At 47.7% G+C, this 57,671-nt stretch carries 46 protein-coding genes and 1 other RNA gene; 4 read left to right on the top strand and 43 right to left on the bottom strand.

Going from position 1 to position 57,671, the window contains the following annotated elements; genetic code table 11:
* Positions 1-61 precede the first annotated feature (61 nt).
* The 20 genes from DW835_RS14705 to gpmI all read right to left on the bottom strand — a co-directional run bounded on the left by DW835_RS14705 (position 62) and on the right by gpmI (position 23,870).
* Positions 62-805 (bottom strand): hypothetical protein, encoded by a 744-nt coding sequence (locus DW835_RS14705; protein WP_147353733.1) that lies wholly within the window; start codon positions 803-805, stop codon positions 62-64.
* A gap of 4 nt (positions 806-809) precedes the next feature.
* Entirely contained in the window at positions 810-2,984 is a 2,175-nt protein-coding gene (locus DW835_RS14700) for a hypothetical protein (protein WP_118731352.1), read from the bottom strand.
* 34 nt (positions 2,985-3,018) lie between these two features.
* Complete coding sequence (gene hflX / locus DW835_RS14695) at positions 3,019-4,302, bottom strand: GTPase HflX (RefSeq protein WP_118731351.1); 1,284 nt, start codon at positions 4,300-4,302, stop codon at positions 3,019-3,021.
* 24 nt (positions 4,303-4,326) lie between these two features.
* A complete protein-coding gene (locus DW835_RS14690; RefSeq protein WP_118731350.1) occupies positions 4,327-5,823 on the bottom strand; it encodes a HAMP domain-containing sensor histidine kinase in 1,497 nt (498 codons plus the stop codon).
* Complete coding sequence (locus tag DW835_RS14685) at positions 5,807-6,490, bottom strand: response regulator transcription factor (protein ID WP_118540046.1); 684 nt, start codon at positions 6,488-6,490, stop codon at positions 5,807-5,809. Before DW835_RS14685 ends, DW835_RS14690 begins: the two co-directional genes overlap by 17 nt.
* A 103-nt stretch (positions 6,491-6,593) precedes the next feature.
* Entirely contained in the window at positions 6,594-7,190 is a 597-nt protein-coding gene (locus tag DW835_RS14680) for a hypothetical protein (protein WP_022312780.1), read from the bottom strand.
* The gene (gene bsh / locus DW835_RS14675) at positions 7,190-8,194 is read right to left on the bottom strand and encodes a choloylglycine hydrolase (RefSeq protein WP_118731349.1); all 1,005 of its coding nucleotides are present in this window, start codon (positions 8,192-8,194) and stop codon (positions 7,190-7,192) included. Before bsh ends, DW835_RS14680 begins: the two co-directional genes overlap by 1 nt.
* Positions 8,195-8,393: 199 nt before the next feature.
* A complete protein-coding gene (locus DW835_RS14670; RefSeq protein ID WP_347559390.1) occupies positions 8,394-9,545 on the bottom strand; it encodes a DNA/RNA non-specific endonuclease in 1,152 nt (383 codons plus the stop codon).
* Positions 9,546-9,765: 220 nt separating this feature from the next.
* Positions 9,766-10,106: a transfer-messenger RNA gene (gene ssrA / locus DW835_RS14660) on the bottom strand.
* Positions 10,107-10,193: 87 nt separating this feature from the next.
* Complete coding sequence (gene smpB / locus DW835_RS14655; RefSeq protein ID WP_022152980.1) at positions 10,194-10,664, bottom strand: SsrA-binding protein SmpB; 471 nt, start codon at positions 10,662-10,664, stop codon at positions 10,194-10,196.
* A 145-nt stretch (positions 10,665-10,809) separates the two neighbouring features.
* Positions 10,810-13,023 (bottom strand): ribonuclease R, encoded by a 2,214-nt coding sequence (rnr, locus tag DW835_RS14650; protein WP_118731348.1) that lies wholly within the window; start codon positions 13,021-13,023, stop codon positions 10,810-10,812.
* 67 nt (positions 13,024-13,090) lie between these two features.
* Positions 13,091-13,330, bottom strand: a complete 240-nt coding sequence (gene secG, locus DW835_RS14645; RefSeq protein ID WP_118537268.1) for a preprotein translocase subunit SecG — start codon at positions 13,328-13,330, stop codon at positions 13,091-13,093.
* Between the two features lie 168 nt (positions 13,331-13,498).
* Positions 13,499-15,181, bottom strand: a complete 1,683-nt coding sequence (locus DW835_RS14640; protein ID WP_118731347.1) for a peptide ABC transporter substrate-binding protein — start codon at positions 15,179-15,181, stop codon at positions 13,499-13,501.
* Between the two features lie 94 nt (positions 15,182-15,275).
* Positions 15,276-16,268: an ABC transporter ATP-binding protein gene (locus tag DW835_RS14635; RefSeq protein WP_118669457.1), complete on the bottom strand. Its 993-nt coding sequence runs from the start codon at positions 16,266-16,268 to the stop codon at positions 15,276-15,278.
* Positions 16,261-17,283: an ABC transporter ATP-binding protein gene (locus tag DW835_RS14630; RefSeq protein ID WP_243037200.1), complete on the bottom strand. Its 1,023-nt coding sequence runs from the start codon at positions 17,281-17,283 to the stop codon at positions 16,261-16,263. Before DW835_RS14630 ends, DW835_RS14635 begins: the two co-directional genes overlap by 8 nt.
* A complete protein-coding gene (locus DW835_RS14625; RefSeq protein WP_117466945.1) occupies positions 17,283-18,332 on the bottom strand; it encodes an ABC transporter permease in 1,050 nt (349 codons plus the stop codon). Before DW835_RS14625 ends, DW835_RS14630 begins: the two co-directional genes overlap by 1 nt.
* 23 nt (positions 18,333-18,355) lie before the next feature.
* Positions 18,356-19,273 (bottom strand): ABC transporter permease, encoded by a 918-nt coding sequence (locus DW835_RS14620; protein ID WP_117466943.1) that lies wholly within the window; start codon positions 19,271-19,273, stop codon positions 18,356-18,358.
* Between the two features lie 474 nt (positions 19,274-19,747).
* Complete coding sequence (gene eno / locus DW835_RS14615) at positions 19,748-21,067, bottom strand: phosphopyruvate hydratase (protein WP_118731346.1); 1,320 nt, start codon at positions 21,065-21,067, stop codon at positions 19,748-19,750.
* 86 nt (positions 21,068-21,153) lie between these two features.
* The gene (locus DW835_RS14610; protein WP_347559391.1) at positions 21,154-22,227 is read right to left on the bottom strand and encodes an aldo/keto reductase; all 1,074 of its coding nucleotides are present in this window, start codon (positions 22,225-22,227) and stop codon (positions 21,154-21,156) included.
* A gap of 101 nt (positions 22,228-22,328) precedes the next feature.
* On the bottom strand, positions 22,329-23,870 hold the full coding sequence (gene gpmI / locus DW835_RS14605) for a 2,3-bisphosphoglycerate-independent phosphoglycerate mutase (protein ID WP_118731345.1): 1,542 nt from the start codon (positions 23,868-23,870) through the stop codon (positions 22,329-22,331).
* 282 nt (positions 23,871-24,152) lie between these two features.
* Between gpmI and DW835_RS14600 the strand changes: the two genes are divergently transcribed.
* Positions 24,153-25,322: a cation diffusion facilitator family transporter gene (locus DW835_RS14600; protein ID WP_118505064.1), complete on the top strand. Its 1,170-nt coding sequence runs from the start codon at positions 24,153-24,155 to the stop codon at positions 25,320-25,322.
* A 222-nt stretch (positions 25,323-25,544) separates the two neighbouring features.
* Positions 25,545-25,757 (top strand): hypothetical protein, encoded by a 213-nt coding sequence (locus DW835_RS18085; protein ID WP_148708623.1) that lies wholly within the window; start codon positions 25,545-25,547, stop codon positions 25,755-25,757.
* Here DW835_RS18085 and leuD read toward each other — a convergent pair.
* From leuD to DW835_RS14565, 7 genes are all read right to left on the bottom strand, one after another.
* The gene (gene leuD / locus DW835_RS14595; RefSeq protein WP_118731344.1) at positions 25,748-26,239 is read right to left on the bottom strand and encodes a 3-isopropylmalate dehydratase small subunit; all 492 of its coding nucleotides are present in this window, start codon (positions 26,237-26,239) and stop codon (positions 25,748-25,750) included. The two genes, DW835_RS18085 and leuD, sit on opposite strands and share 10 nt — an antisense overlap.
* A gap of 134 nt (positions 26,240-26,373) precedes the next feature.
* Positions 26,374-27,645: a 3-isopropylmalate dehydratase large subunit gene (gene leuC / locus DW835_RS14590; protein WP_118731343.1), complete on the bottom strand. Its 1,272-nt coding sequence runs from the start codon at positions 27,643-27,645 to the stop codon at positions 26,374-26,376.
* Between the two features lie 222 nt (positions 27,646-27,867).
* Positions 27,868-30,354: a sensor histidine kinase gene (locus DW835_RS14585; RefSeq protein ID WP_118731342.1), complete on the bottom strand. Its 2,487-nt coding sequence runs from the start codon at positions 30,352-30,354 to the stop codon at positions 27,868-27,870.
* 62 nt (positions 30,355-30,416) lie between these two features.
* Entirely contained in the window at positions 30,417-31,133 is a 717-nt protein-coding gene (locus tag DW835_RS14580) for a response regulator transcription factor (RefSeq protein WP_022153851.1), read from the bottom strand.
* 107 nt (positions 31,134-31,240) lie between these two features.
* Positions 31,241-31,759: a hypothetical protein gene (locus tag DW835_RS14575; protein ID WP_347559389.1), complete on the bottom strand. Its 519-nt coding sequence runs from the start codon at positions 31,757-31,759 to the stop codon at positions 31,241-31,243.
* 3 nt (positions 31,760-31,762) lie between these two features.
* Complete coding sequence (locus tag DW835_RS14570) at positions 31,763-32,230, bottom strand: DUF4430 domain-containing protein (protein WP_243037199.1); 468 nt, start codon at positions 32,228-32,230, stop codon at positions 31,763-31,765.
* Between the two features lie 100 nt (positions 32,231-32,330).
* The gene (locus DW835_RS14565; RefSeq protein ID WP_118731341.1) at positions 32,331-32,987 is read right to left on the bottom strand and encodes a thiamine diphosphokinase; all 657 of its coding nucleotides are present in this window, start codon (positions 32,985-32,987) and stop codon (positions 32,331-32,333) included.
* A gap of 165 nt (positions 32,988-33,152) precedes the next feature.
* Here DW835_RS14565 and DW835_RS14560 point away from each other — a divergent pair, with 165 nt between their 5' ends.
* Positions 33,153-33,584 (top strand): M48 family metallopeptidase, encoded by a 432-nt coding sequence (locus tag DW835_RS14560; RefSeq protein ID WP_118731340.1) that lies wholly within the window; start codon positions 33,153-33,155, stop codon positions 33,582-33,584.
* A gap of 82 nt (positions 33,585-33,666) precedes the next feature.
* On the opposite strand, the gene DW835_RS14555 is transcribed toward DW835_RS14560, so the two are convergent.
* From DW835_RS14555 to DW835_RS14475, 16 genes are all read right to left on the bottom strand, one after another.
* Positions 33,667-36,171 (bottom strand): extracellular solute-binding protein, encoded by a 2,505-nt coding sequence (locus DW835_RS14555; RefSeq protein WP_118731339.1) that lies wholly within the window; start codon positions 36,169-36,171, stop codon positions 33,667-33,669.
* 34 nt (positions 36,172-36,205) lie between these two features.
* Positions 36,206-37,486 (bottom strand): ABC transporter permease, encoded by a 1,281-nt coding sequence (locus DW835_RS14550; protein ID WP_117466926.1) that lies wholly within the window; start codon positions 37,484-37,486, stop codon positions 36,206-36,208.
* Between the two features lie 50 nt (positions 37,487-37,536).
* On the bottom strand, positions 37,537-39,255 hold the full coding sequence (locus DW835_RS14545; RefSeq protein WP_117466924.1) for an HlyD family efflux transporter periplasmic adaptor subunit: 1,719 nt from the start codon (positions 39,253-39,255) through the stop codon (positions 37,537-37,539).
* An 83-nt stretch (positions 39,256-39,338) separates the two neighbouring features.
* The gene (locus DW835_RS14540; RefSeq protein WP_117466922.1) at positions 39,339-40,316 is read right to left on the bottom strand and encodes a carbohydrate ABC transporter permease; all 978 of its coding nucleotides are present in this window, start codon (positions 40,314-40,316) and stop codon (positions 39,339-39,341) included.
* Complete coding sequence (locus DW835_RS14535; RefSeq protein ID WP_243037198.1) at positions 40,316-41,086, bottom strand: sugar ABC transporter permease; 771 nt, start codon at positions 41,084-41,086, stop codon at positions 40,316-40,318. The genes DW835_RS14540 and DW835_RS14535 overlap by 1 nt, the downstream gene beginning before the upstream one ends.
* A gap of 160 nt (positions 41,087-41,246) precedes the next feature.
* Positions 41,247-43,547 carry an extracellular solute-binding protein gene (locus DW835_RS14530; RefSeq protein WP_118731338.1) on the bottom strand — a complete coding sequence of 767 codons (2,301 nt, stop codon included), beginning with the start codon at positions 43,545-43,547 and terminating at the stop codon, positions 41,247-41,249.
* Between the two features lie 432 nt (positions 43,548-43,979).
* Positions 43,980-44,753: a CehA/McbA family metallohydrolase gene (locus DW835_RS14520; protein ID WP_118731337.1), complete on the bottom strand. Its 774-nt coding sequence runs from the start codon at positions 44,751-44,753 to the stop codon at positions 43,980-43,982.
* 231 nt (positions 44,754-44,984) lie between these two features.
* The gene (locus DW835_RS14515) at positions 44,985-46,148 is read right to left on the bottom strand and encodes a phosphoglycerate dehydrogenase (RefSeq protein WP_117466916.1); all 1,164 of its coding nucleotides are present in this window, start codon (positions 46,146-46,148) and stop codon (positions 44,985-44,987) included.
* Positions 46,149-46,159: 11 nt separating this feature from the next.
* On the bottom strand, positions 46,160-47,242 hold the full coding sequence (gene serC / locus DW835_RS14510; RefSeq protein ID WP_022153863.1) for a 3-phosphoserine/phosphohydroxythreonine transaminase: 1,083 nt from the start codon (positions 47,240-47,242) through the stop codon (positions 46,160-46,162).
* 149 nt (positions 47,243-47,391) lie between these two features.
* A complete protein-coding gene (locus DW835_RS14505) occupies positions 47,392-48,801 on the bottom strand; it encodes a L,D-transpeptidase family protein (RefSeq protein ID WP_118731336.1) in 1,410 nt (469 codons plus the stop codon).
* Positions 48,801-50,480 (bottom strand): biosynthetic-type acetolactate synthase large subunit, encoded by a 1,680-nt coding sequence (gene ilvB / locus DW835_RS14500; protein ID WP_022312208.1) that lies wholly within the window; start codon positions 50,478-50,480, stop codon positions 48,801-48,803. The genes DW835_RS14505 and ilvB overlap by 1 nt, the downstream gene beginning before the upstream one ends.
* Positions 50,481-50,511: 31 nt before the next feature.
* Positions 50,512-52,188 carry a dihydroxy-acid dehydratase gene (gene ilvD / locus DW835_RS14495; RefSeq protein ID WP_118669468.1) on the bottom strand — a complete coding sequence of 559 codons (1,677 nt, stop codon included), beginning with the start codon at positions 52,186-52,188 and terminating at the stop codon, positions 50,512-50,514.
* 53 nt (positions 52,189-52,241) lie between these two features.
* Positions 52,242-53,324, bottom strand: coding sequence for a 3-isopropylmalate dehydrogenase (gene leuB, locus DW835_RS14490; RefSeq protein ID WP_117466910.1), 1,083 nt, complete (start codon positions 53,322-53,324; stop codon positions 52,242-52,244).
* A gap of 208 nt (positions 53,325-53,532) precedes the next feature.
* Complete coding sequence (gene yajC / locus DW835_RS14485) at positions 53,533-53,856, bottom strand: preprotein translocase subunit YajC (RefSeq protein ID WP_172594732.1); 324 nt, start codon at positions 53,854-53,856, stop codon at positions 53,533-53,535.
* 134 nt (positions 53,857-53,990) lie between these two features.
* A complete protein-coding gene (gene tgt / locus DW835_RS14480) occupies positions 53,991-55,124 on the bottom strand; it encodes a tRNA guanosine(34) transglycosylase Tgt (RefSeq protein ID WP_117466908.1) in 1,134 nt (377 codons plus the stop codon).
* Positions 55,108-56,205, bottom strand: coding sequence for a M15 family metallopeptidase (locus DW835_RS14475; RefSeq protein ID WP_117466906.1), 1,098 nt, complete (start codon positions 56,203-56,205; stop codon positions 55,108-55,110). The genes tgt and DW835_RS14475 overlap by 17 nt, the downstream gene beginning before the upstream one ends.
* 338 nt (positions 56,206-56,543) lie before the next feature.
* Between DW835_RS14475 and aroC the strand changes: the two genes are divergently transcribed.
* Positions 56,544-57,641, top strand: coding sequence for a chorismate synthase (gene aroC / locus DW835_RS14470; protein ID WP_118731335.1), 1,098 nt, complete (start codon positions 56,544-56,546; stop codon positions 57,639-57,641).
* The last annotated feature ends 30 nt before the right edge of the window (positions 57,642-57,671 follow it).

Genomic DNA, 57,671 nt, shown 5'->3' with positions numbered 1-57,671 from the left:
TTTTTGTCATTTTGGATCTTATTGTCTTTTCTCTTTTTCTCATAATTTACAGTATATATGCCTATAAAAGTTGAATTGTATATTCATTTGATGTATTTTTGAGACGAAGAGAAATGTTTTGTATCCCATTTGCCATATCTTCATTTACTTCCAGTAGCAGGACCAATCCCTGTGTCTCACCGGGAGCCATGGTTTCCACATACGTAGACATGTCATTGGGCAGCATTGTGGTCAATGCATTTCCACGTGTGCCGTCATTTACAGTAATGATGTATCTGGATGCGGTACTCAGGAAATCAACATTCTCCTCCTGGTCTGTTCCGTTGGTCAGTTCAAAGTTCAATATCAGAAGCTTTTTCCCGGTGGATGCATCCAACGCAAAATAATCCTCTGAAGATCCGTCCTCCGGATAAGAGTCTGCTATCTGGTAATCTCTGTATGTCAAGGTCACTCCCTCCGCAAGTCCGAAGAAATCCTCCAGACTGGTGGTAATATCCTCCTGTGCGGTAGGTGCCTGGGCTTCTGAAGCAGTCGATTCCGCAGGCTTCTCTTCCGTCTGTGCATTCTCCTGTCTTCCGGTTTCCTTGGCCGCGTCTTTTTCCAGTTTTGCAATGACGATTTCCGGGTCCACGAGACGGCTCCGGTGATTCGCATCATATTTTAAGAGAGTTACCGCCGCATATTCTCCGACTCTTTGTGATTCCGCTTCTGTCAGATCCGGAATTTCATTTCCGCAGGCTGTCATGCCAAGCGCCATTACACACAATAACGCTCCGCATACAATCCTCTTTTTGTTTCCTGTCATTCTTCTATCCTTCCCTGTCTGTTTTTCCATTGTTTCCTGTATTTTTCTCAAGTACGATATAAATCCCGGCAATCGCCAGTGCGATCACACCCACTGCAAAGAAAAGGACCGTTTTCTGCAATACCGGTGCTCCCCAGTAATCATATAATGCTATTTTACCACAAGTGCACAAAGAAAGCACTAGTCCATATATTCTTACCGGCTTATCTTTTTTCAAAAAGCCCAGTGTTACACTTACCAGCGCAATCAGCATGATCAGAACACTATTGATCACGGGAACATTGGTCTTAACGATCAGTGCCATATAGGTCAGAAAGATCACAATGATCAGTTCTCTGTGTTTAAACTTCTTATAGTATCTCTCCTGCAATGTCAGTACCAGATAAGCCAGTACAAACACAAACATGCACAGATAAGTAAGATAAGAGTTCCGGTACACCGGATTTGCCAGAGCGATCAACGCTCCGATCTGCCCCACCATTACAACTACATTAAATACCAGGATGTTTTTCCCGCGCATATATTTCACATTATTAAACAGCAATATACTTACAAACAGGATCCCCGCAAAAGCCGGCAGCTTTAGCATCGGCATCAAATTGGCCGCTGCAAAAAATGCCAGGGAAAAAGTAAGCAGGAGCTCCTGTATCGTTGTCCATCCATAGACCAGGAACATACTGAGGATGGTTCCCGCAAGGAGCAGGTATGCATACGGTATTTCCTTTCCGTTTGCCAGAAGTTCAATACAGTACAGTGATGTAACGATCACATCCAGTGCCCTCAGTCCGCCTTCCGCAAAACGGGTCAGGATCTTCGTCAGTAAAAGCAACGCTGTCAGGCATATGAGTATCGGCCAGTTACTTTCTATTACAGAAAAGGCACATACCGCAACAAAACTGAAAAAGTAACAGGGCAGCCATTTTTTCCACGTTCCACGTATGGCAATTCCCGCAAGAACCGCGACTACAAACGCCATTCCCGTCAGGGCGATGATTCCGATATACGCGTCGTTCTCCGCTCTTCCCCAATAATTGTTCATCGCCGTACCGGTTGTAATTCCGGCTACCAGAAGAAATGCTATATAGATTGCCAGCAAGCCGTTTTCATTCACTGCATGGCCCGCCTGTTTTTCTTTTAATATGTAATTGCTCTGCACTATCAGGATCAGATGTGCGATCAGGAAAAAGGTTCCAAACGCAGCTGCTGTCACCCAGACCGGCATTCCCTGTGTACTGATCACACAGGATACCGTTACCGGGAAAAGGATCGTAGTGCTGACAAGTTGTATCAACTGCGAAGCCGTATGATATCTTCTTACCGGCACACAGATGCTCAGTACACTCAGTAACAGAATCAATGCCAGCACCAGCAGGCCTTCCGGCTCCGAAAGCAATGAAGAACCGAAAAGCGGATACGCGCAAAGCCAGCATGCTGCGATTCCCAGCATTCTGTGTATCAGGGAATCCCTTTTTCTGCTCAGTAAAACCGTGCCCACTGTGATCACTGCAATGATCGCCGCTGCAGGAAGCATACCGAAATTATGTAGGGAAATCGTATTGATCATGGTCGACAGATATAACGCCGCTATGCCGATAGCCGAAAAGATCCGGGCCAGTTTCGGAAGCTTTCTGTGGATCAGTAATTCTGCGGTCAGTACCACTCCCAAAGAAACCACATATAAAGAAATACCTTTGATCCAGCCGTTCATAAAATACATACCAAGCAATACCAGTGCGGTCAGAATAAAGATTCCGCCAACCACCGACAATGCAATGGTTGCGACCAGATATTCCGCATTCTGCTTCTTCTGTGCCGGAGCCTGCGTCACCGGTGCCTGCACCTGTTGCATGGTAAACTGCCCCACTGGCTGTGTCTGTGATTGCCCGGCTGTCTGCTGTTCTCCGGCGGCTGCCTCCTGTGGTACACTCTGCTGCGGCACAGATGACTCCGCTCCGGTTTCTCCGCCTCTGTTTGCATTGATCTGCTGTCTCTGGTACCAGAATTCCACGCTTTTATCCAGTTCTGCCTGTAGCTGTTCTACATATTCCGGCTGTCTCTGTATTCTTGGAAGTAATTGCTGTAAATACCTGGTAAATATCGGATCATTGGACTGCATCAGGTATTCTCTTGCCTGTTGTTCCAGTCTCTTTGCTCGTTCCTGTTGTGTATTGGTCTCCATCTTTTATCCTTCCCTCATTGTAATTTCTGTGATCTTATAACACTATATACTCTCTGTATCTGTCCATATCCTGTCTATGGCAGTCCGCATGGATCAGAATACCGTCCTCCCTATACTCTCTGGAAAGTATCTGCGCCTGTTCCATCAGATAGGAAGCCACATTTCCTGCACTGTACGGGATCAGAAATACGCACTCTGCATTATCCGCATAGACTTTCTGTTCAACAGCCTCTGCCAGTTCACGGATACCGATATTAAGTCCTGCCGCCAGATACCAGTTGTCCTGTCTCTTTTGCGGCAGTGGTTCCATCTCACATTTGTCTGCCTTATTATACACTATGATCTGCGGAATGTCACCTGCTCCCAGTTCTTTTAAGGTATCAGCAGTTACCTGCATCTGCTGTCTGTAATTTTCATCGCTGAAATCCACCACCTGGATCAGCAGATCCGCATACTTCACCTCTTCCAGTGTAGAGCGGAAGGCTTTTACCAGTCCGTGGGGCAGCTTGTTGATAAATCCAACCGTATCCGTCAGGAAAAAAGGCTTATTATGTCCGGTATCCACACTGCGGACACTGGTCTCCAGTGTAGCAAACAGCATATCCTTTTCCATGACCGTTTTATCCGGCAATTCGCCGAACTGCTCTACCATACGGTTCAGAATTGTAGACTTTCCCGCATTGGTATATCCTACCAGAGCCACCTGCGGGATGCGGGACTGCTGCCTCTTTTTCCGCTGCACCTCTCTGGTACGTCCCACATCTTCCAGTTCCTTTTTCAGTTCTGTGATACGATGCTCGATCTTACGCCTGTCCAGTTCCAGCTTTTTCTCACCGGTGCCCTTATTACTCATGCTGCCACTGGCACCGCCCTGTCTGCTCAGTGCATCATACATTCCTACCAGTCTCGGCAGCATATATTGCAGTCTGGCTGTCTCCACTTGTAATTTTGCCTCTCTTGTCTGGGCCCGGATGGCAAATATATCCAGGATCAGATTAGTCCGGTCGATGATCGGCAGTTCCAGTTCATTTCCCAGATTTCTTACCTGTGAAGGTGTCAGAGAATTATCAAACACAATCTCCTGTGCCCCGCATTCTTCTGCCAGCCTGCGCACCTCTGTCACTTTTCCGGTGCCGATATATAACGCTTTATTGACATGATCCAGCCGTTGTACAATCTGACCGGCCACTTCTTTTTCCGCAGCTTCCGCCAGACTTGCCAGTTCCTCCATGGAACGCTCAAAATCCGGTTCTTCACCGACATCCACACCGACTAACAGTACCTTTACCGGTGCCTCCTGTATCTGTTCTTCCCTCATATAAAAATATATCCTTTATATTTACTATTTTGTCTCTAACTCAAACCAGAATTCCACGCCGTTGTTGTAATTGTTCACACCGAATTGCTGGTTCATGGATTCCATGATGGCCTTCACGATAGACAATCCCACACCGCTGCCTCCGTATTCTCTGGTTCTGGCCTTATCCACCTTGTAGAACTTCTCCCAGATATGGTGAATAGAGTCCTCCGGGATCGGTTTGCCTGTATTGAATACAGATACCCGTACTTTGCCGTCCTTTTGTTCCATTTTCACTTCGATGATCTTATCATCTTCACAATGATTGACCGCATTGGAGAAAAAGTTCATGAACACTTCTTCTATTTTAAATTCATCCGCCCATGCATAGATCGGCGGATACTCTTCCATCCGCACAGTAATCTCATGCTGTTTTGTCAGAATTGCCGCTGACTGGATATAATTTTTCACCAGCGCCGTAAGGTCGAACCGCTCCATGGCCACCACATCATTACCAAATTCCAGCTGGTTCAGGGTCAGAAGCTTTTTCACCATGTTGTTCATCTTCGCTGCTTCGTCCACGATGACATCACAATAGAACTGCCTGCTCTCGGGATCGTCATTGATCTCCTCCTGCAGCCCTTCCGCATAACCCTGAATCAGCGCAATGGGGGTCTTGAGTTCGTGGGATACATTGGCCAGAAATTCCTTGCGCATTTCGTCAATGGCTTCTTTTTTCTCCACGTCCCGTTGCAATTCATTGTTCGCTGTCTTCAGTTCCGAAATGGTTTTCTCCAGGGAATCGGACAACTTATTGATATTCTCTCCCAACAGATCGATCTCATTATGTGCCTTCCCCTGATATTTTGCCTCAAAATCCAGCTGTACCATCCGTTCCGAAATATTATTCAGTTCCAGGATCGGCTTGGTCACACTTCGGGAGACGAACCAGATAATAATACCACCCGCCATTGCTCCCAGACATCCTGCAAGGGCATAGAAGCGGTTGGCGATCTTTGCACTCTCCTGAATACTGGAAAGAGGTGTCTGCATAATAAAAGAAATGCCGGTATTCAGTCTTCCGTAGATTTCCAGATATTCCTTGTCCTCCTGTCCGGTTCTCTTGATCACATAATCATCGCCGTTCTCGATCACCCTCTGGTCATTGAAAGGTATGCTGAGTCCAAATACATAACCGATCAGGCGGTTTTCCAGTCTCTCACCGCCGTTGATGGACACATATTTCATATTGGAATTCACATCCATAACGCATACCGTCATGTTGTAGCTTCTGCACACATCATCCAGTTCTCTGGCAAATTCTTCCGTGTCATAGCTGTCGCTCTCCGCTGCCTGCTTGATGGTTCCGTAAGCATCATGAATAACATCCAGTTTGCTCTGCATATAGACTTTTCCCAGAAATAAATAGTTGATCATCAGGCACAGCAGGATCGTACCGATCATCAGGCCGATAAAGATCCAGGCAAACTGTCCCCTGATAGAATGTACTTTTCTCTTTTGTTCTTTATTCCGCTGTTTCATCCATCTTGTACCCCATGCCCCATATGGTCTTTATGAGATTGCCTTCCTCGCCCAGTTTGCTGCGCAGTTTTTTCACATGTGTGTCTATGGTACGGGCATCCCCAAAATAATCATAGTTCCACACATTGTTCAGGATCTTTTCTCTGGACAGGGCAATGCCTTTATTTTCCATAAAATAGGTCAGGAGTTCAAATTCCTTGTAACTTAGATCCACATCTTTTCCATCAATGATCACGCGGTGTGCCGCCTTATCCACGGTAATGCCGCCGCAGGTCAGAGCCTCTTCCTGTCCCAGCTGATTTGTTCTGCGCAGGATTGCTTCCACTCGGGCCACCAGAATCTTGGGACTGAAGGGCTTAGAAATATACTCGTCCACTCCCAGCTGAAATCCCTGCAGTTCGTCTCTCTCATCTCCGCGGGCTGTCAGCATGATGATCGGTACTTTGGAGTTCACCCGGATCTCCCGGCACACCTGCCAGCCGTCCATCTTCGGCATCATCACATCCAGAATGATCAGTGCAATATCTTTTTCTTTATAAAAAATATCCAGTGCTTCCTCACCGTCACCGGCTTGCAGCACATCAAAATTGCTCTTTACCAGGAAATCCCGGACCAGCTTACGCATTCTGCTCTCATCATCTACTACCAGTACTTTCAGTCTGTCCATACACCCTCACCCTCCTATCTTGAGATAGTAACTATTCAGCCCCATTCGCAAAATCGCCTCTTCGAGGCTTTCCTGAATAGTAACACTATAGCGTGTAAATATGTCAATTTTGTGAAACTTCGGTCTCTATATGTAATTCTCTTTCCTTTTCCCGTACCGTCTGCTCCCTCTGGGTCAGTTCCTGCTCCCAGGTGGCATATTTGTTCTGCAGATTTCTTTCATAATTCAGGACATTGGGCTGATCGGAATTCAGCGTGATGATAAACATTGCAATAATTGCAATGACCATCACAATATTCATAATAAGAGACAGCCGGAACGTCGTATTTTTATTCTCTTCCGGTGCCGGTTTGATTCTTCTTCTGGCAGGAGACGTTTTTTCCCTGGTGTCCGCAAAGTTCGTCCACAGAGGGATAGGCGGAATCTCTTCTCCCAACAGATCCTGCTCTGCTTTCAGTTCTCCCTGCAATTCCCTGAGGTATTCCAAACCTACCGGAGTGCGGAACACCCTGTCATCCAATGCTTTTTTATAAATAACCAGTACGGACTCCAGATTTGTCCGATCGATCCGCTTATCCAGATAAGCAATCTTCTGTCTCTCCTGCTCTGCCAGTCTGGCATCTTTCTCTGAATAGAATGCAAAACCGGACACTACATGATCCGTCCGGTTTTGCTGCTCCTGTTCTTTCTGTACATCCATTACTGATTTTCCTCCGCGCTTCCTGCTGCAGCATTCTGCAATAAAATATGTTCTCCCTGTACCAGCGGGTAATGGACAGGACGATCACTGTCCAGATTCTCCCGGTACATATCTACTGCAGTAATCTGATGATTTTCATAGGTCGTATAATAGTAAATTCCTCTGTCTGCATTGCAGCAGGAAGTGTAGATAGTGATCTCATACTCCCCTTTGTCCAGCTGACAGCATCCTCTGGTCTGATCCACGCTCCCCAGAATATGGAAAAACTGGCTGACGCTCTCCGACTCAGACAATCCGGACAGAGAATTCATCTTCGTGAATGCCACCCGTACAAAACGGGATGCAGAAGACAGATCCCCGGGCAGTCCCATGGCTCCCATGCCTCTGCTGTACGGCTTCAGCTTCAGATCTGCGGAAAAACGGTTTGTCGGTGATTCGGAAGACAGGGACATATAATCGTTCAAACGAAACATCTGGATTGGAAACGGGGGATTGTTCGTCAATACTCCCACCGGGTTGTCATAGATCTTCAGTCCCTCCTGCACAGACTCGATCGTAATGGCCTCTTCCTTGTCTGCCAGAATCCAGTGCAGTGGAGAAACCGGATATTTTTCATTAAAGGGCGTATCCACCAGATTGATATGGGATAACAATACTCTGGCTTCCTGCACATTGGCACACTGCCCCAGAATCCAGGGGATGAACTCAAACTGGGCGATGTTGTCCTTACCTGTCTGCACTTTGCTGTATACTGCATTTCCCGGGAAATTCAGTCCCGCCATGCCGAGTCCTTTCTCATTCACTGCATCATAGTACAAAGGATAATCCCCTGCCATATGAGCAATGCCGATCATGGCATAATGCTCCGTCAGGGCATTCTGATGCCGTAGCGGAAAAGGATAATTGCGTGGTGTTACCGTTACCTCTTCCCCATAGTTAAATTCATAATCAAAAGTTCTGCCGAAATAAAAATCCTGTGATTTATAAGTTGCCGCTGTACACATAACATATACTCCTTTGTTCTGATTCAAATAGATATAGAAACTAGTCTTAGTCTATAGCATTTGCAGAATGTTTGCAAGTATACGAAAACTGTTGACGCAAATCATATTCTTATCTTTACTAAGCAAATAATAAGGACCTTCGAGGCTGTTATCAGTATCTCGAAGGTTCCTTTTCTGCTATATCTAATTCACTTGCCGATTAAGGATTACACCGCTTACAGGGCATATATCCCATATTGATGATATCTTCTCTGTTGCCGGTATATATCTCTTTGTTTTTCTCCTTCATCTGATCCACGCTGGAGCAGGACGGATAGTGGAATTTCATGGTGTTGGTATTCAGCACATAGGTAGTTTCCTGTGATTCCTGTGGCACTGACGGTTCCGGTGTGATCTGCACCGTAGTTTCTGTCTGGGGTTGTTGTGTCGGTGTTTCTATCACAATGGGTGCTGCCGCTTCCTGGGATGCCGCGTTGCTCTCTGCCCAGTTATCCCCGGTAGCATAATCAATACCGATCCCCGGCTGCACATTGTAGGCAAATACACAGAATTCGATTCCCTCTCCGACATCTTCCACAGAATAGGCTTCCATGAGGACACCGTCTGCCAGCAGGTTATCCCCGTCAAATATGGGAGTGACACGGTACAGGACATGATTCCCTGTATTTTTGATATAATCGCAGACTTTCGTCTCAAAAGGAAGCATTCCCTGCACGTTGAGATATCTGGTTCCTGTGATCAGGTTCTGCGGATTGGCGTTTTCCGCCGCCAGCATGTAGGCGATCAGGTGGCAGCGATTGTATAGGTATTTTCCGTCCACGTTATCGTATTTCACCAGATGCCAGCCGGTAGGCTTCACGGCTCCGATCTCCCCTCTCGGTTCTGTCGGCATCAGGTTCTGTCCTACGTTGGCATATGCCACGCCACAGCGCCCCAGGCTGTCCAGCTCGCTGTATGTCTCGAAGGACTGTGTGGTCAGATCTGCCTCTGTGAAATAAGGTTTGTTGCCATTGACCTCTGTATAAGGTGTGCCGGAGTATGCCGGAATCTCCCGGAGGGAAAATGCTGACGTGCCCTCTCCTGTCGGAACATCTGTTGCAGATGTAACCTGCTGCGATTCTTGTGTATCCGAAGCGTTTTCCTGTGACTGTCCGGATTCGGGTTCCGATGCTGCAGTCTCCGATGCCTCCAGCAATTCGTAGGGGATCGTCGCCGGCTGCTCTATCGTATAGGTATTATCCTGCGGCGTGACGGTGCTTTCCGCACAGCCGGTAAATGTCAATAGCAGTACCAGCCATAGTGACAATTGTGTTATCAAACGTTTCTGAAATCTGTTATGTTTCATTTTCATAGCTTGTCAATTACTCCCTTGTAAAACTCTTTGGAAATTATACCACATTTTTCTTCATCCGACCCGTGAATTATACTGAGTTTTGTTGACTTTTTCAGCAGATTTGGGTATATTACAGTCAAAAGAGATAGCCTTCCCTGAAGATCGTTCCGGATATTTGGTTGAGGCAACATGAAATGCAATACGAAAAATAAAAAGTGCCGCAAAAACGGCATTTTTTCTATGGAGTAGACGGGAGTCGAACCCGTGTCCAAAAGCCTATTCCCTGTCCTTCTACGAGTGTAGTTTATTCTTTGACATTCCCTCCTCGCCCCGGGAATAAACACCCTGAGCATTTCAGTAGCTTCATGTTACGCCCATATGCGCAAAGCTTTGCATATGTCGTTTCTCACATGTTTGAAGCCGGGATCCTAAGGTGTGAGTGCCCTAGGGCCGACTGCTGCCATTAGGCAGCGTATGCTAAATTATCGTTAGCGTTTAATTTTAATTTGGCCATTTAACGCATTACCATGCGACTCGCTTCTCCAGCTGCAAAACCTCTGTCGAAACCTTTACTACCCCTTATTCAATTGTCAGACCAAGTATACTTGATGGCACACACACTGTCAAGCACTTGCAGTAAAGCATTGCAGGATCAGAGCCTGTGGATCACAGATTGCGGACCTTGAATTCCTTCTCTGCCTCTCTGCGCTGATCCTTTTTGGCAATGGCTTCTCTCTTGTCATAGAGCTTCTTACCACGTGCCAGCCCGATCTCTACCTTTACCTTACCGTCTTTAAAGTATACCTGCAAAGGGACTAATGTATACCCTTTTTCCTTGATCTTGCCCAGCAGTTTGTTGATCTCGTACTTATGCAGCAGCAGTTTTTTCACACGAAGAGGATCTTTGTTGAAAATATTCCCCTTCTCATAAGGACTTACATGCATTCCGTAGACGAATACTTCTCCGTCTTCAATGCGGACGAACGCCTCCTTGATACTGCACTTGCCCATACGCATGGACTTTACTTCCGTGCCGTGCAAGGCAATGCCGCACTCATAGGTCTCATCAATGAAAAAATCATGATATGCTTTTTTATTGTTTGCGATCAGCTTCTGGGACTCTTTTCCTTTTGCCATGGCTACCTCTTAAAACCTTGTAACTATTCAGAAACCCATTCACAAAGCGCACCTGCGGAGCTTCTTTTTAACGGCTCTGAATAGTTACAGTTTACTATATTTTCCGTATTTGTCAATGAACTAACAGTTCATTTGATTCATAGGTTTATTTATCCACCAGCCGGAAATTAATGGTCCGCATAAAACGGTCACAGTCTTCCACTTCGATCCTTACCGGCATTCCCAGTTTGAAGCAACGTCCGGTGGCTTCCCCAACCATCTCACAGGCTGCCTCATTGTAGTGATAATAGTCGCCCGGGATCGTGGAAATATGGATCAGACCCTCCACGGTATTGGGCAGTTCCACATACAGTCCCCAGCCGGTGACACCGGAGATCACACCCTCGTATTCCTCTCCGATGTGCTGTTCCATATATTCCACCTTCTTCAGCTTGTCCGTCTCTCGCTCTGCCTCATCGGCACGGCGCTCCATCTCGGAAGAATGTTTCGCCACCTCCGGCAGAATCTCACGATAATGCTCTATGCGCTCTTCCTTCAGACGTCCCCGCAGCTGTTCCTTGATAATACGATGGATCTGCAGATCCGGATAACGGCGGATCGGCGAAGTAAAATGACAGTAATACTGACATGCCAGTCCAAAATGTCCGGTACACTCCGTGCTGTATTTTGCCTGTTTCATGCTGCGCAGGGTCAGTCTGGCGATCATAGGCTCTTCGGGAGTTCCCTCAATCTTCTGTAACAGCTTCTGGATCTCCTTAGGATGGATCTCCTCCGTGGAGACCTTGCTGTTCCTGCGCCCCAGCGCCTTCATGTAATAGCCATAATTGCTGATGAACGTAGACAGCTTCTGGATCCGCTCCGGATCCGGTACATCATGGACGCGGTAGACGAAGGGCAGCTCCTGCCAGTAAAAATGCTGTGCCACTGTCTCATTCGCTGCGAGCATGAAATCCTCGATCAGCATAGTCGCTATATTCCGCTCGTAAGGCTTAATATCCAGTGGATGTCCTTCCTTATCTAACAGAATCTTGCACTCCGGAAAATCGAAATCAATGGATCCCCGCTTCTGTCTCTTCTTCCGCAATTTGTCCGCGAGCTCAGCCATTTGTTGGAACATAGGGAGCAGTTCCCTGTACTGTGAATAGTCTGTTGAGGTTTCTACGCCTTCCCCGGAGGTTCCGTCCGGCATACCGGCGTTATGCTCTACACACTCTGGCTCCTCCAACAGCTTTTTCACCACAGTATAAGACATCCGCTTATTGACCCGGATCACAGATTCGCAGATCTCATAGTCCACGATCTCGCCCTCTTCATCCACCTTCATCAGGCAGCTTAATGCCAGACGGTCCACGCCTTCGTTCAGGGAACAGATACCGTTGCTCAGTGCATGGGGCAGCATGGGGATCACACGGTCTACCAGATAGACGCTGGTGCCGCGCTTTAATGCTTCTCTGTCCAGCGCGGAATTCTCCTGCACGTAGTTCGTCACGTCTGCAATGTGTACTCCTAAGTGGTAATATGTCCCATCAAAGGATACACTGACAGCATCATCCAGATCCTTGGCATCCTCTCCGTCGATGGTCACCATGCTCACATCCCGCAGATCTCTGCGTCCGGCACAATCCGCCCCGGATACCTCCTGGGATACCCTCTCCACCTGGTTCATGATCTTCTCGCCGAATTCCACCGGCAGATCAAAGCCACGTACGATAGACATGATATCTACACCGGGATCGTTGATATGTCCCAGGATCTCCACCACTTTGCCCTCAGGACTCTTCGTATTCGTGCCGTATCCGGTGATCTCCACCACGACCTTATGTCCGGTCATGGCCCCCTTCGACCACTCCTTCGGCACGAAAATATCCTGTGCTATCTTCGTGTTATCCGGAATGACAAATCCGAAATTACTCTTAGACTGCTCATAGGTTCCCACCACCTGAGTCATTCCCCTGGCAATGATACGGATAACCTGCGCTTCCTGGCGTTTGCCGGTCTTCGCAGGCAGAAGTGCCACTTCCACGGTATCCTTATGGAATGCTCCACCTTGCTTGTCCTCCGGAATGAACAGATCCTCGTCCCTTCCTTCCACTTCCACAAATCCAAAGCCTTTGGCATTGCTGATAAAAGTTCCCGTCAGAACCTTACCGTTGGACTTCATATATTTACCCTTAACGGTCAGGGTAAGCTTTCCTTCCGCTAAAAGTTCCCGTAAAATCTCACGAAACTCTTCCCGGTCTTCTTTTGCGACCTGAAGAAACATTGCCAGTTCCTTTTCCTTCATCGGAACGTAAAAATCATCCTTCACCAGATCACAAATTACTTTTTTTCTCTTCTCTCTGATTTCGTTATTACTCATGTAACCTCTCTATAAAACAAAACACTCTTGTATGCCATGCACACAAGAGTGTCATCCTTCGTAATGATTAAAATACGTTCAGATTCAGTACGACTGCAAGTAACATGAAGAATACTGCAAGGATCTTCGTGATCTTCACCAGCATACCTTCCATGGAACGTCCTTTATTTCTGCCCCAGTAGGTCTCAGCAGCGCCGCTGATGGAACCCAGTCCTGCGGATTTACCTTCCTGCATCAATACTAACACTGTCAGTGCTACGCATACCAATATAAAAATTATGTTGATTACCACTCTTAATGCTTCCATTTCACACCTCCTAATGTCAAGCAGATTTTATATTACCATATATTGTACACAATTGCAACAACATTTTACAATACAGCACCGAAAAGGCGGCATAAAAAAGACCCCCGGAAATCTTTACGATCTCACAGGGGTTCTTTGTTTTTTATTCTGAATGATCAGATCCACAGATTACTCTGCGATGTCACCATACATGAAGTACCAGTAACCATAAGCAGAATGCCAGATACCGGTGATCTTCTCGCTCTGTAGCCAGAAGTCATTGTAGTAAGCAACAGGGATGCAGCCTACCTGCTCCATCAGAACATCCTCAGCCTCATGAAGAGCTGCGGAACGCTCAGCGGTATCCATAGTGGAAGCTGCCTTCTTCATAGCTGCATCGAAGTCAGCGTTGGAGAACTTACCATCATTATTACCATTACCGGTGCAGAACAGATCTAACATATTGGAAGGATCGCTATAGTCTCCTACCCATCCGTTACGTGCTACCATGTACTCACCGTTACGTCTCATCGGAGTGAAGCTGGACCACTCAACGATATTTACTTCTACATTAACACCCAGCTCGCCCCAAGCCTGCTGTAAGTACTCAGCAACAACTTTGTGGTAACCTGCATCGTTGGTAGTATAGGTAATGGTAGGAAGTCCTTCACCGTTAGGATAGCCTGCATCAGCTAAAAGCTTCTTAGCCTCCTCCAGGTTAGCATCGAAATCATCGGAGATGTAGCTCTGTCCGCCGTTAGCATTTGCATTGAAGGAGCTGCCGTCGGTATCTACCCATCCCTCACCTACGAGGTTGTATGCGGGAGAATAGGTTCCCTGCATCAGGGTATTTGCTACATAGTCACGATCAATTGCCAGGCTCAGAGCCTTACGAACGTTAACGTTCTCGAATGCAGGATCTTCCAGGTTCAGGGACAGATAGTAAGTTCCTAAGATAGGATCTACATGGAACTCAGGGTTACCCTGCAAGCTGGGGATCTCCTGGGTAGGTACACTCTTGATGAACAGAACATCTCCGGACTGGAATGCAGTATAAGCTGCGTTGGAATCCTCCATCAGTACGAACTTGATGCTGCCAAGCTTGATCGCATCAGCGTTCCAGTAGTACGGGTTCTTGGACATAATGATGTGAGAATCGGGTACCCACTCGGTAATGTTGAAAGGTCCGTTGGAGATATAGGTCTCAGCTGCGGTTGCCCATGCATCGCCGTTAGCCTCTACAGTTGCCTGCTGAACAGGGCTCAGGGTAGCGAATGCTGCCAGAGACTCGAAGTAAGGGCAGGGATTGGAAAGTTCTACAACGAAGGTCTTGGCATCGGGAGCAGATACTGCCAGAGCGTCTACATCGCCTGCCTGTGCCTCGGCAAAACCCTTAACCATACCCAGAACAGTCTCAGCATAAGGAGCTGCTACTACGGGATCGCATACACGCTTCCAGCTGTATACGAAATCGTCTGCGGTCAGATCACTGCCGTCAGACCACTTTAATCCATCACGAAGATGGAAGGTCCAGGTAAGACCATCTTCAGATACTTCCCAGGTCTCAGCCTGTCCGGGAGCGATCTTGCCATCCTGGTCTACGGTCAGAAGACACTCAAAAGAGTGAAGCAGCATATTACCGCCATCTACTGCACTGTTCAGTGCGGGATCGATGGTCTCGGGATCGGGACCGATCTGAACGGTAAGCTGTTTGCCTTCGGTACTAACTTCGGTTGCTGCTGCATCGGTCTTGGTGCTGTCAGTTGCACTGGCACTGCCGGTTGCAGAAGAACCATTGTCACTGCTGCCGCATGCTGCCAGAGAACCTACCAGCATTGCTGCGGTGAGCAGCATAGCTAACTTCTTTTTCATAAAGTTATCCTCCTCTTTCTTTTCATACAAAAGCACTATGCTTTGTATAACTTTATATTAAACAGCTAAATTGCTCAGCTGTCAATACCTAATTTCAGGCATTGATCTTCTCCACATGGTGGCAAGCCACGTAGTGACCCTTTTCCACTTCTCTCCACTCGGGCTCTTTCTGTGCGCAACACTCATCCGCATAAGGACATCTGGTGCGGAAACGGCATCCGGTAGGAGGATTTAAGGGGCTGGGTACATCTCCCTGCAGAACAATACGTTTACTTGCTCTTGCCTTGATGGGATCTGCAATGGGGATTGCAGAGATCAGGCTCTTGGTATAAGGATGCAGGCTTCGTGCTACCAGCTCGTAGCTGTCTGCCAGCTCTACCATCTTACCGAGGTACATAACGCCGATACGGTCGGAGATATGTTTTACGACGGAGAGGTCATGGGCGATGAACAGATAAGTCAGTCCCATCTGCTCCTGCAGCTCCTCGAACATATTCACCACCTGTGCCTGGATCGATACATCCAGTGCGGAGATCGGCTCATCGCAGACGATGAACTGCGGGTTCACTGCCAATGCTCTCGCAATGCCGACACGCTGACGCTGTCCACCGGAGAATTCATGAGGATATCTGTTCGCATGCTCGGAGTTCAATCCTACTCTCTCCAGCATGGAGATGATCCTGTCATGACGTTCCTTCTTATTGGCAGCCAGCTTATGGATGTCGATGGCTTCCCCTACGATATCTCCTACGGTCATTCTGGGATCCAGACTTGCATAAGGATCCTGGAATACCATCTGCATCTTCTGACGGTAAGGCAGCATATCCACCTTTACTTTATTTTCAACGTCCAGTATCACATTGCCGTCAAATGTGATCTTACCGCCGGTGGGCTCATACAGACGTAAGATGGAACGACCGGTGGTGGTCTTACCACAGCCGCTCTCTCCTACCAGTCCGAGGGTCTCACCTTTGTTTACAAAAAAGCTAACATCATCCACTGCCTTCACGAACTTACGGTTCTTGCCCATGCCGCCTGCGGGGAAGTATTGCTTCAAATGTTCAACCTGAAGTAACTTATCACTCATTGGTATTTCCTCCCTCCATCTCAGCTTTCTGGTTCATAAAACAGTGTGCATAATGCGTCTTACTGAAATCCGTCTTAGGAGGATTCTCTCTCAGGCAGATCTTCATGCAGTTCTTACAGCGGGGGGCGAATGCACATCCCTCAGGCGGATTCAGAAGATCCACCGGGTTACCCTCGATGGGGATCAGCTTCTCATGCTTGGTGCTGTCCAGACGGGGGATACTCTCCAGAAGACCCTTGGTATATTCATGCTTCGGATGGTAGAAGATCTCGTCACAGGTACCGGTCTCCACGATACGACCGGCATACATGACTGCAATACGGTCACACATGCTCGCCACGATACCCAGGTCATGGGTGATCATGATAATCGCCATGCCCAGCTTGTCCTTCAGCTCCATCATCAGCTCAAGGATCTGCGCCTGAATGGTAACGTCCAGTGCAGTAGTAGGCTCATCGGCGATCAGAAGCTTCGGTTCACATGCCAGCGCGATTGCGATCATGACACGCTGTCTCATACCACCGGACAGCTCGTGAGGATACTGCTTCATACGCTTCTCCGGTTCGTTGATACCTACCAGCGACAAAAGCTCCACTGCTCTTGCATATGCTTTTTTCTTGTCCGCATCGGTATGCAGACGGATCACTTCCATGATCTGATTGCCAATGGTATATACGGGATTTAAGCTGGTCAGAGGATCCTGGAAAATAATGGAAACCTCTTTACCACGCATTTTGGAAAAATCTTTTTCGGTCATTTTCTCCACTTCGTGTCCATTGAAGTGAAGTTCTCCGCCCATCAGCTTACCGGGATAAGCGGTCAGTCCCATCAGACTGTATGCGGTTACGGATTTACCGGAACCACTCTCTCCTACGATGCCCAGTACTTCCCCTTCCTTCAGGTGAATGGAGACATCGTTCAGTGCCTTTACTTCTCCGGCAGGAGTAAAGAAAGAGAGACGTTCATGCTGTATATCTACCAGATAATTGTTATCCATCTTCACTACTCCTTCCATTAATTCTTAAGCTTCGGGTCAAATGCGTCACGAAGTCCGTCACCAAACAGGTTAAAGCTTAAGATGATCAGACTGATCAGCAGACAGGGTGCAAACAGCAGGTACGGGAATGTGATCATTCCGTTAATGGCATCACTTGCAAGGCTTCCCAGGGAAGGCAGAGGAACTGCCACACCCATACCTAAGAAGCTCAAATAACTCTCGGTAAAAATTGAGGAAGGGATCTGCAGTGTGGTGGTAACGATCAGAGTACCGATACAGTTGGTCAGCAGATGCTTTTTAATGATACGGCCATCCTTGGCTCCCAGAGCCTTGGCTGCCATGACATAATCATTTTCCTTCAGGGTCAGGATCTGGCTTCGTACCATACGTGCCATTCCTACCCAGTACAGCAATGCGAATACGATGAAGATACTGATCAGGTTAGATCCTACGATCTGCATCCATCCGAATCCGGGAAGCTGTGCCAGATTCGCCAGAGGGTCCTTTAACGCAAAGGACAGTAGTACGATCAGCAGGAAATCCGGTATCGTATAGATAATATCCACAATACGCATGATGATCAGATCCACCCATCCACCGAAGAATGCAGAGATGGAACCGATCAGGGAACCGATCACGAAAATGATGGCAGTAGCGATCAGACCAACCAACAGGGAGATACGGCTTCCCATCATAACACGGATGGCATAATCACGGCCCATTTTATCGGTACCGAGCACATGGGGGAATACCTTCTCTCCCGCATCCATACGCTCTATCTCTTTCTCGGAATACTGCATGGGGTGCAGATTCTCGCTTCCTTTGATCTGTGTCTTGTAATCATAGGGATAAAATGCCGGCACGATAAAGGAAAAGATCATAACTACAATAATAACGAAGAGGCTGACCATGGCAACCTTATTCTTACGAAGTCTGCGGAAGCCATCCTGCCAGAAGCCCACGCTCTCACGCATGATGACCTGGCTCTGCTTCTCTTCTTCATTCGCCGGCATAAAATCTTCCGGTTTATATTTTACATGAAAGCTCATAGCATTCGGTTCTTTCATCGGTATCTTCCTTCCTGTTAATCTTACTTCAACTTGATCCTGGGGTCGACGAGCTTATATACGATATCCACCAGCACATTCATGACAACCATCAGTGTTGCGAGGAAAATGGTGGTACCCATGATCATGGTGTAGTCACGGTTAATGATCGAGCTGACAAATTCATTGCCCAGACCGGGGATCGTGAAAATCTTCTCTACTACGAAGCTTCCTGTCATAGTATAAGCCATCATAGGACCTACATAGGTGATAACGGGGAGCAGTGCATTTCTCAGTGCATGCTTGAACAGACGGAAGAAAGGTTTTACTCCCTTCGCCGTAGCGGTTCTCATATAATCCTGTCCCAGAACATCCAGCATGGAAGAACGCATCAGTCTCATAATATAAGCAGTGGGGTACAATGCCAGTGCGATCACGGGCATCACATAATGCTTCCAGGTGCCGATTCCGTAAGTGGGCAGTATCTTTACCTTACTTCCCAGGAAATACAGAAGCAGAGTACATATAACGAAGCTTGGTACCGCAATACCACAAGTGGAGATCACGGAGATCACGCTGTCCAGCGTCTTGCCACGATGGGTAGCTGCCAGACATCCCAGTGGGATACCTACCAACAGCGCTACGATAACGGAAAGTCCACCTACTCTTGCAGATACAGGGAACTTGGATACTATAATAGAAGTAACGGTTCTTCCTCTCTGCTTCAGACTCTCTCCGAAATCACCGTGCAAAGCATCTTTCATATACGTCAGATACTGCTGGGACAAAGGCTTGTCCAGTCCATATTTTGCCTCCAGGGCTGCCTGTGCAGCAGGGCTTACTGCTTTCTCCGAGAGGAACGGACCACCGGGGACCATGTTCATCAGGAAAAAGGTGAGTGTTGCTACTGTAAAAATCGTGATCAGCGCCAGACCGATACGTTTTGCAATATATTTAAGCATCTCTTCAACTCCTTGCTTTTCTTTTGCCTACGGACATTCATAAAATACACTTTTCGTATTTGTATGCAAGTATACACGTACGTAAAATGTACTTTACTTTTCCGACAACGACTTTTGTTATATTACAACACTTTTTCAAGGCTGTCAACTGAATTACATATGAAGCATCTGCCAGTTTCCGTGTTTTTCTTATTCCTGATTTATCTCCACCGTGTTCGTGTGCTACGCACATTTGTCTGTATATTTATGAAAAAGTTTTTCATTAAAAATAGTCTCTGTTTTTCAATTCCTGTATATAGTGTATATTTTCCAGTATATGATGTATATTTACACATTATATTTTTGTTCTTTTTTCTTTCTCCCATGTATGTCTCTATAGTTTTCCTCAAAAAAAAGAAGAATTTCCGGTGCAGAAAATTCTTCTTTTTTATACATTTTTTATTTTTTGTAGTTTTCATTTTGTTGCGCAGTCACTCAGATTTTGCGAAACGGTTCCATATATGCTGCCGCATCCTTCAACTCTTCTTCAATGGTCAGTAATCGATTGTACTTTGCCACGCGGTCACTACGGCAGGGAGCTCCTGTCTTAATCTGTCCGGCATTCAATGCCACTGCAATGTCTGCGATGGTGGTATCCTCCGTCTCCCCGGATCTATGTGAGATCACTGCCTTATATCCGTTCTTGTGAGCCATCTCCACTGCTTCGAAGGCTTCGGACAAGGTTCCGATCTGATTGACCTTCACTAAGATTGCATTGCCGCAGTGCAGTTTGATCCCGGCATCCAGCCGCTTTGTATTTGTGACAAACAGGTCATCTCCCACTAGCTGGATCTTCTCTCCCAGCCGTTTCGTCAGCTCCTGCCATCCGTCCCAGTCATTTTCATCCAGTCCGTCCTCAATAGAGATAATGGGATAGTTCTCCACAAGCCGTTCATAATACGAGATCATTTCTCCGGTATCCCGCAGGACTTCCTCTCCCTTCAGCTTACTCTCTCCGGGGAAATGGTACATTCCCGTTTTTTCATTATATAGTTCACTGCTAGCGGCATCCATGGCGATCTTGATATCCTGCCCCGGTACATATCCGGAAGCCTCGATCGCCTCCACGAGGAAATCCAGCACGCTCTCCGCATCCGGCAGATTGGGGGCAAAGCCGCCCTCATCCCCGACTCCGGTGGACAAGCCTTTCTCCTCCAGCAGTTTTTTCAGATTATGATAAATTTCCGCACAGATCCGTAACCCTTCCGCAAAGGTTTCTGCCTGTACGGGCATGATCATAAACTCCTGGAAATCCACGGTGTTCGCCGCATGCTTTCCGCCGTTTAAGATATTCATCATAGGTACCGGCAGAAGTCTCGGAGAGATTCCTCCGAAGTAACGATACAGGGGAAGGCCCAGTGCCTCCGCAGCTGCTCTTGCCACCGCCATGGACACTGCCAGCATGGCATTGGCACCTAAGCTGCTCTTGTTGTCCGTGCCGTCCGTCTCCCGTAGGATTCTATCGATACGGATCTGCTCCAGGGCATTTTCTCCCAGTAAAACACCGACAATTTTCTCGTCTATATTTTTCACGGCATGTTGCACGCCCAGACCGAAATATCTGGTCTCACCGTCCCTGAGTTCCACAGCCTCGAACTGTCCGGTACTGGCTCCGGAGGGCACCGCTGCCATCCCCTGAAAACATCTGCCGCTCTCTCTGTCCTTCACCGTGACAGTGGCAGACACCGTGGGATTTCCTCTGGAATCCAGAATCTCCCTTCCATGTACTTCGACGATCTCCAGATATTTTTCCATAAAAACCTCCTTACAGGCATATCTACTTTACTTTTTCTGATGTAAGTATGTCCCGTAAGGAGGTTTCTATTCAAATCTATCCGTAATTAATATGCTTTTCCGGCAAGGATCTCGCAGTAATCCTTATAATTTTTCTCAAGCAGTGCCGGAGTATCCAGTCCATAGGGACACTTGGATTTACATCTGCCACAATGCAGGCACTCTTCAATCTTACGCATTTTTGCCTGCATCTCGTCTGTCAGCTGTGCTGCGGAAGGTGCTCTGCGGATCATCAGGCTCATGCGGGCACAGTTGTTGATCTCGATCCCTGCCGGACAGGGCATGCAATAGCCGCAGCCTCTGCAGAACTCTCCCTGCAGTTCTTCTCTGTCACGATCGATCACCGCCTGCAATTCGGGTGTTAATGCAGGAGGATTATCTATATAGGACAGAAATTCATCCAGTTCGCTCTCCCGCTGCACTCCCCAGATCGGAAGTACATTATCAAACTGTGCCAGATATGCATATGCCGCTGCGGAATTATTGATCAGTCCGCCGGACAGTGCCTTCATGGCAATGAATCCCATGCCTGCCTTTTTGCAATCCTGTACCAGTTCCAGATCCTTGTCCGTCGCCAGATAACAGAAGGGAAACTGCAGAGTCTCATACAGTCCGCTTTCGATAGCTTCATGTGCCACGTTCAGACGATGGTTCGTGATGCCGATATGGCGGATCATGCCTTTGTCCTTTGCTTCCAGCATAGCCTCATACAAGCCTGTGCCGTCTCCCGGCTTCGGGCAGAATGCCGGGTTATGGAACTGATAAATGTCAATATAGTCTGTTTTTAATTTTTCCAGGGAAGTATGCAGTTCCTTCCAGAAGCCTTCTGCTGTGGCAGCACCGGTCTTGGTAGCGATATATATTTTATCCCGCATCCCTTCAAAAGCTGCGCCCACTTTCTCTTCACTGTCGGTATAGTATCTGGCAGTGTCATAAAAGGTCACGCCTGCGGCATAGGCTTTGCGAAGCAGTCCGATGGCTGCTTCTTTGGAGATCCGCTGGATGGGCAGCGCTCCGAAGGAGTTCTTCTCCACAGTAATTCCCGTACTTCCTAAAGTTACCAGATTTCTCTTCTGTTCCATATAATATAATTCTTCCTCCTGCTGATAAGAAGATATCATGTAAAAATCAGTTACAAAATCCTCAGGCACCGTGCAAAGTGCCTGAGGAATCTTCATCTGCTTTTATGGTTTCTGCGATCTTACCGAAAATATTCCGGTGATTACTTTTTAATTAACAGAGACTTTCCTGTCATTTCAGCGGGCTGCTCCATACCCATCACGTTGATCAGGGTAGGTACGATATCTGCCAGGCATCCGCCCTCTTTCAGAGTATAGGCAGGATCGTAGTTTACCAGGATGAAAGGAACCGGATTGGTAGTATGCGCGGTATGAGGCTGACCGGTGGTGTAATCGATCATCTGCTCTGCGTTACCGTGGTCTGCACAGATGAACAGAACGCCGTCTACATCCTTCACTGCCTGTACTGCCTTGCCTACGCACTCATCTACGGTCTCAATCGCCTTGATGGCTGCAGAGATCACACCGGTATGGCCTACCATATCGGGGTTTGCGAAGTTGATCACGATCACATCATATTTTTCAGAGCGGATCGCATCAAGCAGCTTCTCACATACTGCGGGAGCACTCATCTCGGGCTTCAGATCGTAGGTTGCCACATCCTTGGGAGAATTTACGAGAATACGATCCTCTCCCTCGTTGGGCTGCTCTACGCCGCCGTTGAAGAAGAAGGTTACATGTGCATACTTCTCAGTCTCGGCGATACGTGCCTGCTTCATGTCATGGGCTGCCAGCCACTCACCGAAGGTATTGGTAATGGCGATCTTGTGGAATGCCACTTCTTTATTAGGAATGGTAGGATCGTAATCGGAGAAGCATACAAAAGTAATATCCTTTCTCACACGGTCAAATCCCTTGAAGTCATCATCACAGAAGGCTCTTGTGATCTCTCTTGCACGGTCGGGACGGAAGTTGAAGAAAATTACGGAATCCTTGTCCTGCACCAGTCCGACTGCCTTGCCGTCTTCTACAACAACAGTAGGTTTTACAAACTCATCGGTCTCTTCTCTGTCGTAAGACTCCTGGATACCGCAGATACCGCAGGCAGCGGTCAGACCTTTGCCTTCGGTCATGGCATCGTAAGCCAGCTGTACACGGTCATAGTTGTTATCACGATCCATAGCATAGTATCGTCCCATTACGGAAGCGATCTTACCTACACCGATTTTCTTCATTTCTTCATTTAACTGCTCTGCATAGCTCTTACCGCTGGCGGGAGGGGTATCACGTCCATCTAAGAAGCAGTGAACATATACCTTCTCCAGGCCCTGCTGCTTCGCCAGCTCCAGCAGGCCGTACAGATGGGTAATGTGGCTGTGTACGCCACCGTCGGATAACAGACCCATCAGATGCAGGGCGCTGTTGTTCTTCTTACAATTATCAATGGCTTTTAACAGAGCTTCATTCTTAAAAAAGTCGCCGTCCTGGATCTCCTTGGTGATACGGGTCAGCTCCTGATATACGATACGGCCGGCACCCATATTCATATGACCTACTTCAGAGTTACCCATCTGGCCTTCGGGAAGACCTACTGCCATACCGCTGGCATTACCATGTACAAAAGGATACTCCTTCATCAGGGAGTCCATTACAGGGGTACTGGCCTGTGCTACGGCGTTGCCCTCTACCTTATCATTCAATCCATAACCATCCAGGATCATTAATACAACCGGTTTCTTTCTCATCGATCGTTCCTCCATTTTTACTTTTGATTATTATAAATTACCAGTACGGCTCCGGAAAATGGTCTGCGTCCCGGATCCGTTCTGAAAGCTTACATTACGTCCACCGAGATTATACACTGAAAACGACGGATGCGCAATAGTAACCGCAGATTTCTTGATCTGCATCTTTGGGCGTTTTTTCTGCAAATCATTTTTCTGCAAATCATCCGGATTTACTTGTATTTTTCCTGCATATGCGCTAAAATATCCCTTAAACTCTCATTTGGGAAAAGGGGTTATCTTATGGTTACATTATTGGCAAAATTATTTATCAGGGATCATGAAAACGTTACGGATTCCGGCGTTCGCCAGGCATATGGAATGCTCTGCGGTATCGTCGGGATTTTTTTCAACCTGATCCTGTTCACTACCAAGGCTCTGGCAGGCTTTTTCAGTCATTCCATCGCCATCACGGCGGATGCATTCAACAACCTGTCGGATGCAGCATCCTCCATCATTACGCTGGCAGGCTTCAAAATGGCGGGACAGAAGCCGGACTCTGACCATCCCTTCGGACACGGACGGATCGAATATATCTCCGGGCTGTTAGTCTCTATTTTAATCGTGCTCATGGGCTTCGAGCTGGTAAAAAGCTCTGTAAGTAAGATTTTCCATCCGGAAGTTCCTGACTACTCCCCTGTCATTATTGGCATCCTGGTATTTTCGATCCTGGTAAAGTGCTATATGGCTCTGTATAACCGCAGCATCGGTTCCCGGATCGGTTCTGTGGCAATGAAGGCTACCGCCATTGACAGTTTGAGCGATATGATAGCAACCACCGTGGTTCTCATCGGCACTATCGTCTCCGCCGCCTCGGGCATCATTATCGACGGTTACTGTGGTGTGCTGGTGGGTATGTTCATCCTGTACTCCGGATTTGTCGCAGCCAAAGACACGATCAGTCCCCTGCTTGGGCAGCCCCCCGAGCCTGAACTGGTACAGCAGATTAACGACATCGTTCTCTCTTATGATGATGTCACCGGGATTCACGATCTGATCGTGCATAATTACGGCCCCGGAAGGACTCTGATCTCTCTGCATGCGGAGGTTCCTGCCGACGGTAATATTCTGACCCTGCACGATACGATCGATACCATAGAGCATGAACTGCGCAGCAAATTAAACTGTAACGCTGTGATCCACATGGATCCCGTCAGCACCAATGACCCCGAGACACTGTCCCTGAAAGCAGAGGTAAAAGCTTATCTGGATCAGATCGATCCAAAACTCAGCATGCATGATTTCCGCATCGTCAAGGGACTGACCCACACGAACCTCATTTTTGACATCGTAGTCCCCTATGATTATCCCGTTTCCGATCAGGATGTGGTTGACTCCGTCACGAAACGGATCCAGATGAACCACCCGGATTTCTACGCAGTGATTGATGTGGATAAGGCAGTGGTACAATAAAGTTTGTATTAAAAACGCCATTTTTTGCATAAAAAATACAAAAACAGGAGATTTTGGCCTTTTATAAGAGCTTATTTTCGCTAAAATGGGAAAAATAATAAAATCAGTACAAAAAATGTTTGATTTAGAAGATTTTTTGTACTGATTTTGCTATTTTGATGCGATTTGCACCAAAACAATAGAAATGGCTGTAGGCAGAAATGCCTATGACGTACAGATATTATGAGAAAATGTAGAACCCCTGCAGCGGATGGAATGTCCTTCCGGGAATGTTTGTCGGACGATGGTGATATTTTCTCGACCGCTATGTCACTTTTCGTCAGGAAATTCCATCCGGGAGACCTGACACCCCGGAAGGATGTTCCATCCGATGCGGGCGTTCGTGGGGGTTATGTCAACCCTACGTTACGAGCCATGCACTCAATTTATTCCTGACTGTTGATGTAGTTGATCAGTCCCTCTGCGGCGATAATCTTCTGCATGAACTCGGGGAACGCCTGTCCCTGGAAGCTTTCGCCTGTGGTAAGATCTTGGATCACTCCGGTATTGAAATCTATCTCGACTTCATCGCCGTTTTGAATCTTCCGGGATGCCTCGGGACACTCAATGATGGGCAGTCCGATGTTAATGGCATTGCGGTAGAAGATTCTGGCGAAGGTCTCTGCGATGACACAGCTGACACCTGCAACCTTGATGGCGATGGGGGCATGCTCTCTGGAGGAGCCGCAGCCGAAGTTTTTCTCCGCTACGATGATGTCACCCTTTTTTACATTTTTAATAAAGTCCTTGTCAATATCCTCCATGCAGTGAGTGGCCAGTTCTGCAGGATCGGAGGAATTCAGATATCTTGCGGGAATGATAACGTCAGTATCCACGTTATCTCCGAATTTGAAAACTATTCCTTTTGCGTTGTTCATTTTCCGTTACCTTTCTATTACAAATGTTTCAAATATTTTTCCTGTTCCAATATATCTCTTACTTTTCCATGCAGGCAGCCACAGGATTCCACAATCCCTTACTTGCCTGCCCGCATCTTGCTTTTTCCTGCAGCTTACTCCAGTTCGCAGGGACAGGATATCTTGCCGGTGATGGCGCTGGCTGCCGCTACTGCGGGACTTGCCAGATAGATCTCGGATTTTACATGTCCCATACGTCCGACAAAGTTACGATTGGTCGTGGAGACACATCTCTCGCCTTCTGCCAGGATACCCATGTATCCACCAAGGCAGGGTCCACAGGTAGGAGTGCTTACGACTGCTCCCGCTTCAATAAAGGTCTTCAGAAGTCCCTCTTCCATGGCCTGCATATAGATGGACTGGGTGGCAGGAATTACGATGCAGCGCATGCCTTTCGCCACATGTCTGCCTGCAAGCACCTTCGCTGCGGTGCGCAGATCGTCAATACGTCCGTTGGTACAGGATCCGATCACTACCTGATCAATGGCAATAGGATCCATCTCGTGGATCTCATCGATGGTATGTGTATTCTCCGGCAGATGAGGGAAGGCCACGGTAGGCCGTAAAGTGCTTAAGTCAATGGTATACTCCGCATCATACTGTGCATCCGGGTCTGCTTCGAATACTTTACAGGGACGCTTGGAGTGTTCTTCCATATAAGCAATAGCTTTCTCATCCACAGGGAAAATACCATTCTTGCCACCGGCCTCAATGGCCATATTGGCAATGGTGAAACGGTCATCCATGGACAGATTGGCGATACCGTCCCCTACAAATTCCATAGACTTGTACAGTGCACCGTCCACACCGATCATGCCGATGATATGTAAGATCACATCCTTACCACTGACCCATTCTGCGGGTTTGCCGGTCAGATTGAATTTGATTGCCGCAGGTACTTTGAACCATGCCTTACCGGTAGCCATACCGGCTGCCATATCCGTGCTTCCCACACCGGTGGAAAATGCTCCCAAAGCACCGTAAGTACAGGTATGGGAATCTGCACCGATGATCACATCTCCGGCTACAGTAAGTCCTTTCTCCGGAAGCAGGGCATGTTCGATCCCCATCTCTCCTACTTCGAAATAATTCGTGATCTCATTGCGTCTTGCGAATTCACGGACACATTTGCAGTGCTCCGCAGATTTAATATCCTTATTGGGAACAAAATGATCCGGTACCAGTGCGATCTTATCCTTATCGAACACTCCCTGTACCTTCATTTTATCCATTTCCTTGATTGCCACCGGACTGGTAATATCGTTGCCCAGCACCAGATCCAGCTGTGCCTCGATCAGCTGGCCTGCCTGTACCTGCGCAAGGCCCGCTGCCTGTGCAAGTATCTTCTGTGTCATTGTCATTCCCATTGTCTACTGCTCCTTTTTCTCTTCATACAGCTTTTCTATTTCAGAACCCGGGAACAAAATCTGCCTCTTTCAGGCTTTTCTCCGGGGTTTGGAATAGATACATTGTAGCACACTCATTTGTAATTGAAAACATCCACAGTTAACGTATTTCTACGGAAATGTAGATGTTTCGGCTTCAATTTATTGATTTATTTTAATATTGCAATGTAATACTTTTTATGATTACAGTGGTTGTTTTTCTCCGGCCGTCACTGTGTCCCCGGAATTGTCGTAGTTCCCACTCTCCTGCTTTACTTTCCAGATCAGCACCACCTTAAACAGATCTCCGTCCAACTCGATCCGGAACTTTCCGCCCTGTAATTCTGTGAAGCTTTTGGCAATCGCCAGTCCCAATCCGCTGCCCTCAGTATTGCGTGAGACATCTCCCCTGACAAATCGTTCCGTCAGCTCCTCTCCGGATACGGATAGCTCCTGTGCTGTGATGTTTTTTAAGATAATGGTCACATCATCCTTTGCCGTAAAACCGTTAACATAGACTCTGGTTCCCGGCAGAGCATATTTTGCAATATTGCCAAACAGATTTTCAAAAATCCGGAAGGTCTTCTGACTATCTAACGGCACGATGACCTTCTCCTCCGGCATGCTCATCCGCACATCCAGTCCGGCATCCGCCAGCTTATCTTCCATCTCGAATTCGACCTGTTTCACCATGCTTACGATATCCACATCACGGATGTCGAGCGTGATATTCTGGGAATTTGCCTTGCTGACTTCGAACAGATCCTCGATCAGTGCCTTCAGGCGCAGCGATTTACGATCCAGCGTCTCTAAGTACTCCTTCCGCTGTTCCTCCGTTACTCCCGGCTCCTGCAATAATTTTACATAAGTAATGATGGCCGTCAGTGGTGTCTTCAGATCATGGGATACATTCGTGATCAGTTCCGACTTCATCCGCTGGCTCTTCACTTCCTCCGCCACCGCATTGCGGAAGCCCTCTTCGATCCGGTAGATCTGCGGTTTGAAGGGTTCAAATACTCCCAGATCCTCCTCAATGGTCACATTCAGATTGCCCTGGGCGATCTCATTGGTAGCCTTTAACAGCAATCCGTACTTTTTCTGCAATTTGCTGACATAACGCCGTAGTACAAAATACAGTACCACAGAATAAATGACTGCAATCGTCACTCCTCCCAGCGGAAGGCTGCATACGATCACCAGAATCAGGGCATTCCACAATACGATCCGCAGGATCAGCTTCTTGGCATCCTTTGTCACATCAAAATGCTCTGCATCATGATAGACATCCACCACCTTATCCCTGCCAATGGAGAATCCCCTCTTCATTCCTCTCCACAGTTTTTTCCAGAGAGGCACTAACAGATAGCACAAGCTGTGCTGTCTCAAATATGTTCCGGCTCCCTGGACCCGAATTGCCCGCAGGGACACACCGCAGCACCAGGTAATGAAAAACAAGGCTGCCACTGCCAGAACATTTAATGCATAGGTCAGTATTATGGTCAATAACAGTATCTGCGCACTGTTTCCCCGTAAAACCGTGCTCAGCGCATGACCGCTTCTTACCCAGGATACCAGTCCTACCACCTGTTCACTTCCGATACCGGCTATGATAGTCAGGATCACAACGATCGCCTCGACAGGCAGCTTCAGCAGCATCACCTTCTCCCAGGCTCTCTCTTCTCCAAGTCCCGGAAATGCAAGCGCCAGCAGGAAGATCAACAGTGCCAGGATCAGAAATACCTGCTGACATCCTGACAGATAATAGGATTCATACTCTCCCATGGAAAAGTAAACACTGACATTGTTCATATCCTGATCATAATAAATAAATTGTCCGTTCTGTCCCAGACTTTGTGCTGCCTGTCTGGAGATGCAGAAGGTGATCTCACAATTTTTCGGCATTTCCAACCGGAACATGGTATTATGACCGGCATCGATCGTTGTGCCCATATTGGCATCCACCATTCGCGTAAGACCGCAATTACGGATCACTTCCGCCGCTGTCTTACGAAGGGTTGTCGTATCCGATCCGATCACCGTATTTCCTAAGGTTGCATCATTGCCATAGGCATCAAATACAAAAGTCAGATAAAAGCACTGTTCCTCCGCCACGATATCTGTATCCGCCAGATTACTTAGGATCTCTCCGGTCTGAGTATCCCGGATCCTATAATCATACAAATTATTCAACTGACCAAAGGAGTTTTCCAGGGTATTGAAATGTTCTTCCAGGTATTCCCCGGTCTGCGCCGCCAAGATTCCCTGGGCCGCATAGTTTTCGGGATCTGCTCCTTCCGGTATCGTGAGCTCCTCCGTATCTCCATATGCCACTTCTGCCCGTTTCCGGTCATCATTGAGCCATTCGTTTCCCTCCGTGGGCTGCATATATAATTCCACATAGCTTAAGGAAGTCTGGTGTTCTTTGTTGTACAGATCTCGGTAGAGCAGATAGCAGTTCTGATACAAATACGTAATCGTATTCGACGTCTCCAGCGGATCCGCAATGTATTGTTCATTTCTCCTGCTCTCCGCCCTGCGCTCGAAGATTCCGTAGCAGGCAGTAAAAATGCCGGAAGCTGCCAGACTGACAATCAGTCCGATGATCAGCCATTTGACTGCAGGCTTTCTGTATTCTCGGTTTTCCCTGTTTTCTGTTGTCTCCGCTTTCACAGCCTCTGTTACCTGTTCCATTCTTACACCTCTCCGGCCATTTCCCTCTGCCTGCCGAAACGCTTTGTTTTCCACAGCCGTATTTATTGTTTGTCGATCTTATATCCTACGCCCCATACCACTTTCAGATACTTGGGATTCCGCGGATCGATCTCGATTTTTTCACGGATGTTCCGCACATGTACCATAATAGTATCGGTGTTGACCGCTTTCTCGTTCCAGATACGCTCATAGATCTCATCTGCGGAAAATACTCTGCCCGGATTCTTGATCAAAAGCTGTACGATCTTGAATTCCATAGGAGTCAGCTTCACTGCTTCTCCGTCCACCGTCACTTCCACGGTTTCTTCGTTAAGTTCCAGTCCACCGATGGTATACACATGGGATTTTTCCTGTTCTTCCCCACTGACCGCCGTCAGATATTTGGAATATCTGCGCAGATGGGAATTCACCCTCGCCAACAGTTCCAACGGTGTAAAGGGTTTGGTCACATAGTCATCCGCTCCCATATTTAATCCCATGATCTTGTCCACTTCCTCGGACTTGGCGGACAGCATGATCACCGGGAACTCGTGATTCTGCTCCCGCAGCTTCATTAACATTGTCACACCGTCCATCACCGGCATCATAATATCCAGAATAGCCAGATGGATCTCTTCCTGTGCTACGATCTCCAGTCCTTCCTTACCGTTGGCAGCTTTCCATACCTGATACCCCTGATTTTTCAGGTAAATCTCCACACCATCCCGGATCTCCTTATCATCCTCCACGATGAGAATATGATATTTATTGTTCTCCATGACTCCCTCTCATTCTGCCGCATGCGGCAAGGGGATCCTCTCCCCTGTCTGTTTCTGATTCTAAGTTATAATTTCTAATTTCACCTACAGAAAAAACAAAAGATTTTCTAAAGATTTTTTTCCAGAAACGTTAGTATTTTTACTATGGGTACGATCAGTATCCCACAGAAAAAATTACTGACACCATGCACGAAATCCCAGGGCAGCCCGCTGATGATCCAGGCAACCATTTTCTGAAAGCTTAAACCATACAGCAGCGCCTGCGCCGGTGCATACAAAGTTCCGAATAAGAAGCCATGGGCAGCACACAGCAACATATAGACAAGCGGACGAAGCTTCTCCGGAATCCGTTTTGGTAACAGCATGGTCGCTCCCCACAGCACTGCCCACAGATACAGATAAGGGATCCACCAGGTGGCAAAGCCGCAGAATATCCCGTTCAGCAGCACATATGTATAGATGGGATACAATGCTTTTTTCCGATATACCACGGTAAACGCAATCGTAAAAACACCAAGGAGGTGGACATTCGGTGCCACCTCCATGATCATCTTCGAAGCGTACATTAACGCTCCCAGCATTGCGAAAACCGCCATCTCTCTGATCGTCAGTTTTCCGTTTTTCAACTGTTACTTCTCCACTTTGAAGGAATAGGTATCCCCGGCAGTCACAGGAGTGGCATCTACACCGGTAGAAGCATATTCGCCGTTAATGTAAAATGCCCAGTAGGTCTGGTCCACATCATAATCTGCCGTTACACCGTTTACCGTCTTCACATAGAGACCGTAATCTCCCTCTTCCCCTGCGATGATGCCAATCTCTGTCAGGGCATCCCCCACATTTTCCTTGTCAGTATGAATGGTAAAACTGCTCTCAGCACCTTCCGTATCCGTTACGGTCAGAGTAAACTCGGTATTGCCCTCTCCCAGCTCACTGCCGTCCGCAAAAACTCCGTCCGTCTGCGCCTGTACCGTTCCCTGTGTACTGCCGTTATCCCCGGACTTACTGCCACAGGCGGTCATTCCGGCTGCCATGGTTACTGCCAGCAGTACTCCGCAGACTCTTACTTTCCATTCTCCTGTCATAAATCTTTTCATACTTGTCCTCATACTCCTTCTTTTTTCTGTATTTCCTGTCGATTTTTCCTTATTACATTTTTCCATATTACAGTCAAAATCGCATCCGGTATTTCCACGGTTATACTTCATCCTCATAGTACCGGATCATGCATACCAGTTCACCGTCCTCTACGGACACCTCCGCTTCCTCTCCCAGAAATTCATTGCTGATCCCGATGGGGAAATCGTTGGTGATCACAGCATTTTCCAAAGAATATTTCATGCCGCGGATATTCACGCCTTTTGCCTCCTTCGTCAGGGCAAACAGCGACATGGTGCCCTCCAGCTCCTTCCGGAAATGCACGGCTTCGTTCTGCAGTACGAGCACCATTCCCGTACCGTCTACCAGGTACCCCACCGCGCCGTGATTTTTGAGATACAGCAGACACTGGATATTCGCCAGAGTATGATCAAATCTCCCGCCGGTGGCCGCATAAATACGGAAATCGGTATAGCCCAGCTCCAGCCCCCGCTTGATAGCTGCCAGCATGTCTGTGTCATCCTTGCACTCCGGCAGGCGGCAGATTTTCTCCGGAACGGTCTGTTGTAGCTGTTCCACAGCAAGCTTCTCCTGTTCGCTCATCGAGTCAAAATCTCCGATGATCAGATCCGGCTCCACATTCAGTATCCCACAGTAGCTTAAACCGCCGTCCACCGCGATCACATAATCTTCCTCCGTCACAGACAGCTCTCCCATCGTGAGATCTCCTGCGCCGATCAAAATACATTTACCCATAGTATTTAAAGTTTTCCTTTCCTGTAACGGTTCCGTCCACGAGCCGTCACGCACTATTCTACAATTTCTGCGTTTACTTTTCAAGCCATACGCAGTATATTTAATCTGTTCAAACTTACAACGATACTCAGAGGATCAACATCCCTGTATGTGAAAGGCACTCTCATGAATCTATATGACAATCAGCCGCTGACCGTTGCGGAGCTCCGCAGGTTGCAGGCTTTGGAAAACCGATATCGGAATGCTGCCAGAGAAGTGTTCACGAACCGTGTGGAATACTACCACAGGTTCACCGGTGGGCACTACACTTCTATCACCATCCGTGACCAGAAGACCCGCTGGGGAAGCTGTTCCTCGAGAGGAACTTTATCCTTCAATTACCGCCTGATCTACGGTCCCGCCGGTCCTCTGGATTATGTGGTAGTCCACGAGCTCTGCCACCTGACTCATATGAACCATTCGAAGGACTTCTGGAACATGGTCGAGCGCATCATGCCGGATTACCGGATCTATAAGCAGTGGTTAAGGGAGCACGGACAGGAGCTTACCCTGACGACACATCTGAAAAAGCAGGGCATTCCCATCCGCCTTGGCTAAGGCGCCATGCTATAAATGGCGGCCTGTTTTTCAACAGACCGCCATCTTTTACTATTCTGCTCTACGCAGTGCTATCTTCCGTTTATCTGTTCTCGTTTACATAGACCTGTACACGGCTCTGAATGACACCTGCCACATCTCTCGCACTCTTCTGTCCTGAGAAGTATGCTCCGGCTTCTTCCGAAATGATATTGGAGATTGCCTCATTATAGTATCCTCTCTTGTTCACGCTTTCCACAAAGCTTACGATCCTGTCCACCTGCTCCTGTGTCAGCTGCGGCAGCAGTATTTCCTCCCCATTGATGTAATAGGTCTCATCGTATTCCACTTTGTTGCCGTTCTCATCCATATAGTACGGCTTCTTCGTAGCATCCTGCACATTCTTCTCAAAGGTGCTGCGAAGTACCGGAAGATTGTATTCCTGTTCCTGTATCTTATCCTGATATTCCTGTGTCAGATAGTAGCGCAGGAATTCCCATGCACCATCCAGATTCTTGGATTTTGCAGACAGGGCATACATCCAGTTACCTGCCCATAATACAGATCCCATATCTCCATCGGTCGGGAAGCCTACAAAGGAGATATCCTCACCGAAGACACCGTTGATCGTACCGTTCAGGTCACGGATGTTGCTGATGGAAATGGTATCCAGCAGGGTTCTGTCCTCGCGGTACTGGGATTCATAATTATTCCAGTAATCCTCTCCCCAGTAATCCTCTCCATATTCTACCGGCAGCTCGCCTGCATAGGCCAGCATTGCCACGAAATTATCCGTATCAAATGCACATTTTCCTGTGGATACATCCACGAAATCACTGCCGCAATAGTTCATCATGGTATACAGGAAGCTGTCTCTGGTAATATCACTGAAGAGTGCGGTTCCTTCCGGCATGGAATCCCGGATCGTCTGCAGCTCTTCCATAGTAATGGAGGTGCGGTCACCGAAAATAGATTCTTTTCCTACCATAGTAGAGATATAGAAGGAAGGAATCACATAGTACAGTTTACCGTCCACACGGTACGCATCCCAGACATTCTGCAGATAGTCGTTTTTCGATAATTCCTCATCCCCCGCAATGAGATCATCCACATTTGCCACCAGTCCCTTGGCAATATAGCTGTCCATTGACATATTGCTGTCCACGACCAGAATATCCGGCATTCCTCCGGAGATGATATCATTATTTAACTGCTTCACACCGAGAGTATAATCCTCTGAAGTATTGTAGGTATTGTATTCCTTGACTACAATACGGTAAGTGTCACCGGACTTATTATACTCTACTACTTTTCTCTTCAGATCATAGTCGATATAGTTACCGGCCAGTGTAAGGACGATCCGGTCCTTGATATCCTCCGGCTTCACGTGGGTGAACAGACCTCCGCACATTTTACCTTCGGTGTTATCATAGTAAAAGCCCAGGAACTGTTCCTCGTCCAGTACCAGGAAATTGTTCAGGCTGCCGGCAGCCAGATCCGAATTGATATAACTCATGATCTGCTTCGATTCCTGTGTCTGCACATTATAACTGAACAGGCCGTTACTATCGGCATAGTACAGGATGTCACCGTCTCCGGGCACCATATTATAATAACCGCCGTTGGTCAGTGTCGAGGAAAACTTTATTCCTTCTGATACCGCATCTGTTGCAGGATCATAGGTTGCGATATACATATCCGTGTAATTGCTCTCATCATAATAGATGATCTGCACCTTGCCATCCGGCGTAATGATATTCGAGCTTGCATTGTTGAAAAGTGTTGCGACTGCCTCCGGCAGATCCTTCCGGTCTGTGATACCCTCTTGCGTCACAGTGCATTTCTCTATTTTATCACCGCTTAACAGCAGTGTCAGGGTTCCATCCTCATTGGGGATGATACTATATACCCAGGAATAGCTTTCTTCTGTATTCATATCATTCAGATCAGCTTCCCATACGATGGTCCCATCTGCGCTCCAGCAGATCAAGGCATAATCATTCGTACTGCTGTAATCGTCTTCGGAATATGTCTCACTATAGTAATTGCGTATTCCGTAAACATTCCCATCCGAACCGACCGTACAATTGTTAAGCGATGTGTATGTATAACTGCTGTTCCCTGCCGGTGCATCTACCACATCCATATCCGCTGCCGCAATATCCTGTGTGCTGACCTCCTGCTCCGTAAGAGGCACTGCTTCATTTCCGTCCCCGGAAGTCTCACCGCCCTGTGCAGGTGCCGGAGTCGCCGGAGCCTCTCCTTCCTTCCACATAGGCAGTTCTACGGTGCCAATGACGGTACCGTCCGGTTTCATTGTAGTAAGATGCAGCAGACTCTGATTACCATTCTCGAAATATTCATAGGTCTCAAACAGAAGGTAAACCGTATCTCCTTTTCTGGTCAACAGATCAATATTCATATTGTCTGAATCCATATTAAGATCCAGTGCCTGTTCCTTAAATACATACTGTTTTGCAAGGCTGGAATCGGCCGCACTGCTACCACTGTTTCCGTTCCCGCCGTTACCCTTTCCACAGGCAGTCAGACCTGCGATCATTGCCACGGTCAACGCGATACTGATCCGTTTTTTCCCTTTCTTTTTCATTCTCCCTCTCCTTTTCTTGTCTGTGTCTGTTGTTTTACGACTGCTGTTCCTCTTTTGTCTCCTCAGGTGTCTGCGTTTCCTCTGTCTGCATGTTCATTGTCTGCGCTTTCTCCGGCTCTTCCGAAGCTGCATCCGCAGGCTCTGCTCCCTCCGCCGGTTCATCCGTCAGCCAGGAGAATTCACTGTCTGCATAAGGGTCTTCCTCCAGCTCCCGTTCCAGTTCCTCCAGGACATCCCTCTCCTTGTGGGAGTGCTTTTTCTCCCTGCGGCGTTCCACAGCCCGCTCTGCCTGATCCTTACCGGTATGCCATACATCCTTCAAAGTCCAGCCCTTATGACGCCACCAGTGTACAAAGCACCAGATAACGGTCACTACCGGATATAATGACAGAAGCAGCATAAATACTGTCAGTAATGCAATAATGTCTTCATAGCCTCTCGCCAGATTCTCCCAGTAGGGGTAGATGATGGCTTTGCCGTTCATGGAACGCGTTCCGAAGGCAAGGATTGTTTTGATCCGGTTGGGCAGGGAATAACGTCTGCTGTTTTCCACGATCTCAACGTTTTTCTCGTCTATGCCGATTCCTTCTTTTACTTTGCTGTAGGCGAACTCATCCACAGGGTTCGGCATCACGATCTCGTAATGGTTGATTCCGTTATTCGTACCATAAGCAGACAGTGTCTCATAAGACACATAGACCACCGTGGAATTCAGTCCCGCTGCTTTATCCATTCTGCTGTCCGGGCGCTGTACCACACCGGTGACGATATGGGGAACATTGCCGATATATACCGTCATTCCCACCACATCATTGGAGCCGAACAGCTGCCAGGCCGCATCCTGATCGATGATACAATAGTCCTGCATCAGATCGTTACCGGAAAAATAGGAGCCTGTGATCAGTTTTAACGGATGGAACATAAAAAAGTCTCCGCCGATACCGATGGCATTGGCATCCAGCGTATTTTTCCCGTTGACCAGGGTGATCTTACCGTCTGCGCTATAGGCATCCACCCAGAGTCTGGCACTTGGATTCTCGGAGGTCTCTGTAATCGAGGCCTCCTGCAGCACATTTTTCAATGAATATTCAAAGCTTTGAATGGTATCCTCCGTCACTTCTGCTTTGGAGGAGAAAAAGCAGCTGATCTGTGCCACATCCTTTTTTTCACTCCATCGTCCGGCCATCTGCTGGGCATCCTGGGTATTTGCCAGATGGTTGGTCCATCCCAGCAAAAGCAGGAACAGAAGAAAGGATACTACTGCACTGCAGTACCATATGCATTTCTTTTTATTCTGTATTCGAATCCGAAACATCTGATCTGTTTCTTCCTTCCTGTTAAATTATTTTCCGTCTGAAAGACCTTTTATGAATTATTTGCCAGTCTGACCAGCTTTCCTGCCTCTACCGGCTGGGTAGATGTCGTAATGACAAATTCATAGCCATATAAAGCTCCGCTCACTGCGGACTGGGTGTCATCACTTGCCAGTACCTCCACATCCACACGGGTCGCCACATAACGGTTACCTAAGGGGCTGCTCTTGGATTCCACGATCAGGATAAACTTACCGTTACTGTCCTCACGGATGGCACTGTTGGGTACGATCAGATCGTAATTGGCACTCTTCTGTCCCACGGATACATTTAAGGACTGTCCGGGTGTCACTTCATCTCCGGTGATATCAAAGGTCAGCAGCTTCTTCTGTCCGGGATCTGTGGTATCCGGCTTGATGCTGGCCAGTGTAATATCCATATTACTGTATCTCCAGGAGTTCACCAGGTCTGCCTTATCTCCTACGGAAAGTCTCTTCGCCTGATCATTGGTCACGGAAAAGCTCATGGTAAAGCCCTTACCCTCCGGCTGCATGGTCACCAGTGCAGTATCCGGCTGTGCCTCGTCTCCTGCCTTGACAGTTACACTGGTAATGGTACCCGAAATAGGGGCATCGATGCTGGCGCCTACCGCATTCTCCTGCAATTTTGCGATCTCATCACGCTGTTTTTGCAAATCGTCTAATTTATAATCCAAATTCAGTTCATTAGAAATATCTGTCAAAAGCTGGTCTCTGGTTGCTGTCGCCACATCCAACTGAGCTTTACGCTTAGTCAATTCTGCTGCCCAGTTATTTTTTTGTACTTCCAATGAATTAGAACTATTTTCTTTACTATTACCCTTATCCGAAAGTGCTTTTTGGGCATCCGATAAAGCTTTCACCTTATCTTCATACGCTTTTACTTTATCCGGATTGTTATTGATAAATGCCTGTTTTTCATTAATTAATTCCTGATATCTGGCACTATTTGCTGTAGCGACATCAAATTCTTCCTGCGATACTACTCCAATAACCTCGTTTCCCGATACCGTTTCCGTAATTCCTTCATGCCATTTTTTAATAATCGCATCACAAGCAGCCTTTTCATTTTGCCACCTAGTAATATCGTCTTTAGCAATCTTGATTTCATCACTGTCCAATGTTGCCTGTGCTGTATTCACCTTTGCCTGCTCCGAACTGGTATCTGGATCTCCACTCGCTTTCACATTAGCCTGTGCTGTATTTAGTTGATCGATAGCATTCTGTGCTTCATCCACCAGTTTTTGCCATTTATTAATTTCTGCTTCCGCTGCTACGATTCTGCTCTGATATGTTGCCATGGAAGAAACATTACCGCTCTGCACATTATTATAAACGCTATTTGTAATATCTTTTCCCAACATTGCAAGTTCAAACTGAAGTCTTGCTTCATCCAGGGCCTTCTGTGCATCCGTCAGTTCTTTACTTTCTTTATCTTCCAATAGCAGCAGGGGAGCTCCCTTCTCTACCTTATCCCCGGTCTTCACCAGGACACTGGAGATGGTACGGGTTTCCGTTATCTTCACATTATAGGGATCTCCACTCTCCACCGTGCCGGTTCCGCGGATCTTCGCCGTGATGGTGCCGGACTGTACATATTGTGCCGCAACCTCCGGAAGGGAATAGTTCATAAATGTATTGGAAAAAAATGTCAGCACCAACATTACAGACAAGAATATAATGGCTGCATTTTTAACCCATTCTCTTCTCTTTTTTCCACCGTTCTCGTTCATCTTGATTCTCCTCTATACTTCACTTTCTATCTGTATTCCGGCAGTCGGATCCATGCCGGTATATCCTCAAAAAATCAGTGATCCTAGCCTTTGACACCGCCCTGGTAGGTAATTCCGTCTACCAGATATTCTTCTCCGTAGAGAAATACCAGAAGACTGGGCACCATGTAGATCGTAGCCACGGCGAATGCCAGTCCGATCTCTCCGGAATTGATCTTGCTCAAGAACACGGACAAGGGATGCATCTCCGCATCGGATAACAAGATCAGCGGCTGCTCCACCATATTCCAGTAATCGATAAATACAAGGATGGCTGCGGAACACAGCGCACCTTTGCACAATGGCATACAGATCAGCCGATAGATCTGCCACTCTCCGGCACCGTCAATCTGTGCCGCCTCCATGACCCCCACAGGAATTCTCTTCATGAACTTCGTCAGCAGATAGACTGCAAAGGGTGAAAAGATCCCGGGCAGCCAGATGGCCCAGTACGTATTTAATATATTCAGCTTTTCCGCCACCAGATAATTGGGTACCAGCGTTACCTGATACGGCATCAGCATCAATATCACATAGGAAAAAAATACCAATGACCTCAGCTTCCCCGAGTACCTGGCGAATCCATAAGACGCCAGCGATGCCACGATCAGCTGAAACAGTACGATCGGTCCCACCAGGATCACGGAATTCCAGAATTTCAGCAGATATTCCGGGCTTTTCAAAAGTACCGTAGTATACTGGCTGAAGGATACAATATCCGGAATAAATTTCAAATTCACTTTTTCGGAAATATAGACCTTGCCGCCCTTATCATTCGTGGCAAATACCGAACCATAATTCGCTGATATCTCCGAAGATGACATGAAAGAATTGGTGATCGTCAGAACGATCGGCATCAGGAACAGTATGGCAAAAAAGGCTGCGATCACTGTTGCTATGCTGATGCGGATATTTTCAAATAGTTTTTTTCTGCGTTTATACCTGGCCGCCCTCTTCGTCTCCTGCGAAGCAGGTCTTCTGGATGGGGCTTTTGCCGGTGTACCTGTGTTGTTCTGCTCCATCAGCCTTCCACATCCTTTCCGAAATGATTTTCCACTGCGAACAGAAGTCCGATGATCACAATCATGACTAAGGACATCAATATGGCCGCTGCAGACAGCGTCTGATAATCCAGACTCTTGAACTTATTGTTCATGAAATGCTGCAGCATATAGATGGAGTCATAAGGGTAATCCGTGGTCAGCAGATAGATCTCACGGAAGATCTTAAATGAGCTGATCAGGGACATGATCGTCACAAACAAAAAAGTCGAGGACAGATACCGGATCTTGATGTAAAAAAAGGTCTGCAGCGGTGTTGCGCTCTCCAACCTCGCCACCTCCAGCAGCTCATTGGGAATGCTGGCCAGGGCTGCCATGAACAGGATCATATTATATCCAAGATTCTTCCACAAAAACAGGATTACGATAACAATGATGGAATAGCTGGACTTCAGCCAGTCAATCTTCTCTATGCCGAAGACTCCCAGCAGATCATTGACTGCACCGTTATAATGAAACAATACCTGCCAGATCAACACGATGGAGGCTACCGGTACCATCATGGGGCTTAAGAAAAACGTACGGAACTGGCTCCGGAACGGAAGTTTGGATTCCAATACAATGGCAAGCAGCAGGGACAATACCACTGCCAGCGGTACGGCAATGGCCGAGAACACAGCAGTATTATGTACCGCTGTACGGAAAGCGGCATTCTGCACTACATTTCTAAAGTTGTCTAAAAAGACAAAATTCATACTGATGGGATTGTCCACCAGGGAATAAAAGATCACAACCAGAAAGGGTAGAAAAAAGAACGCAAGAACTCCAAGGAAGCTGGGGGCTATAAAAAGCCCCGAGCTCCTCTTGAGTTTTCGCATTCTTCTATCTAATTTGTGATGCTTACGCGTATGTTTCACATGCTGTCTGCTCACGATATTTTAAGCCTTTCCTTTATCTGTTTTCATTCACATAGACCTGTACACGGCTCTGAATGACACCTGCCACATCCGCTACGGACTTCTGACCTTTGAAGAATGCTTCCGCTTCCTCCGTGATGATATTGGTGATCTCATCATTACCGGTTGCACTGGAAGGTTCAGCCACACTGATCAGCTCCTTCAGAATATTGATTTCTTCCTCGGTAGGAGTGTGATAGGTGTACTCCCAGTCTCCGTAACTGATGCCGGAAGTACCGTCCTCCGGAATCGGATTCCCGTTCTCATCCAGGATCTGCTCACCGTTTTCATCTGTCATATATGTCACATTCAGTGCCTTCTCCACCATATCATCCAGTGCAGACTTTCTGGCGGGAAGTCCATAGGAATATAGATCATCAAACGGCTGATTCAGGTAGTTCTCAATAAATGCCCATGCGCCGTCCTTGTTGGAAGATTTGGCGGTAATCGCATACAGCTCACTGGCCTGCATATAAGTACCGCTGCCACCGCCGGAGGTAGGATATCCGATATAGGTTACCGGCTCACCGAACATAGCTTCCTCCTCCTGAATACTGTTCAGCTGATAGATGCCTGTCATATTCAACAGTACTTCACCGGACTGGATCTTCGCCGGTGTAGATCTGTCATCATTCTGCCAATCATACTCTTCAGGGAAGGTATTGACAAATTCCAGTACTTTCTGGAAATCTTCCGAATCAAAGCTGCACTTTCCCGTCTCCCAGTCAATATAGCTGTCCAGATCATAGGCTAACAGTGTGTACAGCATACCGCTCTTGGTCATGCCCTCAAACAGGGAAGCACCTTCGTGCTGGCCTGCATAGGCTATAATATCGTCAATGGTCCAGCCCTTCTTATCACCTACTTCGGAGGTCTTGCCGACGATCGTGTTTAAGGTGAAGCTCTTCGGAATTCCCACCAGTTTTCCGTCAAAGGTATAACTGTCTACAATATTTTCAAAGAAATCGTCCTTGCTTAATACACTGCTCTTCTCCAGATAAGGTGTCATATCCTCGAATACACCCTTGGAAGCCAGTTCCTTGACATCCAGGTTGGACAGATCCAAGATATCCGGGCACCCGGCTCCGGAGGTAATATCATTGTTCATGGCTGTAATGCCATCCGCCCAGGAAGTTTCGGTCCAGTTATTATCATCGATATATGTTTTAATATTGACATGATATTCATTACTCTGCTTGTTGAAGGCTACGGCTGCTGCCTGAAGGCTCTGGGAGGTATACAGGGTTCCGATCGTGATCTGGGACTTCTGTGCTACCTCACTGGCCTTGGTTCTGGTCAGCTTCACCAGGTCAGTTTCCCCTGTGTTCCAGTCATTGACCACTGCCAGGATCTTACCGTCTGCGGTGGCTGCGGCATAGGTAACATAACTGCCGTTAATATCACTGTCCAGCCAGCTCAGTACTTCGGTAGTCTTCTGGTCTGCGAGACTATAATCATACAGGGCAGTATCCGTATTCACCAGGAGATCATTTTCTATTCCGGCACATAATCCTCCGTTGCCGTTCGTGTTCGGGAAGTTATCATATGTCTGTCCCAATGCCTTGCCGTCAAAGTCGATCTGGGATAGCTTCACATTGCCGGATTGGTCATAATAAGCCAGGTATACCTTGCCGTCTTTTGCCTTTCCCATGCCCTGGATCCACTGGCTGTCCGTCTGCACAGCTCCCTGAAATTGTCCGTCACTGCCAAACAGCCGGATCAATGAATCAGAGCTGATATAAAATCTGCCCTGGTCGTCCAGGCACATGCTGCCCACATAGGAGTTGTTCTCATCCTGCTGCATGATATCCGTGATATCCTGTGTCACCAGCTCCGTACCGGATGCATCGTACTTGTGCAACACAGTCGTCTGCTGTGTATAAGCGTCATCACCTTCTGTGGCATTCCACTCAAATTCCGCAGTATAAATATTACCTTCCGCATCTGCCTGCATGGAATAGATTCCACCGCCGTCAGCATTAATGGTGATCGGCAGATCCTCCCGGGAACCGTCTGTCAGCGAATAAGCTCCAAGCACGACCTTGCTCTCACCGGAAGCTTCATCCCATTGGTAATTTGTATAATACAGCTTATCTCCCTGTACTGTCATGTTGCTGTAGCTGGAATTCGTATTATCATCCAACTCCAGGTATTCGGGAACATATACATATTCCTTCTGTTCTGTCTGTCCCACCTGATTCGATCCATCCTGCCTGCCGCAGGCTGCAAGCGACATTGCCATAACGGATGCCAGTGCGATCGCGGTTGCTTTTCTGCCCCTTAAATTTTTTCTCATATATTTCTCTCCTCTTAATTACAGGTAGCGCCTTACGCTCTTCCCCTGAAAGCAAGTTCTACGGAACATTCCATATTGCTTACTTATTTATGCATATTATACCCTATTTCTATAGTAAAAGCATCTTAAGAATTTATGAACTTAGATTACGATGCCAGGGTCAAAAGGTCTAAGCCCACATGAGCTTGCTCATAAATGGGTGAAAGACCTTATGACCCGCCCCGATATGAGCATAAAAGCGGGATGATAATCCCACGATATGCGAATAGAGGGTAGGGTGCTATGTGCCAGTGGCACATGTTTAGCACGGACCGAAGCGGAGCGGAGAAGTGGGAGTGCGTAGCACGGAACAATCCGTAGGCTTCAAAGTCGGGGGGGGTGACCCCGACATCACATTACGATGTGTATAAAAAAAGTATAGGTCCAGGGGACCTATACCATCTTATGCATTTCCTCTTTTCTTCTGTGATGCCGGTACAGGCTTCCCAGTCTGTTATAGAACCAGAAGGACTGTACCAGAATATTATTGGCTTTTCCGATTTTCTCCTTGGTAGTGCCGCGGTAATAGGAGCCTCCGCATTTGATCCCTTCTCCCAGCTTCACTGCCCGGATCAAATCGGATTCACAACTGATCTTCTCTGGTATATCGGTATACGCCATACCGATACAGTCCGTTTTGTGAGCATCGCTTCCACCGAAGGTTGGCAGTGCGTACATTTCCGCCAGTACCTTTGCGCAATGGTTGCTCTCTACACTCTCACAGGCATTGAAGCCTTCCAGAAAATCAAACTGATTCATCACCGCCATCTGATTCCGCTTCTTCAGGGTATTGGTGAAGCTTAAATATTTCTCTCCGCAGGGATGTGCCGGCCCTAATATTCCACCGTTCTTATGCACGATATCGATCAGGATCTGCACCGGCAATCCACGAAGCTCCAGAATTTTCAGCTTAATGGTCTCCGGCATGATCACCAGAATATGTCCTGCATCAATGGTATCGTATTCAATCCCCTTCAATACCACAAAATCTTTAAATTTTTGATCTTTTATATTTCGTTTCCACGTGCGGTAACCATTATAAGAATTATGATCACTGACCAGCATACCGTTAAAACCCTTGCGGATCAATTCCGCAATAAAATCGTCAATAGGAACCTTTCCATCCATAGATCCTTCTTTTGTATGACAATGCATATCAAATTTCATCTGTTTTGTTCCTTCTTTCTCTTATGGCTTACGTCTTTGGTCCATGCCAAGTATAACAGATTCCCTCATATCATACAACGCTTTTACGAAAAAATGTCTGTAAGTTTCTGACATTTTACACTGATTTTACCACTATTTCCGCTGTTTTTGGCATTACACCGGAAACGTAAAGCAGGCACCGGCCTTTTATAGCCGATGCCTGCATATTTTTCTGCTATTCAGACAAATGTCTTACTTTACCACACGTACGCGGAAGACACCGTCGATCTTCTGTAAGGATTCTACCAGATCCTGTGTTGCCGCATTTTCAATATCCAGCATGGTATATGCCACTTCACCGCGGGATTTATTGGTCATATCGGAGATATTGATGTTCTTCTCACCGATCACTGCGGTAAACTGATTCAACATATTGGCAATATTTTTATGGAAAATTGCAATTCTTCCGGCCTGACTGCATACGCCCATATCGCAGGCAGGATAATTTACGCTGTTGCGAATATTGCCGTTCTCCAGATAATCCATCAGTTCTTCCACAGCCATCTTCGCACAGTTATCCTCGGATTCCTCGGTGCTTGCGCCCAGATGAGGGATCACGATACAGCTGGGCTGTCCTGCTGTCGTAGGATTCGGGAAATCAGATACATAACGGGCTACCTTGCCACTCTTTAATGCCTCCAGAACATCTGCCTCATTTGCCAGCAGATCTCTTGCAAAGTTTAACAGAACAACGCCATCTTTCATTTTGCTGATAGCTTCCTTGTTGATCATACCCTTTGTGGAATCCAGAAGCGGTACATGTATCGTAATGTAATCACAATCTGCATAAATTTCTTCCACATTCGTCACATGCTTGACAGAACGGCTTAAGTTCCATGCAGCATTGACAGATACATAAGGATCATAGCCATAGACCTCCATACCGAGGCTTACTGCTGTATTGGCCACCTTAACGCCGATAGCGCCCAGACCGATGACACCTAACTTTTTGCCCATTACTTCCGTACCGGCGAATTTCTTCTTTTCTTTTTCTGCGGCTTTGGCAATGTCAGCGTTGTCTTTGGATGCCTTGACCCATTCGATACCGCCTACTACATCACGGGCAGCTAACAGCATACCAGCGATCACCAGTTCCTTTACACCATTGGCGTTGGCACCGGGAGTATTGAATACTACGATACCCTTTTGGGCACATTTATCCAGAGGAATGTTGTTGACTCCGGCACCGGCTCTCGCTACTGCCAGCAGATTTTCCGGCAGATCCAGCTCATGCATGGAAGCACTGCGGACCAGAACGCCCTCTGCGTCATTCATATTATCGATTACTTTATAGTCTGCTGTCAGACGATCCAGTCCCACTTTGGAAATGGGATTCAGGCAATTGATCTGAAACATTTTTCTCCCCCTTAAGCGTTCTCCGCTTCAAACTTCTTCATGAACTCTACCAGCTTCTCCACACCTTCGATGGGCATCGCATTGTAGATACTTGCTCTCATGCCGCCTACGGTTCTGTGACCTTTCAGGTTCTCGAAGCCTGCCTCCTTCGCCTCTTTGACGAATTTGGCATCTAACTCCTCATTACCGGTAATGAACGGAACATTCATCAGGGATCTGTCTTCCTTGCGGACGGTTCCTTTGAACAGCTTGCTTTCATCCAGGTAGTCATACAGGATCTTCGCCTTTTTCTCATTGCGCTCCTTCATTGCTTCCAGACCGCCCATCTTCTTCAGCCATTTAAATACCTTGCCGCAGATGTAGATGCCATATGCGGGAGGCGTATTGTACAGAGAATCCGCATCTGCATGGATCTTATAACGAAGCATGGTCGGTGTACCGGGAAGCACATCCTCAGTGATCAGGTCCTCACGGATGATCACGATAACCACACCTGCAGGTCCGATATTTTTCTGTACGCCGCCATAGATCACACCGTATTTTGTCACATCTACCGGCTCGGATAAAAAGCAGCTGGATACATCTGCAACCAGAGGCTTACCCTTGGTATTGGGCAGGGTCTTGAATTTCGTACCGTAGATGGTATTATTCTCGCATATGTACACGTAATCGGCATCCTCGCTGATGGGCAGATCGGAGCAATCGGGAATATAAGAGAAGGTCTTATCCTCAGAAGAAGCGATCTTATTTGCCTTGCCGTACAGGGAAGCCTCCTGATATGCCTTCTTCGCCCACTGACCGGTTACGATGTAGTCTGCCACACGGTTCTTCATCAGGTTCATGGGGATCATGGCAAACTGCTGGCTCGCACCGCCCTGCAAAAACAGTACCTTATAGTTGTCCGGGATATTCATCAGTTCTCTGAGATCAGCTTCCGCTTCCTTAATGATCGTATCATAGGCTTTAGATCGATGGCTCATCTCCATTACGGACATGCCGGTTCCTCTATAATCCAGCATTTCATCGGCTGCTTCCTGCAATACCTCCTCAGGGAGTACTGCAGGGCCTGCGGAAAAGTTATACACTCTTGCCATTTTCAAAGACCTCCTCGATATTTTCTAAATTTTTTATAAAAAGCATAGGTATAGAATAAGCTTTTCATTTGCTTTAGTCAACTACATTGTTAAATTATTTTCAAAATGTTCGCATCCCGCACACATTTTGTCAGAAAATGTCTGTTTTATTAATAAAACATTACGACAGGGGTACCGATCTGTACCATGTCGTACAATTCTTCCATTTTGTCCTTCGGTGTATTGATACAGCCATGGGAACCGGCAGTCTGGTAGATGTCCCCGCCGAACTCTTTTCTCCAGCTGGCATCGTGGATACCGATGCTGCCCTTTACAGGTACCCAGAATTTCACAGGGGAGGCATAGCCCGGTCCCCGCAGTACTCTGTCCTTCTGCTTGTTATAGACGAAATTCACCCCCTCCGGTGTTCCCATACGTCTGCGCATGTTGCCGGTCACCACATCCGTCTCCAGCCGCAGTTCCCCCTTTTCATAATAGTACATTTTCTGTTGTGTCATATCCACTTCGATATAGGTATCTCCGATGTCATCCCTGCCATAGCAGAAAGCTTCTCTCTCGTAAGTGGGAACATGGGACTGCTGTGTCCCCGTATGTACACCGGCATCCAGCAGATGCTCCATCAGGTATGCAGTCTCTTTTTTCTGATCCAGCTTGCTTCCATAGGTGCCGCCCTCGATGGTGATCACATCTCCTCTGGTACTGTGGAATTGTCTGGTACGGCCATAACCGTCATACTTTTCGGCCAGTTGCTCTACATACGCCGTCACGGCTTCTTCATCCAGTACAAAGTTACCGGTCTGATCCGTCACCGGCAGACCATTCTCCGTCACCAGAAAAGAGGCACAGTCCGCTGCCGTCACCGGATGTCTCTCCTGTCCAAAGCAATAGACAATATCACAGCTCTGATAACGTTCAATCTCCTTCCAGAGATTCCGCAGAGTTTTCTGGTTCTCATTTGGAGTGATGTCATAATAACAGCCACTATCTGACAGGTTTAACGTCTCCTGCCCGTTTTCTACTGTGTTCTCCAACGCCAAAAAAGCCTTCTCCAAGTCAATGCGTCCCGCAAGTCCATCCGTGAAGACGTACTCGCCCGACGTATCCCGGGCAAGGCTGTAATCCTTGTTCTTCTGTTGTTCGGCCCGTACAAATTCCAGAGAATCATAAGCTCTCCGAAGCCCATCCACATCCACGGTCACTGTGGGAGAAAGTTCCCTCCGGGAGTGAAACAGAACATTGTCCACCCACAGGAACGGATTCTGTTCCTGCCGGTAATGTTCCAGTACGTTACTGTAATCTGCCTGATAATCTGCTTCCGCAAGAGAGATTGTATACTCTGTCCCCTCTCTGTCCACGATGACAATATTCGGAGCCTCTGTACGCAACAGAAGCTCCGAATTCACTTCCTCCACCGTTTTTCCGGTACAGTAGACACCGTTGATCCAGGTATTTACAGAGAAGCCTTCTCTGTAATAAAATGCCAGAATAAAATATCCGGTCAGTAATATCAGCAAAAATAAAAGTACTGCCAAAACTAATCTTTTCGTCGTCTTTTTCATCAGGACTGCCTTTTCAAATCATCTCCGTCAAACACTTCGCTGATGGGGGCTCCTGCCGGAACCATGGGGAATACCTTATCATCCTCCGGGATCATGCACTCGATCAGTACCGGTGCTTTCAGGGCAATGGCCTTCTCGATGGCCGGTGCCACTTCTTCCTTTTTGGTCACGCGGATGGCGGTACAGCCCAGTCCTTCTGCCACCTTGCAGAAATCCACCTTATCCTTCAGTACTGTCTGGGAATAGCGTTTTCCATAGAACAGTGTCTGCCACTGTCTTACCATGCCCAGCACCTGGTTGTTAATGACCACCTGGATGATGGGAATGTTGTAACGGCTGGCAGTAGCCAGTTCGTTCATGTTCATGCGGAAACATCCGTCGCCTGCAATGTTGATGCAGACCTTATCCGGCTGTCCGATCTGCGCACCGATGCAGGCTCCCAGACCGTAACCCATGGTACCTAATCCTCCGGAAGACAGGAAGGTACGGGGCTTCGTATAATGATAATACTGTGCCGCCCACATCTGATGCTGTCCCACGTCTGTGGTGATGATGGCTTCTCCGTTCGTTACACGGTCAATCTCCTGCATGATATAAGGACAGGACAGATTTTCGTCATCGTATTTCAGGGGATATTTTTCCTTCAGTTCCATTATATGCGCCATCCACTCCGGATGTTCCTGTTTCGACAGGCAGGCATTCAATTCGGTCAGAGTCTTCTTCAGATCTCCTACCAGAGATGCATCCACACGGATATTCTTGTTGATCTCCGCAGCATCCACATCCAGTTGGATGATTCTTGCGTTCTCTGCGAACTTCTTCGGGTTACCCGTCACACGGTCTGAGAATCTGGCTCCCAGTGCTACTAACAGGTCACACTCACTGACGCCCAGATTGGAAGTCTTGGTGCCGTGCATACCGATCATTCCTGTATAGCGCTCGCTTCTGCCGTCAAAAGCGCCTTTTCCCATCAGGGTATCGCATACCGGTGCATCGATAAGTTCTGCGAACTCTGCCACCTCCGCACTTGCTCCGGAGATAATAGCACCGCCGCCCAGATAGATATACGGCTTCTTTGCCTTATGTATCATTTCCGCTACCAGCATCAGTTCTTCTCTGGTGTAGCGGGTCACTCTTTCCTCCGGCTGAATGGTCACAGGTGTATACTCGCAGGTTGCCGCAGTCACATCCTTCGTAATATCGATCAGCACAGGGCCCGGTCTGCCGCTTCTGGCAATATGGAATGCCTTGCGGATGGTATCTGCCAGGATCTCCACATTTTTCACAATATAGCCATGCTTCGTAATAGGCATGGTCACGCCGGCGATATCCACCTCCTGGAAGCTGTCCTTACCGAGTAAAGGCAAGGTAACGTTGGCGGTGATTGCTACCATCGGTACAGAATCCATGTAAGCCGTAGCAATACCAGTGACTAGATTCGTGGCGCCGGGACCGCTGGTAGCCATGCAGACACCTACTTTTCCCGTAGCTCTCGCATAGCCGTCCGCCGCATGTGCCGCCCCCTGTTCATGGGAAGTCAGAATATGTTTGATCTCCCCACTGTGCTTATAAAGTGCGTCATAAATATTAAGGATTGCTCCGCCGGGGTAACCGAATACGGTATCTACCCCCTGCTCCTTCAGACATTCTACCAGAATTTCCGATCCCGTTAACTGCATTTCAAAATCCCTCCGGTTATTTAATGATTGCTTAGTTCTTCTGAGAAGGTGCTTCCAGTACCGCACCACGGTTGCCGCTGGTCACCAGTTCATGATATCTTGCCAGATAGCCTGTGGTGATCTTGGGTTCTCTGGGCTGCCATTTTGCTCTTCTCGCTGCCAGTTCTTCGTCAGATACCAGTACATCCAGCTTGTTCTCCGGGATATTGATACGGATGATGTCTCCCTCTTCCACCAGTGCGATCGGGCCGCCCACTGCTGCCTCAGGGGATACATGTCCGATGGATGCTCCTCTGGATGCTCCTGAAAAACGTCCATCCGTGATCAGTGCCACGCTGGAACCCAGTCCCATTCCTGCGATGGCAGAAGTAGGATTCAGCATCTCACGCATGCCGGGGCCTCCCTTGGGGCCTTCGTAACGGATTACCACTACGTCACCTGCCACGATTCTGCCGGACTTAATGGCATCAATAGCATCCTCTTCACAGTCGAATACTCTGGCAGGGCCCTCGTGTACCAACATCTCCGGTGCCACGGCAGATCTCTTGACCACGCCGCTGTCCGGTGCCAGATTCCCCTTCAGTACAGCGATACCTCCGGTCTGGGAGTAAGGATTTTCCACAGGACGGATGACTTCCGGATTCTTGTTTACACAATTCTTAATATTCTCGCCTACGGTAGTGCCGTTTGCTGTCAGACAATCGAGATTCAAAAGTCCCCTCTTGGACAATTCGTTCATTACCGCATAGACACCGCCTGCTTCATTCAGATCTTCCATATAAGTAGGGCCCGCCGGTGCCAGGTGGCACAGGTTCGGAGTCTTGGCGGAGATCTCGTTGGCGATCTCCAGATTCAGTTCCACGTCGGCTTCTCTTGCAATAGCGGGCAGATGCAGCATAGTATTCGTGGAGCAGCCCAGCGCCATATCTACCGTCAGTGCATTCTGGAATGCTTCCGGTGTCATAATGTCTCTGGGACGGATATTTTTCTCTACCAGTTCCATGATCTTCATGCCGGCATGTTTTGCCAGACGGATACGCTCGGAATATACGGCAGGAATGGTGCCGTTGCCTCTCAGTCCCATACCGATAGCCTCGGTCAGGCAGTTCATGGAGTTCGCGGTGTACATACCGGAGCAGGAACCGCAGGTAGGACATACCTTTTCCTCGAATTCAGCCAGTTCATCCATAGTCATGGTACCGGCTGCCACACTTCCCACTGCCTCGAACATAGAGGATAAGCTTCTCTTCTGTCCGTGTACATGTCCGGCTAACATGGGACCGCCGGATACGAAGATCGTAGGAATATTCACTCTGGCTGCCGCCATCAAAAGTCCGGGAACGTTCTTGTCACAGTTGGGAATACACACCAGACCGTCAAATCCGTGTGCCATAGCCATGCACTCGGTGCTGTCGGCAATCAGATCCCTGGTCACAAGGGAATATTTCATTCCCACATGTCCCATGGCAATACCGTCGCATACAGCGATGGCGGGGAATACTACCGGCATACCACCTGCCATGGCTACGCCCATTTTTACAGCTTCGGTGATCTTATCCAGATTCATATGTCCGGGTACGATCTCATTGAAGGAGCTGACGATACCGATCATGGGGCGTCTTCTCTCTTCTTCGGTAAATCCCAGGGCATTGAACAGACTTCTGTGGGGTGCCTGGGCAGTTCCTGTCTTTACAGAATCACTTCTCATATCTTTGTCTCTCTTTCTCTTCTCTATTCGCAAATGTAACCGCTTAATTGTTGTCAGATTCTTTCTGCCAGAAGGTCGCCCATCTCGGTACAGCCTACCCGCGTGCAGCCCTCAGACATGATATCGCCGGTGCGGAAGCCGTCCTGCAATACTTTCTTCACCGCTGCCTCGATGGCATCTGCTTCTTCATCCAGGTCAAAGCTGTAACGAAGCATCATAGCCGCGCTTAAAACAGTGGCGATAGGGTTTGCAATATCTTTACCGGCAATGTCCGGAGCGGAACCGTGGCTGGGCTCGTAGAGACCGAACTTTGTATCGTTCAAGCTGGCACTGGCTAACATTCCGATGGAACCGGTCACCATACTTGCCTCATCGGACAGGATATCTCCGAACATATTCTCTGTCAGGATCACATCAAACTGTGCGGGATCCTTCACCAGCTGCATGGCACAATTGTCTACCAGCATATGTTCCAAAGTAACGTCAGGATAATCCTTCGCGACCTCTTCCACGACCTTTCTCCACAATCTGGAGGAATCCAGGACATTGGCTTTATCCACGCTGGTAACTTTCTTTTTCCGCTTTCTGGCAATATCAAAACCTTTGATAGCAATTCGACGGATCTCGTTCTCATCGTAGGTCAGGGTATCAATAGCTTTTCTCACACCGTTCTCTTCGATAGTCTTACGCTCACCGAAGTAAAGTCCGCCGGTCAGCTCTCTCATGATCAGCATGTCAAATCCGGCTTTGCTGATCTCCTCTTTCAGAGGGCACGCTGCTGCCAGTTCATCGTAAAGTACTGCGGGTCTTAAATTAGCAAACAGATTCAATGCTTTACGCAGTGCCAGCAGTCCCGCCTCGGGACGCTTCTCGGGAGGAAGCTTGTACCAGGGAGAGGTAGTAGTGTTGCCGCCAATGGATCCCATCAGCACCGCATCTGCCGCTTTGGCATACGCAATCGCTTCCTCGGTCAGAGGTACACCGTGGACATCAATAGAGGCTCCACCCATTAAAATATCCTTATAGATCATTTTATGACCATATTTATGCGCAACTTTGTCTAAAACTTTTTTCGTCTCCCTGACGATCTCCGGTCCGATGCCATCGCCGGGAATACAGGTAATATGTAACTCCATAGTGTTATTTTCCTCGTTTCCTGTGATATTTCCTGTATTTTTACGTAAAATACTTATTTCATAATAACTGATACAGTACTAAATTTCAACATTGAAAATTAACATAAATGCAAATTCATACATTAAAATAGATCAACTTTGTTTGGATTTCATAGATATAAAAAAGAAGCAACACCATCTTCTGGCATTGCTCCTTTTTCACTTTTTCTTAGTTCTCGCCGGGCTTCTCTACCTTGCTGATGGCAGATTTTTCCATAGGGATACGGCAGTTCTTGTTGTTACCGAATTCTACGATCACAGTATCATCGGTAATATCGATCACGATACCATAGAAACCGGAAGTGGTCAGAACGCAGTCACCTGTCTCTAAGTTGGACAGCATTGCAGCTACTCTCTTCTGTTCCTTCTTCTGCGGTCTCATGAAGAAAAACCACATTGCACCGATCAATACTGCATATACAAGAAGCATAACGATCATGCTGGTTCCGGAACCTGCTGCAGCAGCCTCTGACTCAGTTAATAAAATACCCATTTGTTCCTCCATTCCGGCGTGTTACGCCTGTAAAACTTTCTGTACAAGTAAGTATGATACACAAAAATAGCTTAAGGGGCAAGTATTTTTGTATAAAATTGTATGAAATTCCTCTAAACTCCGACAGTTGCAGCTTATTCCAACGGTGTTGCCATGGAATCCAGCTTCTGTTTTTTATATTCTGCAAAACGGCCTGCATCCAAGGCATCACGGATCTCCGTCATCATAGTATTATAAAAATACAGATTGTGGAGTACACAAAGACGCATACCCAGCATCTCTTTCGCCTTTAACAGATGACGGATATAAGCTCTGGAGTATCTCTGGCAGGCAGGACAGTTGCAGCCCTCTTCGATGGGTCTGCCATCCAGTTCGTATTTGGCATTAAACAGATTAATCTTTCCATGGTTGGTATATAAATGTCCATGGCGTCCGTTTCTCGTCGGATATACACAGTCGAAGAAATCAACACCACGTTCTACACCCTCCAGAATATTAGCCGGGGTACCTACACCCATAAGGTAGGTTGGCTTTTTCACCGGGAGATAAGGTACCACCTCATCCAGAATGTGGTACATTTCCTCATGGGTCTCTCCAACTGCCAGACCGCCGACCGCATAACCGTCCAGATCCATCTCAGCGATCCGCTTGGCATGCTCGATACGGATATCTTCATAGATAGCACCCTGATTGATGCCGAATAACAGCTGGTGTGGGTTCACCGTATCCTCTAAACTGTTCAGGCGCTTCATCTCCGCCTGACATCTCTGCAGCCATCTGGTGGTACGTTCCACGGAATTTTGTACATACATCCGGTCTGCCTTACTGGGGGCACACTCGTCAAAAGCCATGGCAATGGTAGATCCCAGATTGGACTGGATCTGCATGCTCTCCTCCGGACCCATGAAAATCTTGTGTCCGTCGATATGAGAGCGGAAAGTTACGCCCTCTTCCTTGATTTTGCGCAGCCCCGCCAGAGAAAATACCTGAAATCCACCGGAATCCGTCAGGATCGGTTTGTTCCAGGACATAAATTTATGAAGGCCGCCCATCTGCTTGATGATCTGGTCTCCCGGTCTTACGTGTAAATGATAGGTATTGGACAGTTCCACCTGGGTCCCGATCTGCTCTAAGTCTGCTGTGGACACAGCGCCCTTGATGGCAGCCACAGTTCCCACATTCATAAATACAGGTGTCTGGATCACGCCGTGTACAGTGGTAAATTCGCCTCTCTTGGCACGTCCTTCCTGTTTAATCAATCGATACATCTTCTACATATTCCTCCCAGAATTCTTCTAACGAGATTCCCTGTTCCATGATTACCGTTGCTGCGGCCTTGCCCACATAACGAAAATGCCAGGGTTCATATTCGATTCCCGTGATGTTTTCCTTGCCTTCAGGGTATCGTAAAATAAAGCCAAAACGACAGCTGTTGGTTGCCAGCCATTTTCCTGCTTTCGTATCTCCAAAGCCTTCGTCCAGCGACATATAGTCGTTGCAGACAATGTCCAGTGCCAGACCGATCTGATGCTCACTGGCTCCCGGTACGGTCACCGCCTGACTGGACAGCTGATACGCCTCCATATAGGACATACCACGCTTCATATAGCGCTCGATCTTGCGGTTAAACAACATCTGTTGATATTCCAGATCCCGGTATGGAGAGCAGATGGTCAGATTCACACCGTCCTCTTCCGCCGCTTCCAGCATAGCCAGCAGATCTTCCAGAATTCTCTTGTCGCACTGCATCTTTCCTTTGATGGTACCTAGCTGGAACGTATAATCATCCGGAATGGAATTCTGTTTGTTGATCAGAACCAGACGCCAGTCATCGGAACGGAATTCCTCCTGCTCTGCGTTATCGTCTTCTGTCACACTGCCGTCTTCTCCGGTCTTCTCAGCATCCGCATTCTCGCTCACAATAGCCTCGGACGCCTGCAGAATATCGGAAGCGTCATACTTATCCACCAGTGCATACCCATGGGAAGTGCTGTTGTAATCCGACTGTTCCAACACATCCTCATCCTCCAAAAGTTCCAGACCTGCCATATCCGGTTCCTTTTCCTCTGCCAGAGAGATGTTCTGGGTGTCGGTATTTTTCAGTTCATAATCCGTTCCGGTATCCTCGGTGATAAAAGCCGGAAAAGAAAAGCTGCTATAAACCGCAAACAGGAAAAAGGTACCGAGCATCACTGCAAAACGCTTTCCGTTGTTGTGACAATAATTCCGGATATGAAAAAAAGACATCACAAAAAACAGCAGCGGCACTGCTACCGCTCTGTTCCATTTGTTCTTTCTGCCAAATTTCAGAAGTTTCGCTCTGGCTTTTTCTTCCGTAGTTTTTTCCATTCCCGTGTCGACCTTTTACTTCCCGTTAGTACTTATGTCATATGATAGCATATTTTGTTTTGTGTTGCATCCTTTTTCTATAAAAAAGTTGCGATTTTTTCAGTAATTGCGTATAATTTATGATAAAAAGTAACTATTCTGACCTCTAAGGATCGTTAAAACTGATATGTCATGCTTGCATGTAAATAGCAGTTTTATGGTTCGTAAGGTGACTCGAATAGAGTCACCGCTCCATAAATGAGCAAAATTAACTGTGCAGCAACCAGAACGCACAATTCATCGTGCGCTTTTGCGAATGCATGGGTGAGGTTCTGAACAGTGGAAAAAGGAGAACTGTCATGGCCGGTTCAACATTTGGTAACATTTTCAAGATCACTACCTGGGGAGAATCCCACGGAAAGGCACTGGGTGTCGTCGTGGACGGCTGTCCCGCCGGACTTCCTCTCTCCGAAGAAGATATTCAGAAATATCTGGATCGCCGTAAACCCGGCACCAGTGCTATCACTACACAACGTAAAGAAGCCGATCAGGTGGAGATTCTGTCCGGTGTCTTTGACGGAAAGACCACCGGTACTCCCATCTCCCTGATGGTCTGCAATACCTCCCAGATCTCCGCAGATTACAGCGAGATTGCAGAGAATTACCGTCCCGGCCATGCAGATTACTGCTTTGATGCCAAATACGGTTTTCGGGATTATCGGGGTGGTGGCCGTTCTTCCGGGCGTGAGACCATCGGGCGTGTGGCGGCCGGAGCTATTGCTGCAAAGATTCTGGAACAGATGGGTATTACCGTATTCGCCTATACCCGTTCCATCGGCCCCATCGATGCGGATTCTGCAAAATATAACCGGGACACTGCCCGTTCCACCATTACTGCCATGCCGGATGCAGAGGCTGACGAAAAGGCCTGTGCTTATCTGCACCAGGCCAGAGAAAACTGCGATTCCGTTGGTGGCTGCATGGAATGCCTCGTGGAAGGTCTTCCCGCCGGAATCGGAGACCCTGTTTTTGAGAAACTGGATGCCAATCTGGCGAAGGCCATTATGTCCATCGGTGCCGTCAAGGCTGTGGAGCTTGGTGACGGTGCCGAAGCAGCCCGCCATACCGGCAGCGAGAACAACGATCCCTTCCGCATGGAGAACGGTAAAGTTGTCAAGACCAGCAATCATTCCGGCGGAACTTTAGGTGGCATGAGTGATGGCAGCCCCTTACTCATCCGAGCTTACGTGAAGCCCACTCCTTCCATCTTCCGCCCCCAGCAGACTGTGAACTGCTCCGGTGAAAATACAGAGCTTACCATCCGCGGCCGCCACGATCCCATCATCGTCCCCAGAGCTGTAGTCGTCATGGAATGCATGACCGCCATCACCGTCCTGGATGCCATGATGATGAATATGTCCGCAAAGCTGGATTCTCTGGTGGAATTTTATCGGTAAATGGAAAGTTACGCGAGCAATGAGCCGCGC

The organism is Clostridium sp. AM34-9AC (genome assembly GCF_003480225.1).
Lineage (GTDB): Bacteria > Bacillota > Clostridia > Lachnospirales > Lachnospiraceae > Acetatifactor > Acetatifactor acetigignens.
The sequence above is the reverse complement of the archived record's forward strand: the minus strand, read 5'-3'. Positions and strand labels throughout refer to the sequence as shown.

What these genes read in the sequence shown, in the direction of transcription:
- hflX (WP_118731351.1), bottom strand. Translation starts at nt 4,302, where the DNA reads ATGAGGGAAGAACAGATACAGGAGGCACCGGTAAAGGTACTGTTAGTC.
- DW835_RS14540 (WP_117466922.1), bottom strand. Translation starts at nt 40,316, where the DNA reads ATGGAGCAGAACAACACAGGTACACCGGCAAAAGCCCCATCCAGAAGA.
- DW835_RS14620 (WP_117466943.1), bottom strand. Translation starts at nt 19,273, where the DNA reads ATGCTTAAATATATTGCAAAACGTATCGGTCTGGCGCTGATCACGATT.
- ilvD (WP_118669468.1), bottom strand. Translation starts at nt 52,188, where the DNA reads ATGAGAAGTGATTCTGTAAAGACAGGAACTGCCCAGGCACCCCACAGA.
- DW835_RS14685 (WP_118540046.1), bottom strand. Translation starts at nt 6,490, where the DNA reads ATGGACAGACTGAAAGTACTGGTAGTAGATGATGAGAGCAGAATGCGT.
- DW835_RS14610 (WP_347559391.1), bottom strand. Translation starts at nt 22,227, where the DNA reads ATGATATCTTCTTATCAGCAGGAGGAAGAATTATATTATATGGAACAG.
- DW835_RS14680 (WP_022312780.1), bottom strand. Translation starts at nt 7,190, where the DNA reads ATGGATGTACAGAAAGAACAGGAGCAGCAAAACCGGACGGATCATGTA.
- DW835_RS14520 (WP_118731337.1), bottom strand. Translation starts at nt 44,753, where the DNA reads ATGAAATTTGATATGCATTGTCATACAAAAGAAGGATCTATGGATGGA.
- DW835_RS14700 (WP_118731352.1), bottom strand. Translation starts at nt 2,984, where the DNA reads ATGGAGACCAATACACAACAGGAACGAGCAAAGAGACTGGAACAACAG.
- secG (WP_118537268.1), bottom strand. Translation starts at nt 13,330, where the DNA reads ATGGAAGCATTAAGAGTGGTAATCAACATAATTTTTATATTGGTATGC.
- gpmI (WP_118731345.1), bottom strand. Translation starts at nt 23,870, where the DNA reads ATGAGAAAGAAACCGGTTGTATTAATGATCCTGGATGGTTATGGATTG.
- eno (WP_118731346.1), bottom strand. Translation starts at nt 21,067, where the DNA reads ATGGAAAAATATCTGGAGATCGTCGAAGTACATGGAAGGGAGATTCTG.
- DW835_RS14570 (WP_243037199.1), bottom strand. Translation starts at nt 32,230, where the DNA reads ATGAAAAGATTTATGACAGGAGAATGGAAAGTAAGAGTCTGCGGAGTA.
- tgt (WP_117466908.1), bottom strand. Translation starts at nt 55,124, where the DNA reads ATGTATCGATTGATTAAACAGGAAGGACGTGCCAAGAGAGGCGAATTT.
- DW835_RS14565 (WP_118731341.1), bottom strand. Translation starts at nt 32,987, where the DNA reads ATGGGTAAATGTATTTTGATCGGCGCAGGAGATCTCACGATGGGAGAG.
- DW835_RS14705 (WP_147353733.1), bottom strand. Translation starts at nt 805, where the DNA reads ATGACAGGAAACAAAAAGAGGATTGTATGCGGAGCGTTATTGTGTGTA.
- leuB (WP_117466910.1), bottom strand. Translation starts at nt 53,324, where the DNA reads ATGGAGTTACATATTACCTGTATTCCCGGCGATGGCATCGGACCGGAG.
- bsh (WP_118731349.1), bottom strand. Translation starts at nt 8,194, where the DNA reads ATGTGTACAGCGGCAACTTATAAATCACAGGATTTTTATTTCGGCAGA.
- leuC (WP_118731343.1), bottom strand. Translation starts at nt 27,645, where the DNA reads ATGGGAATGACAATGACACAGAAGATACTTGCACAGGCAGCGGGCCTT.
- DW835_RS14630 (WP_243037200.1), bottom strand. Translation starts at nt 17,283, where the DNA reads ATGGAAGGAGTAGTGAAGATGGATAACAATTATCTGGTAGATATACAG.
- DW835_RS14585 (WP_118731342.1), bottom strand. Translation starts at nt 30,354, where the DNA reads ATGGAACAGGTAACAGAGGCTGTGAAAGCGGAGACAACAGAAAACAGG.
- DW835_RS14635 (WP_118669457.1), bottom strand. Translation starts at nt 16,268, where the DNA reads ATGAGTGATAAGTTACTTCAGGTTGAACATTTGAAGCAATACTTCCCC.
- DW835_RS14505 (WP_118731336.1), bottom strand. Translation starts at nt 48,801, where the DNA reads ATGAAAAAGACGACGAAAAGATTAGTTTTGGCAGTACTTTTATTTTTG.
- yajC (WP_172594732.1), bottom strand. Translation starts at nt 53,856, where the DNA reads ATGGGTATTTTATTAACTGAGTCAGAGGCTGCTGCAGCAGGTTCCGGA.
- serC (WP_022153863.1), bottom strand. Translation starts at nt 47,242, where the DNA reads ATGGCAAGAGTGTATAACTTTTCCGCAGGCCCTGCAGTACTCCCTGAG.
- rnr (WP_118731348.1), bottom strand. Translation starts at nt 13,023, where the DNA reads ATGAGTAATAACGAAATCAGAGAGAAGAGAAAAAAAGTAATTTGTGAT.
- DW835_RS14580 (WP_022153851.1), bottom strand. Translation starts at nt 31,133, where the DNA reads ATGGAGAACAATAAATATCATATTCTCATCGTGGAGGATGATAAGGAG.
- DW835_RS14600 (WP_118505064.1), top strand. Translation starts at nt 24,153, where the DNA reads ATGGTTACATTATTGGCAAAATTATTTATCAGGGATCATGAAAACGTT.
- DW835_RS14690 (WP_118731350.1), bottom strand. Translation starts at nt 5,823, where the DNA reads ATGAAACAGCGGAATAAAGAACAAAAGAGAAAAGTACATTCTATCAGG.
- ilvB (WP_022312208.1), bottom strand. Translation starts at nt 50,480, where the DNA reads ATGCAGTTAACGGGATCGGAAATTCTGGTAGAATGTCTGAAGGAGCAG.
- smpB (WP_022152980.1), bottom strand. Translation starts at nt 10,664, where the DNA reads ATGGCAAAAGGAAAAGAGTCCCAGAAGCTGATCGCAAACAATAAAAAA.
- aroC (WP_118731335.1), top strand. Translation starts at nt 56,544, where the DNA reads ATGGCCGGTTCAACATTTGGTAACATTTTCAAGATCACTACCTGGGGA.
- leuD (WP_118731344.1), bottom strand. Translation starts at nt 26,239, where the DNA reads ATGAACAACGCAAAAGGAATAGTTTTCAAATTCGGAGATAACGTGGAT.
- DW835_RS14515 (WP_117466916.1), bottom strand. Translation starts at nt 46,148, where the DNA reads ATGTTTCAGATCAATTGCCTGAATCCCATTTCCAAAGTGGGACTGGAT.
- DW835_RS14475 (WP_117466906.1), bottom strand. Translation starts at nt 56,205, where the DNA reads ATGGAAAAAACTACGGAAGAAAAAGCCAGAGCGAAACTTCTGAAATTT.
- DW835_RS14625 (WP_117466945.1), bottom strand. Translation starts at nt 18,332, where the DNA reads ATGAAAGAACCGAATGCTATGAGCTTTCATGTAAAATATAAACCGGAA.
- DW835_RS14530 (WP_118731338.1), bottom strand. Translation starts at nt 43,547, where the DNA reads ATGAGAAAAAATTTAAGGGGCAGAAAAGCAACCGCGATCGCACTGGCA.
- DW835_RS14670 (WP_347559390.1), bottom strand. Translation starts at nt 9,545, where the DNA reads ATGAAAATGAAACATAACAGATTTCAGAAACGTTTGATAACACAATTG.
- DW835_RS14550 (WP_117466926.1), bottom strand. Translation starts at nt 37,486, where the DNA reads ATGTTTCGGATTCGAATACAGAATAAAAAGAAATGCATATGGTACTGC.
- DW835_RS14545 (WP_117466924.1), bottom strand. Translation starts at nt 39,255, where the DNA reads ATGAACGAGAACGGTGGAAAAAAGAGAAGAGAATGGGTTAAAAATGCA.
- DW835_RS14560 (WP_118731340.1), top strand. Translation starts at nt 33,153, where the DNA reads ATGAATCTATATGACAATCAGCCGCTGACCGTTGCGGAGCTCCGCAGG.
- DW835_RS14555 (WP_118731339.1), bottom strand. Translation starts at nt 36,171, where the DNA reads ATGAAAAAGAAAGGGAAAAAACGGATCAGTATCGCGTTGACCGTGGCA.
- DW835_RS18085 (WP_148708623.1), top strand. Translation starts at nt 25,545, where the DNA reads ATGAGAAAATGTAGAACCCCTGCAGCGGATGGAATGTCCTTCCGGGAA.
- DW835_RS14640 (WP_118731347.1), bottom strand. Translation starts at nt 15,181, where the DNA reads ATGAAAAAGAAGTTAGCTATGCTGCTCACCGCAGCAATGCTGGTAGGT.